The organism is Streptacidiphilus sp. ASG 303 (genome assembly GCF_020991365.1).
Lineage (GTDB): Bacteria > Actinomycetota > Actinomycetes > Streptomycetales > Streptomycetaceae > Peterkaempfera.
In genome coordinates, this window is sequence record NZ_JAJLRA010000021.1 from 57672 (window position 1) to 106763 (window position 49092).

Consider the following 49092-nt stretch of genomic DNA (forward strand, 5'->3'; position numbering starts at 1 on the left):
CCCATCTCGATGGTGGACACCGCGTCGTAGGGGCCGTCGGAGACGTCCCGGTAGTCCTGCAGCCGCACCTCGACCCGGTCGGCGAGCCCCAGGTCCGCGACGCGCTTGGACACGTACGCGTGCTGCTGCGCCGACAGCGTCACGCCCGTCGCCCGCACCCCGTACTCCGAGGCGGCGTGCACGACGAGCGCGCCCCAGCCGCAGCCGACGTCCAGCAGGCGCATGCCCTCGTGCAGGCCGAGCTTGCGGCAGACCAGGTCGAGCTTGTCGCGCTGGGCGTCCTCCAGCCCGTAGCCGGGGCCCTCCTCCTGCGTCCAGTAGCCGCAGGAGTACGCCATGTGCCGGTCCAGCAGCAGCGCGTAGAAGTCGTTGGACAGGTCGTAGTGGTGGCTGATGGCCGCCCGGTCGCGGGCCTTGCTGTGCAGGGCGCCGGTCAGGCCCGCCCGGCCGGAGGGGGAGGCCGGGCGGGGGCCGACCGCGCCGAGGCGCAGCGCCGTGCCCGCCGCCCGGGCCAGCTCGCGGGGGCCGAGGCGCGGCGGCCCCGCGACCCCCCGCTCGCGCGCCGCCCGCCAGACCCGGCTCAGGCCCTCGCCGAGGTCGCCGTCGACGTCCAGCTCGCCGGTGATGTACGCCTCGGCGATGCCCAGCTCGCCCGGGTACCACAGCAGCCGCCGCAGGGCGCGGCGGGAGCGCAGCACGACGGCGGGGGCGTCCGCCGGGCCGGCCTCGCTGCCGTCCCAGGCCCGGATGCGGATCGGGAGTGCGCCGCCGAGGAGCTCCTCCAGCAGCGGGGCCAGCCGCCCCGCCGCCCCGGTGGCGGTGCGGGCGGCGGACGGCGGTCGGGTGGACGTCACGGTGTGTTCCCCTCTCTGGTGGGGCGCGCCCGGCCGGTCCTGTCCGGCCGTCCGCGCCCCGTCTGCCTCGTCCGGACCGCGCGGGTCCGGGCCGTGCGTGTCCTGGTCGGTGGTGTCCTGCCCGGGCGCGCCCGGGCCGGTGGTGCCCGGGCCGGGCGCGCCCGGGTCAGCCGCGGGCGAGCAGCAGCTGCTGCACGTCCAGGTAGCCCGTGCGGAACCCTGCCTCGGAGTACGCGAGGTACAGGTCCCACATGCGGCGGAAGACGCCGTCGAAGCCCAGGGCCGCGACCTCGCCGCGCCGGGCGCCGAACCGCTCCCGCCACAGCCGCAGCGTCTCCGCGTAGTGCTGCCCGAAGCGGTCGGCGCGCACCACCCGCAGCCCGGTGTGCTCGGCGGTCACCTGCTCCACGGCCTCCCGCGACGGGATGATCCCGCCGGGGAAGATGTACTTGTGGATCCAGGTGTAGGTGTCCTTGGTGGCCTCCACCCGCTCGTGGGCCATGGTGATGGCCTGGACGGCGGCCTTCCCGCCGGGCGCCAGCACCCGGTCGATGGTGGCGAAGTACGCCGGCCAGTACTGCGCGCCGACGGCCTCGATCATCTCCACGCTCACCACGGCGTCGAACTCCCCGTCCACCGCCCGGTAGTCCTGCAGCCGCACCTCGACCCGGTCCCCGACCCCGGCCGCGTCGAGCTTGGCCACGGCCAGGTCGCGCTGCTCCTCGGAGAGGGTCAGGGTGAGGACGGTCGCGCCGCGGCGGGCGGCGCGCAGCGCCAGCTCGCCCCAGCCGGAGCCGATCTCCAGCAGGCGGGTGCCCTTGCCGACGCCGACCAGGTCCAGCAGCCGGTCGATCTTGCGGTGCTGGGCGGCCTCCAGCAGCCCCCACTCCGCGACGGGCCGGCCGGCGGCGTCCTCCTCGAAGAGCGCCGAGGAGTACGTCATCGTCGGGTCGAGGAAGAGCGCGAAGAGGTCGTTTGACAGGTCGTAGTGGCGCCGGATGTTGTCGCGGGCGCCGTCGGGGGTGTTGTGCTCCGAGGCGGGGTGCCGGGGGACGTAGAGGCGCCGCAGCCACTGCAGCCGCGGCGGTACCAGGGTCTGCGGGGAGCGGGCCAGGGCGGTGAGGACCCCGGCGAGGTCGTCGGCGTCCCAGTCGCCCGCCTGGTAGGCCTCGCCGAAGCCGATCAGGCCGCCCACCCCGAGCCGCCGGTGGAAGGCGTCGGGGCGGTTCACCCGCATCACGGGCAGGCCCGGGGCGGGGGCGGGCCCGCCGGGCAGCTGCAGGCCGAGGCCGGTGCGGCGGGCGACCTGATGCAGCAGGACCCGTGCGAGCGCGGCCCGCACCCGCGAGCGCGGGACCCGCGCGACGTCGGGCCACTGCTCGGGGTCGATCCGGCCGGGGCCGTCCGGCACGGACCCGGCGGCGGGCGCCGCCCGGTCCGCCGCTCCCCGGGCCGCCGTCTCTTCTTCGATGCGCTGGTTCACTTCTCTCCTCCGTGGTCCGCGTGCCGCGTCTGCCTCGGGACGACGGGCAGCCCCCGCAGGTACAGCAGGACGCCCTGCAGGCGGATGTGCGCCGACACCGCGGCCGTCGACCACGGGTGCCGCAGCGCGGCGCGCAGCAGCCCGGCGGTGGTCGCCGGGCGGCGCACGCCGCGCACGGTCGCGGTGAACGGCCGTCCGCCGTCCCTCTCCAGGTGCACGGTCAGGTTCAACCCTGCCCCCGGCTCCGGCAGTCTCATGCGGTACCCGCCGTCGACGGGGAAGAACGGCGAGACGTAGAACTCCTTGCGGGTCTCCGCCCTTCCCTCCGCGTCCGGGTGCAGCAGGTAGCGGTGCCGCCCGCCGTAGGTGTTGTGCACCTCGGCGACCACGCACGCCGGGGTGCCGTCGGCGTACCGGCACCAGTAGATGGTCAGCGGGTTGAAGACGTACCCGAGCACCCGGGCGTGGGCCAGCATGAGCACCTGCCCGCCGCCCAGCTCCACCCCCTGCTCCGCGAGCCACCCCTCCAGGTTGGCCCGCAGGGTCCGGCCCGGGTCGCCGACGTGGTCGCGGGCCTCGAAGCGGGCCAGGGCGCGGGCCCAGCGGGGCAGCCGCGGCAGCTCGTCCAGGTCCACCAGCCACAGGTAGGTGCGGTGGGAGAAGGAGTGCCGCAGCGGCCGGGTCCGCACGTGGGAGACCCGGCAGTCGTACAGGGCGGCCGTGCTCACGCTGCGGGCACCCCCGCGCCGCCGCCCGCGCCCGCGGGCACCCCGGAGGCCCCGGCCGGCGCCGGCAGGCCCAGCAGGGACGCGGCCGCGGCGATCCCCGAGCGGCAGCCGTCCTCGTGGAAGCCCCACCCGTGGTAGGCCCCGGCGAACGCGGTGCGGCCGGCCGACAGCTCCGGCAGCCGCCGCTGGGCGGCCACCGACTCCCGGGTGTACAGCGGGTGCTCGTACACCATGCGGGAGACCACCAGGTCCTCGGGCACGCGGCGGTCGCCCTCCTCCTCGTTGAGGGTCACCAGGTAGTCCTCGGCCGTGTCCAGGCCCAGCAGCCGGTTGAGGTGGTAGCTGACCCGCACCTGCCCGGCGTCCGAGCCGCACGCCGGCAGCAGGTAGTTCCAGGAGGCGCGGGCGCCGCGGGCGCGCGGCAGCACGCTCGCGTCCCGGTGCAGCACGGTGGGGTTGCGCGAGTAGGGGATCGCGCCCAGCACCTCCCGCTCGGCCGGGGTGGCGTCGGCCAGCAGCCGCAGTGCCTGGTCCGGGTGGGTGGCCACCACGACGCCGTCGTACTCGGCGGTCCCGCCGTCGTCGGCGGTCACCTCCACCCGGTCGCCGAAGCGGGTCACGGCGCGCACCGGGAGCCCGGTGTGAACGGCCGTCAGCCGCTCAGCGACGGCCTGCACGTAGGTGCGGGAGCCGCCGACCACCGTGCGCCACTGCGGCGAGCCGGAGACGCTGAGATAGCCGTGGTTGGCGAGGAAGGCGAAGAGGTAGCGGGCCGGGTACTCGCCCACCAGGTGCGGGGCGCAGGACCACACCGCGGAGACCAGCGGGGTGACGAAGTGCGACCGGAAGTACGGCGAGTAGCCGCCCTCGTCCAGGAAGCGGCCCAGCGTCACCGCGTCCGCCTCCGGGTCCTGCGACTCCAGCAGCCGCCGCGCCCGCCGGTGGAAGAGCGGCACCTCGGTGAGCATCCGCAGGTACCGGCCGCGCAGCAGCGCCGACGGCCGGGCGAACAGGCCCACCGGGCCGCGCGCCCCCGCGTACTCCAGGCCGCAGCCGCGGCAGCGCACGCTCATCGACATGTCGGAGTCGCGGGTGCGCACGCCCAGCTCGCCGAAGAGCCGGATCAGCTCCGGGTAGGTCCGCTCGTTGTGCACGAGGAACGCGGTGTCCAGCGGCAGCAGCCTCCCGTCGTCCGCGATGACGTCCTGGGTGTGGGCGTGGCCGCCGAGCCGCTTGTCGGCCTCGTACAGCACCACCTCGCACCCGGCCCGCCGCAGCTCCCACGCCGCCGTCAGACCCGACACCCCGCTGCCGACCACCGCCATGCGACGACCGTCCGAGATCCCCACGCCACCTCCCCGCCCGGGCCGCTCCAGATGCGGCCGACTCGACACAGACGAAGGTCATTCGGTACGCCCGAACGGGTGGATTGGTCGGTGAGCAGGAAAAATCCGCGATCCCCGCAGGATCCTCGGAGGGCCGAAAAATTCGCCCGTTTGCCGTGCATGAGGTCGTGCGGCCGGGGTAGGCGGTGGCCACTGCCCCGCGCCACCCCCGAGGCGCGGGACATCCGAGGGAGGGATTCCACCCGTGAGGGTCGACGTCGCAGCCGCAGCAGAAGTCCATGCCCCCGCCGCGCCGGAGGCGGCGCCCGCCGACCACCGCGCACCCGCGATCGACCGGCCGGGCACGCTCGCCGACCTGCCCCCCATCCCCCGCGCCGACGAGATCAACACCGACGACGCCCGCGCGCTGTCCAAGGTGCTCTTCCGCCGGATGGCGCAGCTGGAGGAGGGCACGCACGAGTACGCGTACGTCCGCAACACGCTGGTCGAGCTGAACCTCGCCCTGGTGCGCTTCGCCGCCTCGCGCTTCCGCACCCGCAGCGAGCCCATGGAGGACATCGTCCAGGTCGGCACCATCGGCCTGATCAAGGCGATCGACCGGTTCGACGTGGAGCGCGGGCTGGAGTTCCCCACCTTCGCGCTGCCCACCGTCATCGGTGAGATCAAGCGCTTCTTCCGCGACACCAGCTGGGCCGTCCACGTGCCGCGCCGCCTGCAGGAGCTGCGCCTGGACCTGGCCAAGGCCAGCGACGAGCTCGCCTTCACCCTCGGCCGCGAGCCCACCGCCGCCGAGCTGGCCGCGAAGCTGAACATGCCGGAGAACGAGGTCCGCGAGGGCCTGGTCGCCTCCGCCGGCTACACCGCCTACTCCCTCGACGCGCAGAGCGACGACGAGGAGAGCGAGGGCTCCATCGCCGACCGCCTCGGCGAGGAGGACACCGGCCTGGAGGGCGTCCTCGACCACGAGGCGCTCAAGCCGCTGATCGCCGCCCTGCCCGACCGCGACCGCCGGATCCTGTCGCTGCGCTTCGGCGCCGAGATGACCCAGTCGGAGATCGGCGCGGAGCTCGGCATCTCCCAGATGCACGTCTCCCGGCTGCTCTCCCGCATCCTCGCGCGGCTCCGCGAGGGCATGGCCGCCGAGACGGCGTGACCCCGTCCGGCACCACCGCACCACGGCCGCACGGCCCCCGGCGCCCCGCGCCGGGGGCCGTCGCTCATGTCCGGCGGGCCCGGACCAGCAGCGCCCCGGTGACCGCCGCCAGCACGGACCAGGCCAGCCACAGCCCCGGCTCCGACCGGAGGACCGCGCTGTACAGGCTCACCAGGACCAGGCAGGCGAGGGTGACGAACGCCATGACGCGGGCCTGCCCGGTCACGGCCCGGCGGTCATGGGGAGCTGGTGCCACGGCGGTACCTCCCTGAGGTCTCGCAGGTCTCGCAGGTCCCGCCCGTCCTGTCGGGTCCCGCAGTCCCGCGGGTCCCGCAGTCCCGCGGGTCGCCGCAGGCCCCGGCCGGGACGCGGCGCGCTATCCGGCGGCGGCCTCCCCGTCGGGCGCCGCGTACTCGTACCGCCAGCGCCACCGGCCGCGGGCGTCGTACTGCTTCGCCCGGTGGTACACCAGCACGGAGGCGGGCCGGCCGAGGTGTGCGGGCACCGGCACCCGGTAGGTCTTCGGCACGCCGTTGAACGGGCCCACCGGGATCGGCAGCACCCTGCCGTCCAGGGGCCCGCCCACGAACTCGGTCTCCGCACTCCTCATACCCGCAAGCTTCGCACCCCGGACCCGCCCGCGGCACCCCGGCCCGGAGCCGCCCCGGTCCGGGCACCCGGCACCGGACCCCGCCCGGCGCCCGGCCCGCCGCCGGCTCCCGCCCCGTGGTCGTCCGCACGGTCCGCGGGGTCTTATCCTGCTCTGTACGCCCACGGGACGCCCGGGACCCGCCTCACCGCGCGGCCCGGAGCGCCGCATGCCCGGCAGGGGCGCGCCCGGCGCGGCCGGACCGGTCGCACGACGCCCGGCCCGATCCGCCCGGCGGGAGCGGCCCGCAGGGGTGACCTGACGGGGTTTCCGCCCCCCGCGCCGCCGCCGCTCCGTACCGTGGACCTCGGCAGCAGTCGGCCGGCGACCCCGGACCGGGTGCAGGGACGTGCGAAGAAGGGGCTCGATGGAAGCCAGAGGCAGCAGGTGGACGGACTGGTGGCGGAGCCGGACGCGCCCGGGCGACGCCCCGGCCGCCCGGGACGCGGCGGCCGCGGGCCGGCTCGACCTGCTGCTCGGCGCCGTCCGCGCCGGCCTCCCGGTGGCGCCCGCCGCCCGCCCGGCCGGCTACCGCTGCTCCTGCGACCGCGTCGGCTGTCCGGCCCCCGCCCGCCACCCGGTCTCCTTCGCCTGGCAGAGCCAGGCCACCACCGACACCGAGCAGGTCGCCCGCTGGCTCGCCCGCGACCCGCTGGCCAACTTCGTCACCGCCACCGGCCGCAGCCACGACGTGCTGGACGTCCCGGAGGACGCCGGCCGGATCGCCCTGGAGCAGCTGCTCGGCCTGGACGCGGCCGGCCCGGTCGCCGCCGGCGACGGCCGCTACCTCTTCTTCACCGCCACCCGCGGCACCCCGGCCGACGAGGACGAGTGGTGGCCCTGCGAGCTCGACAGCCACCCCGACACCCTGGAGGAGCACCCCGGCCTGCGCTGGCACTGCCGGGGCTCCTACGTCCTGCTGCCGCCGTCCGCACTGCCCGGCGGCGGCGCGGTGCGCTGGGTGCGCGGCCCGGAGCACCCGCTGCCGGACCCGCTGCGCGTCCTCGACGTCCTCACCGACGCCTGCAGCACGGTCGGCGCGGTCGCCGAGGAGCAGTGGCGGATCGGCTGAGGAACCGTTCCGCCCGGCGGCCGGGCCGCCCCGGCCGCCGCCGCCGCCGGGCCGGGGCGCGGGGCGCCCCTACGGGAGCGTCAGGATCTCCGCGCCGTCGGCGGTGACCACCAGGGTGTGCTCGAACTGGGCGGTCCGCTTCCGGTCCTTGGTGACGACCGTCCAGCCGTCCTGCCAGATCTCGTAGTCGTACGTGCCCAGGGTCAGCATGGGCTCGATGGTGAAGGTCATCCCCGGCTGCATGACCTCGGTGGCCCGCGGGCTGTCGTAGTGCGGGACGACCAGGCCCGAGTGGAACGACGTGTTGATGCCGTGTCCGGTGAAGTCGCGGACCACGCCGTAGCCGAACCGCTTGGCGTAGGACTCGATGACCCGCCCGATGACGTTGATCTGCCGGCCCGGCCGCACCGCCTTGATCGCCCGGTTCAGTGACTCGCGGGTCCGCTCGACCAGCAGCTTCGACTCCTCGTCGACGTCCCCCACCGGGTAGGTGGCGTTGAGGTCGCCGTGCACGCCGTGGATGTAGGCGGTGACGTCGAGGTTCACGATGTCGCCGTCCTGCAGCACCGTGGAGTCCGGGATGCCGTGGCAGATCACCTCGTTGACCGAGGTGCAGATCGACTTGGGGAAGCCCCGGTAGCCCAGGTCCGACGGGTAGGCGCCGTGGTCGCACAGGTACTCGTGGGCGACCCGGTCGAGCTCGTCGGTGGTCACGCCGGGGGCGATGTGCCGGGCCGCCTCGTCCATGGCCCGGGCCGCCAGCGCGCCCGCCACCCGCATCTTCTCGATCGTCTCCGCGGTCTGCACCTCGGGGCCGGTGTACGGCTGCGGCGCCGGCCTCCCCACGTACTCGGGGCGGGCGATGTGTGACGGGACGCTGCGGGTCGGGGAGAGCCGGCCGGGAACCAGGGGAGCCATGGCGGGCAGTCTATCCGCCGTCCCCCGGCCCGCGGCGGGCTTCCCCCGCGTGCCCGCCCCGGCACGGGGCATGATCCCCCCAGGGAGGGCCGAGGACGACGGCCCCGGACGAAGGAGGCCGCCCGATGCCGTTCGGACGCAAGCCGCAGGGGAAGCCCGGCGAGTGGTTCTACTGCGTGCAGCACCGCAAGGTCGAGGAGGGCCCGGAGTGCCCGGCCCGCGACCGCCTCGGCCCCTACGCGACCCGGGCCGACGCCGAGCACGCCCTGCAGACCGCCGCCGAGCGCAACGAGAAGTGGGACACCGACCCCCGCTGGCACGACCGCCCCGCCGACGACGGCGCCTGACGGCGCCCGCCGCCGCGCCCCCGGCCCCCGCACGTGCGGGGCCGGGGGCGCGGCTACACCGCGGCCGGTTCGGCCGCCTCCGCCGCGGCCCGGCGCTCCCGCTCGGCCCGCACGGCCGCCGCGTGCGGGTCGGTGCGGTCGTCGTACGCCAGCAGCCGCGGCAGCGACGCGGCCAGCGCCGCCACCCCGGCCACGCACAGCAGGCCGCCCGACCACACCGACGTGCGCACCCCGAAGGCCGCCGCCGTGCCGCCCGCCCGGACCTGCCCCAGCTGCGGGCCGAGCGAGTAGCTGAGCAGCTCCACCCCGGCGAGCCGCCCGCGCAGCGCGTCCGGGATCGACTGGTTCCACATCGTGGAGCGGCCCAGGCCGCTCACCATGTCGGCGCCCCCGGCCAGGGCCAGGAGGAGGAGCACCGCCCACACCCGGCCGGCCAGCCCGGCGCAGGCGACCGCCGCGCCCCAGAGCGCCGCCGCCGCGACCACCATCCGGCCCTGCCGGTGCACACGGGACGCCCAGCCGCTGGTCGCCGACACCGCCAGGCCCCCCGCCGAGGACGCGGCGTACATCAGGCCGAGCGCCCAGGGCGCGTGCAGCCGGTCGGCGAGGAACGGGAAGACCGCGTTGGGGAAGGCGAACAGCATCGCCACGACGTCCACCGCGTAGGTGCCCAGCAGCTCCTTGCGGCTCCACGCGTACCGCAGCCCCTCGGCGACCGCGGCCAGGGAGGGCCGCTCCGCCCCGGTCGGCGGCGGCGCCGCCCGCATGCGGGCGAGCAGCAGCAGCGAGACCGCGAAGGTGGCCGCGTCCAGCGCGTACGCCACCTGCACCCCCGCCGTCGCCGCGACCACCCCGGCCAGCGACGGCCCGGCGATCGCGCCGACCTGCCAGCGCAGCGAGTTGAGCGCGGCGGCCGCGGTGAGCTGGTCGTGGGCGACGATCCGGGGGGTCAGCGCGTCCAGCGACGGCCGCTGGAGGCCGTCCAGTGCGGCGGTGAGGGCGGCGACGGCGTACAGCGGCCACAGCAGCGGGTGCGGCAGCAGGGCGTTCGCCAGCAGCAGCAGCGACAGCAGGCCCAGCCCGGCCTCGGTGGCGAGGACCATCCGGCGCCGGTCCAGGGCGTCGGCGAGCGCGCCGCCCCACAGGCCGCAGACGACCAGCGGCACCAGCTCCGCTGCGCCGACCAGGCCGACCGCGAGCGACGACCCGGTGAGGTCCTTGATCTGCAGCGGCACCGACACGTAGGTGAGGAAGCTGCCGAAGGTGGTGACCAGTCCGGCGCTCCACAGCAGGCGGAAGTCGCGGGAGGAGCGCCAGGGCGCGAGGTCGGGGCGGACGCGGCGGGCGAGGGCGCGGAGGCGGCCGGCCGGGGCGGACGCGGGCCGTCCGGACGGCGCGGGCTGCTCGGGAGGGGCGGGCCGTTCGGACGGCGCGGGCTGTTCGGGTGGCACGGAGGGTGATGATGCGCCGCCGTGCCGCGGTGCACAAACGATTAATCCGGCCGCCCGCCGGAGCGGCGGCGGGGCCGGCACCGGCGCGCGGGCCCCGGCCTCACCAGCGCAGCGGCGGCGGGGCCGTCAGCCGCTCCGCCAGCCGGGCCATCCGGTCGACCACCCGGCGGCGGCCGCGCGGCGGCTCCTCGCCCGCCGCCGCCGTCACCAGGTGCTGCACCACGTCGAACGCGGGCGCCGCCTCCCCGGCGGCCCCGTCCACCGGCACCGTCAGCGCCTCGTGCGCCAGGCCCCGCAGCTCGGCGTCGCCCGTCTCCAGGGCGAGGACCGTCGCGCCCGTCCGGCGGGCGCCGTCCACCCGCTCCAGCAGCGCCGCCCCGGACGCCTCCGGCGCCACCACCAGCAGCGTCTCGCCCCGCCGGGCCCGCTCCAGGCGTCGCAGGTCCACCGCCAGGTGCCCGGGGGCGCCCGGCGGCACCCGCCAGCGCACCAGGGTGGGGGAGAGCTGCGGCAGGGCCGACCAGGCGGCCTCGTCGTCGAGGTGGGCGGCCATGTGCCACGGCTCCTGCCCCTCCGTCCCGACCAGCAGGAGCCCGCCCGCGCCCCCGGGCCCGCCCGGACCGCGCGACACGCTGGAGCGCAGCGCCCAGGCGAAGTCCCTGGTCGCCTCCAGCCAGCCCGTGCCGGTCAGGACCTCGCGCAGTGCCGACACCCGGATCGCGTCCATGCGGCCCCATGCTGCCGCAGCCGCCGACCGCTTTGGGAGGATCACGGCATGACTACACCCGATGCAGTGACACCCGCCGCCGCTCCGAAGCCCGGACCGCACGACCTGCCCGACGTCTCCGGCCTGGTCGTCGGCGTCCTCGGCGGCACCGGCCCGCAGGGCAAGGGCCTGGCCCGCCGCCTGGCCCTCGCCGGCCAGCAGGTCGTCCTCGGCTCCCGCAGCGCCGACCGCGCCGAGGAGGCCGCCGCCGAGCTCGGCCACGGCGTGCGCGGCGCGGACAACGCCACCGCGGCCCGGGAGGCCGACGTCGTGATCGTCGCCGTGCCCTGGGACGGCCACGGCGCCACCCTGGAGTCGCTGCGCGCCGAACTCGCGGGCAAGATCGTCGTCGACTGCGTCAACCCGCTCGGCTTCGACAAGCAGGGCGCCTACGCCCTGAGGCCCGAGGAGGGCAGCGCCGCCCAGCAGGCCGCCGCGCTGCTCCCCGACTCCCGGGTCACCGCCGCCTTCCACCACCTGTCCGCGGTGCTCCTCCAGGACCCGGCGGTCGAGCGGATCGACACCGACGTGATGGTCCTCGGCGACGACCGCGCCGCCACCGACACCGTGCAGGCCCTGGCCGGCCGCGTCCCCGGCATGCGCGGCATCTACGCCGGGCGGCTGCGCAACGCGCACCAGGTGGAGTCCCTGACCGCCAACCTCATCTCGGCCAACCGCCGCTACAAGGCCCACGCCGGCCTGCGTGTCACCGACGTCTGAACCGCCCGGACGCGGCCCCGGCGGGGCCGCGTCCCCGGCGTCGGGGACAATGGGAGGCGTCCGACCGCACCGCCACCGCCCGCCGGGAGCCCGCCGCCATGCCGCGCAACGCCGTCCTCGCCCTCGTCGCCTGCCTGCTGGCGGTCGCCGCCGCCGTGGTCTCGTTCGTCCAGGGCAACTGGCTGGGCGTCGTCTGGGTCCTGCTGGCCGCCGTCACCAGCAACATGGCCTGGTACTACATCCGCCGGCAGCGCGCCTCCCGGGGCTGAGCCCCGGCGTCCGGCCCCCGCGGCCCGGGATCAGCCCTCCCAGAAGCGGAAGGCCTGGTACCCGAGCGCGGCGTAGGCCGGCGGCACGTCCAGCAGCTCCATCACCTGGTAGGCCAGCCGCCAGAACCAGTCGCCCACCGGCGTCTGCCACAGCAGGGCGAAGACCGCCAGCATGCCGAAGGGCGCGAACGGCTCCACCGCCCGCCGCGCCCTCAGCGACAGCCAGGGCTCGATGATGCCGTAGCCGTCGAAGCCCGGCACGGGTATGAGGTTGAGCACCGTCGCGGTGATCTGGAGCAGCGCGAGGAAGGACAGCGCCACCGTGAACGCGGGCGGCGCCGAGTCCAGCAGGCCCGCCCCGATGGGGGCGAGCAGCGCCACCGCCAGCGCCAGGTTCACCAGCGGGCCCGCCGCCGAGATCAGGCTGTGCTTCCAGCGGCCGCTGATCCGGTGCCGCTCGATGAAGACCGCGCCGCCCGGCAGGCCGATCCCGCCGAGGATCACGAAGACCACCGGCAGGATGACGCTGAGCAGCGTGTTGGCGTACTTGAACGGGTTGAGCGTCAGGTAGCCCTTGGCGCCCACCGTGAGGTCGCCGCCGTGCAGCGCGGTGCGGGCGTGCGCGTACTCGTGCAGGCAGAGCGAGACGACCCAGCCCGAGACCACGAGGAGGAAGACGCCGAAGCGGGCGTTCTCCCCGAAGCCGCTCCACACCGCCCACGCGGACGTGCCGAGGACGGCGAGCAGCACCCAGAAGACCGGACTGATCCGGCGCTCCTCGCTGCGGGGGCGCTGGGCTTCGGCGAACGTCATGGCGGAAGGGCTCCGGGGTCTCGGGACGGCAGGGGGACCGATCATGCCCGCCCGCGGATCGCACCCACAAGCGGCGCTGGGAGAACGCATGCGCGGCCCCGGCCGTTCCACGGCCCCGCCCGAGCCCCGCCCGGCATCCGCCCCCGCACCCGACCGGGCCCCGTCCGGAACGCCCCTCCTCCGGCCGCCGTCCCGCCCCCCGCCCCGCCGCGGGCAGCCCTCCACCAGAATGGGGCCGTGCGCTACGGCATCCTGGGCACCACCCTGGCCCACCACGACGACGGCACCCCCGTCCCCCTCGGCGGTGCCCGGCTGCGCGCCCTGCTCGCCGCGCTCGCCCTGCGCGAGGGCCGCCCGGTGCCCGCCGCCGTCCTGGTCGGCGAGGTGTGGGACGGCGACCCGCCGCAGGACGGCACCGGTGCGCTCCAGACCCTGGTCGGCCGGCTGCGCCGGTCCCTCGGCCGGGACGCGGTCGGCTCCGGGCCCGAGGGCTACCGGCTGCGCGCCGGGGCCGACGAGGTGGACCTCGGCCGCTTCCGGCGGCTCGCCGCCGAGGGGGAGCGGGCGCTGGCCGCCGGCCGGGCCGGGGAGGCCGCCGGGCTGCTGCGCGAGGCGCTGGACCTGTGGCGCGGGCCCGCCCTCGCCGACCTCCCCGACCGGGAGGCCCCCGCCGCCCGCTGCGAGGCGCAGCGGCTCGCCGCCCTGCGCGCCAGGATCGCCGCCGACCTGGCCCTCGGCCGCACCGCGCCGCTCGTCCCCGAGCTCGCCGGGCTGGTCCGCGACCACCCGCTGGACGAGCCGCTGCACGCGCTGCGGATCCGGGCGCTGCGCGCCGAGGGCCGCGCCGCCGAGGCGCTGCAGGCGTACGAGGAGGCGCGGCGCGCCCTGGCCGACGGGCTGGGCGCCGACCCGGGCCCGGAGCTGCGGGCGCTGCACCGGGAGCTGCTCGCCCCGCCGCCCGCCGGGGACCCGGCACCCGTCGAGGATCCGCCGTCCGCCGGGTACCTGGCCCCCGCCGAGGATCCGGCCCGCACCCCCGCCCCGCCCGCGCCTCCCGCCGCCTCCGCCCCCGCCCGCCCGCCCGGCAACCTGCGGTCCGGCCTCACCAGCTTCGTCGGCCGCGAGGACGAGCTGCGTGGGCTGGCGGCCGCCCTCTCCTCCGCCCGGCTGGTCACCCTCACCGGCCCGGGCGGCTCCGGCAAGACCCGGCTCTCGCTGGAGGCGGCCCGCGCCCAGCAGGCCGCCGGCGCCTGGCCGGACGGCGTCTGGCTCGCCGAACTCGCGCCGCTCGACGACCCCGAGGCCGTCCCCGGCGCCGTCCTCGCCGCGCTGGGCCTGCGCGAGACGGTGCTGCACCACGGCAAGGTCGCCGACGCCCTGGAGGCGCGGTCCGCCGACCCGGTGCGCCGGCTGGTCGAGCACTGCGCCGGGCGGCGGATGCTGCTGCTCCTCGACAACTGCGAGCACCTGGTCGGTGCGAGCGCCGGCCTGGCCGACCGCCTGCTGGCCGAGTGCCCCGGCGTGGCCGTCCTCGCCACCAGCCGGGAGCCGCTCGGCGTCCCCGGCGAGGCGGTGCGGCCGCTCGACCCCCTGCCGGAGCGGGAGGCGCTCCGGCTGCTCGCCGAACGCGGGGCGGCGGCGCGCCCCGGCTTCGACCCCGCCGAGGACCCGGCCGCCGCCGCCGAGGTCTGCCGCCGCCTGGACGGGCTGCCGCTCGCCCTCGAACTGGCGGCGGCCCGCCTGCGCGGCATGACGCTGCGCCAGATCGCGGACCGGCTGGACCGCCGCTTCCGGCTCCTGGACGGCGGCAGCCGCACCCTGCTGCCCCGTCAGCAGACGCTGCGCGCGGTGGTCGACTGGAGCTGGGACCTCCTCGGCGACGGCGAGCGCGCCGTCCTGCGCCGCCTCTCCGTCTTCGCCGGGGGCTGCACCCTGGAGGCCGCGGAACAGGTCTGCGCCGACGGCGCCGACCTGGCCGAGGAGGACGTCGCCGGCCTCCTGCTCTCCCTGGTCGACCGGTCCCTGGTGGTCGCGGACCTCGACGGCGGCGACGGCGGCGCCCGGTACCGGCTCCTGGAGACCGTCCACGCGTACGCCGCCGAGCGGCTGCGGGAGGCGGGCGACGCCGAGCTCCACCGGGCGCGGCAGCGCCACCTCCGCTTCTTCCGCGAACTGGTCCGCCGCACCGAGCCGCTGCTGCGCGGCCGGGAGCAGCTGCGCCGGCTGGACCTGCTGGAGCGCGAGAAGGACGACATCCGGGCCGCCCTGCGCCGCGCCGTCGACGCCGGGGAGGAGCAGGAGGCGCTCTGCCTGGTCCTCGGCATGGGCTGGCTGTGGGCCGTCCGCAACGACCGGACCGAGGCCCGTGCCTGGTGCGACGCCGTCGCCGCCCTGGGCCCCGACCCGCTGGACGCGGACCCCTACGACGCCGACCTGCACGACGCCGACCTGCACCGCGCCGACCTGCACGACGCCGCCCTGCACCGCGCCGCCCTGCACGGCGCCGCCCTGCACCGCGCCGCCCTGCACGGCGCCCACCCGCACGGCGCCGGCCTCCGCGCCGCGGCCGCCGCCGCCCCCGCGCCGCTGGACCTCCCGCCGCCCTGGCCGCCCGCCGTGCTGCGGGAGGCGAGGCGGCAGGCGTTCCTGTACCGGCTCGTCGCCGGGATCGAGGAGGACCTCGCCGCCCTCTCCCCGGAGGCCACCGCCGAGCTCGGCCGCCGCGTCCTGGCCGCCTACCCGCCCGAACTGCCCCGCTCGGCCCGCTTCCCGGCCCAGGTGCGCGTCTTCGCCGCCCTCGTGGCGGGCGACCTGGACGCGGTCCCGGCCGTGCTGGACGCGATGGTGGAGGGCTGCCGCCGCCACGGCGGCGAGTGGGACCAGGCCTTCGCCCTGCAGTTCCGGGCCAAGTTCGCCAACGACCGGCCCGGCGGCCCGGAGCAGTCCCTGGCCGACGCGGAGGAGGCGCTGCGCACCTTCGAACGGCTGGGCGACCGCTGGGGCCTGTCCGAGGCGCTCTCCGCCCTGGCCGAGGCCGCCGCCAGGCGCGGCGACGCCGCCCTCGCCTCCGACGGCTACGCCCGCGCCCTGGGGCTCGCCCGGGAGCTGGGAGCCCGCCACGACGTGCCCGGCCTGCTGGTCCGCCGGGGCGAGGCGCTGTTCGGCAGCGACCCCGGGGAGGCGGAGCGGCTCGTCCGGGAGGGTGTCCGGGAGGCGCTCGCCCTCGGCCGGGACGGCGCGGGCACCGCCTTCTTCGGCGAGCTGCTCCTGCTGATGCTGGCGGTCCGCCGGGGCGACCGCGACGGCGCGGACGCCCTGGTCGGGAGGCTGGCGCAGGGCCTCTCCCAGGTCGGGTTCCCCGGGCAGGACGTCTTCCGCGGGATCCACGACGCCGCCCACGGCTGGTCGGAGGCCCGCTTCGGCCGCCCGCGCCGGGGGGTGGCCCTGGTCCGCGACGGCGTCCGGCGGATGCGGGGCGCCTCGGGCCCCGCCCGGTGGTTCGCCGACCTCATGGCCGTCGTGCTCCTGTCGATGGCCGCCTGCGCGCTGGCCCGCCTCGCCGTCCACCCGGCGGAGCCGGAGCAGGACCGGCGGGAGGCCGCCCGCCGCGGCGCCGCCCTGCTCGGCGCGTACGCCGCCCTGGGCCGCAAGCACCCCGGCAACCACCTGGCGCGGCAGGAGGTCGCCGACCACGAGCGGCTGCTGCGCGGGGTGCTCGGCGACGCCGGGTACGAGGCCGCGCACGCCGAGGGCGGCGGCCTCGACATCGCCGGGGCCGCCGCCCTGCTGGAGCCGTGGGGCGGGGAGGCGGGCTGATCAGGTCCGCTTCCGGAACCGGGCCACCGCCAGCGGTGCGGCGACCGCCGTGATCCCCGCCGTCCACGCCAGCACCATGAGCACCGGGTGGGCCAGCGGCCCGCCGTTGAACAGGGCGCGGGAGGCGTCGGCCAGCGCCGACATCGGGTTGAGCCGGGTGAACGCCCGCAGCCAGCCCGGCATGGTCGCCGGGTCGGCGAAGGTCGAGCTGCCGAACTGCAGCGGCATCAGCACCAGCGCGGAGACCCCCTGCACCGCCTGGGCGCTGCGCAGCGACATGCCGAGCAGCATGGACAGCCACACCATCGCCGAGCCGAAGAGCAGCGAGAGCGCGACCGCGGCCAGCACCTGCAGCGGACCGGTCCGCACCTCCAGCCCCAGCAGCAGCGCGAAGGCGATGAGGACGGTGAACGACACCAGCCCGCGGAGCGTCTCCGCCAGGAGCTTCGCGACCAGCACCGAGGCGCGGCCGATCGGCAGGGTGCGGAAGCGGTCCATCACGCCGGTGGCGAAGTCGGAGTTGAGGCCGGTGCCGACGGCCATCGCCAGGTTGATGCCGGTCTGGCCCAGCAGGCCGGGGACCAGGTACTGGATGTAGTCGCCCCGGCCGCCGGACATCGCGCCGCCGAAGACGTAGACGAAGAGCACGATGAAGACGACCGGCATCAGCAGGGCGTCGAACATCGACTCCGGGTCGGCCTTGATCCGCAGCAGGTTGCGGCGGGTCAGCGCCCCGACGTGGCGGAGCTGGGCGCGGAGCCCGATCCGGCCGTCGCCCGCGGGCGGGGCGCCGTCGTACGGGGTGTCGTCGTACGGGGAGGTGAGGACGGCGGTGCTCATGCTGCGTACTCCTTCGCGGGCTGCGGGTGCGCGGTGTCCTCGGCGGTGTCCTGGGCCGGGTCCTGCACGGGGTCCTGCGCGGGGGCGGCGGCGGACGGCCGCCCGGTGACGGCCAGGAACACGTCGTCCAGGCTGGGCAGGCGCACCTCCAGGTCGGCGACGGGGAAGCCGCGGGTGCCGAGCACGCCGACCACCGCGGTCAGCTGCTCCTCGCCCGCCACCGGGACGGACAGCACGCCCCCGGCGGGGTCGGCGGCGGCGCCGGCCACCCCGGCCGCGGCCAGGCAACGCGCCATCTCCGGCAGGTCCCCCGGCCGGGCGGGGCGGACCCGCAGGGTGCGGCCGCCGACCCGCGCCTTCAGCTCGGCGATCCCGCCGGAGGCGATCACCCGGCCGCGGTCGATCACGGTCAGCTCGTCGGCGAGCTGCTCCGCCTCCTCCATGTACTGGGTCGTCAGCAGCACGGTGGAGCCCTCGGCGACCATGTGCCGCACCTCCCCCCACACCTCGCCGCGGGTGCGGGGGTCCAGCCCGGTGGTGGGCTCGTCCAGGTAGAGCACGCGCGGGCGCCCGGTCATGCTCGCGGCGAGGTCCAGGCGGCGGCGCATGCCGCCGGAGTAGGTGCGGGCCGGGCGCCGGGCCGCCTCGGTGAGCGAGAAGCGCTCCAGCAGTTCCTCGGCGCGGGCCCGCGCCGTGCGGCGCGGCAGGTCGAGGAGGCGGCCGATGAGGTAGAGGTTCTCGAAGCCGGAGAGCGCCTCGTCCACGGAGGCGTACTGGCCGGTGAGCCCGATCGCGCGGCGCAGCTGCCGGGGCTGGCGCACCACGTCGTACCCGGCGACGACGGCGGTGCCCGCGTCGGGCCGGACCAGGGTGGAGAGCACCCGGACGAGGGTGGTCTTGCCGGCGCCGTTGGGGCCGAGGACCCCGAGGACGGTGCCCTGGCGGACCTGCAGGTCCACGCCGTCCAGGGCGGTGGTGGCGCCGTAGCGCTTGACGATGCCGCGCACGTCGACGGCGGGCCCCGGCGCTGCGGGGGCGGTGGTGGTCGGTGTCATGCCCCCACGCTCCCCGGCGCCGCTCCCGTCCCGCCGTCATCCCGCCGTCACCGCCGCCGCGCCGCTCCCGTCCCGCCGTCACGCCGCCGTCACCTCTGCGGCGCACCGCCCGGCACCGCCCCGGCACGGGCACCGCCCCGGGAACGGCACCGCCCCGGGACCGGCGGGTGCCGGTCCCGGGGCGGGCGCTCCGGGCGTGCGCGCGGGGTGCGGGCGCGGGGTGCGGGTCGTGCGGGCGGCTCAGCCCGCGGTGCAGGTGAGCGTCGGGACCGCGTTGGTGCCGCTGTAGGTGCCCTGGAACCCGAAGGTCGTCGAGCCGCCGGCCGCGAGGCTGCCGTTGTAGTCGACGTTGACCGCGCTCACCGCCTGGCCGCTCTGGGTGGCGGTGGTGCTCCAGGCGTTGGTGATCCGCTGGTCGCCGCCGAACGTCCAGGTGACCTTCCAGGAGGTGACGGCGCTGCCGCCCGCCTTCACCGTGACGTCGGCGGTGAAGCCGGTGCCCCAGGAGTTGGTCACCGTGTACGCCGCGGTGCAGCCGCTGCCGCCGCCGGACGGGGCGGTGGTGACGGAGAGCGCCGTGGAGGCGGCGGAGGTGTTGCCGGCCGCGTCGCGGGCCTTGACGGTGTAGCTGTAGGCGGTGGCGGCGGTGAGGCCGGTGTCGGTGTAGGAGGTGCCGGCGGTGGTGCCGATCTTGGTGGCGCCCCGGTAGACGTCGTAGGCGGTGACGCCGGTGTCGTCGGTGGAGGCGGTCCAGGAGAGGGAGACGCTGGAGGAGGTGGTGCCGGTGGACTTCAGGCCCGTCGGCACGCTCGGGGCCTGGGTGTCGCCCCCGCCGCCGGTCACCGGCGGGTAGGCGTTCTTCAGCAGCTCCTGGAACTGGGCGGAGAACCAGTGGCCCGCCAGCGGCGCGTTCGGCAGGGCGCCGGTGAGGTTGTTGCCGTTGCGCGCGTTGCCCGTGTACGTCGGGTCGCACATCCGGTCGAAGCCCTTGCCCTCGTCGTTGGCGACGGCGGAGCTGGCGCCGTCCGACTCGCCCGGGGGCTTCACCCACACGTAGGCGTCGATGTTCGGGGCGGGGGAGGCCACGGGCCGCTCGCCGAGGCCGGCGCCGCTCTGGTTGCACCAGTTGCCGGCGTGGATCCGGCGGTCGAGGCGGCCGCCGTCGACGTACGCGTCGACGGAGGTCAGCGGGCCGGGGCCGCTCGGCCGGGCGCTGCCGCCCCAGCCGTTGCGGGAGGTGTCGACCAGCATGCCGATGCTCGCCGGGAAGCCGGTGGCGATGAGCTTGTCGCGCAGGCCGAGGGCGTAGGACTGCTCGTCGACGTACTGGTTCCAGTCCACCCACTTGGACTGGCGCACGGTGGTGCCGTTGACCGAGTCGGTGACCTTGAAGTTCTTCTCCACGGTGGCGCTGTAGTTGGCCGTGTTGACGATGAATCCGGTCACGTCGTCGACGGTGGCGCCGTTGCTGGTGGCGGCCTTGTACAGCTCCTGGGCGGAGGGGCCGAGGTTGGAGTCCCAGCCGAGCCAGCCGTGGTGGCCGGCGTCGACGTAGTTGTAGGTGTTGCCGAGCGAGCCCAGCTTGTGCAGCGCGTACCCGACGCCCTTCTCGTAGTTGCCGTTGGCCTTCATGGTCGCGCAGGCCTCGGTGGAGCCCGCGGTGCCGCCCGCGTTGGTGACCAGGTTCGGCAGCGAGTCGGGCTCGATGACGTTGACGATGCGCAGGTTCGCGTAGGCGGGGTCGGCCATGATCGCCGCGATGGGGTCGATGTACTCGGTCTGGTAGCGGGCGAGGTCCGTGGGGCCGAGCTCGCCGTTGGAGGCCAGGGCGGCGCAGTCGCGGCCGGGGAGGTCGTAGATGACGAACTGGACCAGGTTCGCGCCCTGGGCGAGCGCCTTGTCCAGGTGGGCCCTGAGGCCCATGGCGCCCCCGGTGCCGTTGATGGCGGCGATGCGGTCCAGCCACACCGCGGTGGGCTGGCCGGCGACGGCGCTGCCGCCCGGTTCGGCCGCCGCGTGGGCGGCCCAGTCCGGGTTCACGTACATCCTGGCGCCCGCGAACGGGTTGTCCACGCGGGCGGCGGCCGCGGCCTGGGCCGTGCCGCCCGCGGCGACGCCGAGCCCGGAGGCCAGCGCCAGTGCGCCCAGCGCGGCGAGGCTGCGGCGGAGGCGAGAGCGGCGCTCTCCGCGCGCTGGGGGTGTGGTCACGTCGGCTCCTAAGGGGAGGGAGGCGCCGGCCGGGATGGGTGGTCGCCGGCCGGCCGGGGGTGGGGTGGGGCGCCTCCGGCTGATGCCGCCGGACGGGCGGTCCCGACGGGCCCTTCGTGGAAGCGCTCCCACGGAGCGCCGGCCCACGGGGCCGCAGGGGTCGGGAGTCGGGGGCACCACGATGCGTGGTGGCGTCGGCTGCCGGGCCCGCACATGGTGCGGGGCGGGGGCGACGCGGCGACAGATCACATGAAGCCACCGCTGGCCTGGCCTGTCAATGGTCCGCACCGGCTTCACCTGTTGAACGCGGACCGCCGCGCCCGGCCCGCCCGGCGCGGCCGGAGGGGATTCCCGGCGCGCTGTTTCGGTGCGTCTCGCCGCGGGCATGTATGGGAGCGCTCCCAGGTGCGGGGCGCCGACGGACCCCGGAAAGCGCCGGGGCGGGCGGGTCGCGACCCGCCCGCCCCGGCGCCCCGTCACGGGGCCCCGCGCCTCAGTGGAAGGAGTGCTCCTCGCCGGGGAAGGCCCCCGACGCCACGTCCTCGCCGAAGGCCCGGGCCGCGTCGCCCAGCACCGCCCGCAGGTTCGCGTACTGCTTGACGAACCTCGGCACCCGCCCGGCCGTCATCCCGGCCATGTCCGTCCACACCAGCACCTGCGCGTCGCAGCCGACGCCCGCGCCGATGCCCACCGTCGGGATCGCCAGCGAGGCGGTCACCTGCGCGGCCAGCTCGGCCGGCACCGCCTCCAGCACCACCGCGAACGCGCCGGCCGCCTGCACCGCCTTGGCGTCCCGCATCAGCTGGTGGGCCGCCTCCTCGCCGCGGCCCTGCACCGGGTAGCCGCCCAGCGCGTGCACCGACTGCGGGGTCAGGCCGATGTGCGCCATCACCGGCACGCCGGCCTGCACCAGCAGCTCGATCGCGGGCGCCGCCCGCTCGCCGCCCTCCAGCTTCACCGCGCCCGCGCCCGCCTCCTTCAGCAGGCGGACGCCGTTGTGCAGCGCCTGGGAGGGCGACTCCTGGTACGAGCCGAAGGGCAGGTCGGCGACGACCAGCGCCCGCTCGGTGCCCCGCACCACGGCGGCGGAGAGCATCACCATCTGGTCCATGGTGACCGGCACGGTCGTGTCGTAGCCGAGGTGGCAGTTGCCCGCCGAGTCGCCGACGAGCAGGACGGGGATCCCCGCCTCGTCGAAGACCCCGGCGGTGAGCGCGTCGTAGGCGGTGAGCATCGGCCAGCGCTCGCCGCGCTGCTTGGCGGCGGCGATGTCGCGCACGGTCACCCGGCGGTTGCGGGTGCCCCCGTACAGCGAGTTCGCCGGGCGGTCCTGGCCCTGGCCCCGGTCCTGGACAGGCGGGAGCGGAGAGGAAGCGTTCATCGAACAGGCTCCTGTGGGTGTGCGGTCTCGTGGCGCCCGTACGGGCGTCCCCGGATCACCCCCCATGCTGACACGCCCCGCGCGGTGCGCAAAGAGGCGGGTGCGTACCGGTCAGGATGCGAACCGCCCCGCACGGGGCTCTGCCGCGGCTCCGCCGTACGGGACGGACCCGTACCCCCACCCGGCCGACGCGGGCGCCCGTCCCCGGGACCCGCCCGGCCCCCACCGACGGGAGCACCATGTCCACCGCCGTGAAGGCCGGACAGCCCGCCGACCCGCAGAGGGCGCCCGGCGCGGTCCACCGCCGCCGCTGGGCGATCCTCGGGGTGCTGATCTGCGCCCTGCTGGTCGTCGTCCTCGACAACTCCATCCTCAACGTCGCGATGAAGACCATCGCCGCCCCCGCGCCCACCGGCATCGGCGCGAGCCAGAGCGACCTGGAGTGGGCGATCAACTCCTACACCCTGGTCTTCGCCGGCCTGCTCTTCACCGCGGGCCTCCTCGGCGACCGCATCGGCCGCAAGCGGACCCTCCTCGCGGGCATGGCGGTCTTCGGCACCGGGTCGCTGCTCTCCGCGATGGCCTCCTCGCCCGTCCAGCTCGTCGTCTTCCGGGCGGTCATGGGCGTCGGCGGCGCGCTGGTGATGCCCGCCACCCTCGCCGTCGTCATGCACGTCTTCGACCGCGCCGAGCAGCCCCGGGCGATCGGCATCTGGGCGGGCGCGGCCGGCGTCGCCATCGCGGTCGGGCCGATCACCGGAGGCGTGCTGCTGGAGCACTTCTGGTGGGGCTCGGTCTTCCTGGTGAACGTCCCCGTCGTCGCCGTCGCGCTGGTCGGCATGGCGCTCCTCGTCCCCGACTCCCGCGACCCGGACCCCGGCCGCCCCGACGTCCCCGGCGTGCTGCTCTCCGTCGTCGGCCTGGTGCTGCTGGTCTACGGCATCATCGAGGCCGGCGAGCGGGCCGACCTCACCGCCCCCGCCGCCTGGGTGCCCTCCCTGGCGGGCCTCGCCGTCCTCGGCCTCTTCCTCCTCCACGAACGGCGCAGCGACCACCCGGCGCTCGACGTCACCTGGTTCCGCGACTCCCGCTTCGGCGCGTCGATGGCGGTCAGCTGCGCGGTCTTCTTCGGCCTGATGGGTGTGACCTTCTTCACCGCCTTCTACCTGCAGAGCGTGCGCGGCCTCAGCCCCCTGGCGGCGGGCCTGGTGATGCTGCCGCTCGCGGCGGCCCAGATGGTGCTCGCCCCCCGGGCCCGCCTGGTGGTGGACCGCATCGGCGCGGGACCGACCTGCGCGGCGGGCCTGGCCCTGATGGCCGTGGCCTTCCTCGGCTACCTGCTGCTCGGAACCGCCACGCCGCTCTGGGCGACCGGCGCCGCGGGGTTCGTGATGGGCGCGGGCATGGCGCACGTGTCGCCGCCGGTGACCGTCACCATCATGTCCGCGCTGCCGCGCGGCAAGGCCGGGGCGGGCTCGGCGCTGAACAACACCTTCCGCCAGCTCGGCGGCTCGCTCGGCGTCGCCGTGATCGGCGCGCTACTCTCCACCGTCTACCGCTCCGGCGTCTCGGAGCGGCTGGCGGGCCTCCCCGCGGACCTGCGCGACCGCGCCGGCGAGTCCGTGGAGGCCACCCTCGGGGCCGCCGCCCGCCTGGGCCCGCGCGGCGCCGCGCTCGCCGCCCCCGCCCGCGAGGCGTTCGTGCACGCCATGCACGTGGCGGCGGCGGTGTCCGCGGGGGTGGTGCTGGCCGGGGCCCTGGCGGCCCTGCTCTTCATGCCGGGGCGCCCGGCCGCGGCGCAGGGCGGGCCCCGGCCGGGGGAGCGGGAGGCGGAACCCGCGGCGGCCGGGGGCTCCTGAGGGGCCGTCGGGCGGGGGCCGCGCCGCCCGGCCCCCGGCGGTCCTCCCCACGCCGGAGCGCGGCGCCGCCGGGGCTCCCGGAACCTCCGGCGCGGTCCCGGACGTCTGTCCCGGCATACGCTGGGCCGAGCAGCGGAGCCGCGGGCGGCCGGTCCCGGCCCGCCGCGCGGCCAGGCACGGTACGGACACACGGCACGGCGCGAGGGAACAGGGCATGGCACAGGCGGCGAGGGCGCGGACGCAGGCCGACGGCGGGCAGCCGGACCGGAGCGGTCCCCGGCCCCGGCTGTCCCGCCTCTCCCGCCGCCTGTCCGGACCGGCCGGGTTGCCCGGGCTCCCCGGCCTGGCGCGCCTGGGCGGCGGGTCCGCCCCGCACGGATCCCCCGACCCCCGGGTCCCCGGCGGCCCGCACGCGGCGGACGACCCGCACGCGGCGCACGGCCCGCACGCGGGGTACGGCCCGCCCACGGCGTACGGCCCCCCGGCGGCGGGCTCCGCCGCCGGGTCCTCCGCCGCCGGCCGCCGTGGCCGCTGGGGCCGCTGGGGCCGGGACGCGCGCGGCCGCAGCACCTGGCGGCGCGGCCTCGTCCCGGCGCTGCTCGCCGCGGCCACCGCCGTGCTGCTGGTCCTCCACGCCGAGGTCCCCAACCGGGTCGGCAACCTCGGCAGCCTGCTGGAGACCTTCCTGCCGTGGCTGGGCCTCGCCCTGCCCGTCCTGCTCGTCTGGGGCCTGCTGCGGCGCTCGGCCCTCGCCCTCGCGGTCCTGCTGCTGCCGGTGCTGCTCTGGGCGGACCTCTTCGGCGGCCTGCTGTCGGACCGCAGCGCGGCCGGCGGCGACCTCACCGTCCTCAGCCACAACGTCAACGCCCAGAACGCCGACCCGGCCGCCACCGCCCGCGACATCGTCGCCTCGCACGCGGACGTCGTCGCGCTGGAGGAGCTGACCGCCACCGCACTGCCGGTGTACGAGCGGGCCCTGGCCGCCGCCTACCCGTACCGCGCCGTCCGGGGCACCGTGGCGCTCTGGTCCCGCTACCCCGTCACCGGGACGCGGGCCGTGGACATCAAGATCGGCTGGGTCAGGGCGCTGCGCACCGAGGTCCGCACCCCGCGCGGCCCGCTGGCCGTGTACGTCGCCCACCTGCCATCGGTGCGGGTGAAGTTCGACGCCGGGTTCACCGCGGACCAGCGCGACAACAGCGCCGAGGCGCTCGGTGAGGCCATCGCCGACGAGCGGCTCGGGCGCGTGGTGCTGCTCGGCGACCTCAACGGCACCATGAACGACCGCAGCCTCGCCAACATCACCTCGCAGATGCGCTCGGCCCAGGGCGCGGCGGGCGACGGCATGGGCTTCAGCTGGCCCGCGTCCTTCCCGCTGGCCCGCATCGACCAGATCATGACCAAGGGCGTCACCCCGGTCAGCTCCTGGGTCCTCCCCGCCACCGGCAGCGACCACCTCCCCGTCGCCGCCCGCGTCCGGCTGTAGGGGCGCGGGGCCGCCCGCGCCCGGCCGGGCACGGGCGGCCCCGCGGGGCTCAGCCCCGGCGCCAGCGGTTGGTGATCGGCAGGCGGCGGTCGCGCCCGAAGGCCTTCACCGAGATCTTCGGACCCGGCGGGTACTGGCGGCGCTTGTACTCGGCCGTGTCCACCAGCCGCACCACCCGGTCCACCACGGCCGGGTCGAAGCCCGCCGCGACGATGGCGTCCCGCCCCTGGTCGTTCTCCACGTACGCCTGGAGGACCGCGTCCAGCAGGTCGTAGTCGGGCAGCGAGTCGGTGTCCACCTGGCCGGGGCGCAGCTCGGCGCTCGGCGGCTTGGAGATGGAGTTCTCCGGGATCGGCGGGGTCTCGCCGCGCTCCTCGGCCGCCTTGTTGCGCCAGCGGGCGAGGCGGAAGATCAGGGTCTTGTAGACGTCCTTGATCGGCCCGTACGCGCCCACCGAGTCGCCGTACAGCGTGGAGTAGCCCACCGCCAGCTCGCTCTTGTTGCCGGGCGCGAGCACGATGTGCCCCTCCTGGTTGGAGACCGCCATCAGCAGCGTGCCGCGCAGCCGCGACTGCAGGTTCTCCTCCGCGAGGCCGGTCAGGCCCAGCTGCCCCATGTAGGCGTCGAACATGGGGGCGATGGGCACGGTGCGGAGGTTCAGCCCGGTGCGGCGGGCCAGCTCGGCCGCGTCGCCCTTCGAGTGCTCCGAGGAGTACGCGCTCGGCATGGAGACGCCGTACACGTTCTCGGCGCCCACCGCGTCCACCGCGATGGCGGCGACCAGCGCCGAGTCGATGCCGCCGGAGAGGCCGATCAGCACCGAGCGGAAGCCGTTCTTGCGCACGTAGGCGCGGGTGCCGGCCACCAGCGCCGCGTAGATCTCCTCCTCGTCGCCCATCCGCGGCGCGACGCCCGCCACCACGGGCTGCTCCGGCGCGGGCAGCACCTCGCCGCCCAGGTCGGTGCGGACCAGCCGCAGGCCGTCGGCCAGGACCGCGCCCTCGGCCGGGGCGTCCTCCCGGACGGCGGGCAGCTCCAGGTCGACCAGGACGCAGCCCTCCTCGAACTGCGGGGCGCGGGCCAGCACCTCGCCGTCCGCGTCCACCACGATCGAGTCGCCGTCGAAGACCAGCTCGTCCTGGGCGCCCACCATGTTCAGGTACGCGAGCGCGCAGCCCGCCTCCGCGGCGCGGCGGCGCACCAGCTCCAGCCGGACGTCGTCCTTCTCCCGCTCGTAGGGGGAGCCGTTGACCACCAGCAGCAGACCGGCGCGGGCCTCGCCGGCCGCCGCCACGCGGCCGCCGTCCTGCCAGATGTCCTCGCAGATCGCGAGGGCCACGTCCGTGCCGTGCAGCCGCACGACGGAGAGCTGGTCGCCGGGGACGAACCAGCGGTACTCGTCGAAGACGCCGTAGTTCGGCAGGTGGTGCTTGGCGAAGCGGGTCGCCACCGCGCCGCGGTGCAGCACCGCGGCGCAGTTCTGCGGCGAACCGGCCGGGCGGCCGAGCCGGGGGGAGTCGTGCTCGGAGCGGCCCAGGTAGCCGACCACCACCGGTACCTCGCCGAGGCCCTCGGCGGCCAGCCGCGCGGCCAGCTCCCCCAGGGCGGCGCGGGAGGCGTCCACGAAGGACCGGCGCAGCGCCAGGTCCTCCACCGGGTAGCCGGTCAGCGCCATCTCGGGGAAGGCCACCAGGTGGGCGCCCCGCTCGGCGGCGTGCCGGGTCCAGCGCACGACCTCGTCGCTGTTGCGGGCGATGTCGCCGACGTAGGGATCGATCTGGCTCAGTGCGAGACGTAGATGAGGCACGCCCCCAGCCTAATCGTCTGTTCGACGCTATGTCGGCCGGGCCCGGCGCCGCACCGGCCGTCCGGACCCCGCCCGCCTGCACGCCCGCCTGTCCGCCTGCCCCCGCCCGGCCGCTCCTGCCCCCGCCCGGCCCAGCCCGGCCGGGTGCGGCCCCCTCGCGCGCCCGCCCGCGACCCCCGGCCGCCCGGCCGCCCGCCGCCCTCTCACCCGCCCGGCGGCGCAGGGATCGCGGGCGGTACGCCCCCGCGACAGCCTGGAGGCACCGGGTGCCGCAGCAGAGGTGTCGCCCGATCCCTGAACGGAGGACGACGGATGCGCGACAGCCGGAAGAAGCCGGTCGGAGCGGCGGTGGCGGTGCTGGCGGCGGGCGCCCTCGCGCTGGGCACCGCCGGGTGCAGCAGCGGCACCAAGCAGGCCGTGAACCAGGCGACCGGGGCCGCCGCGTCCGCCGCCTCCAAGGCCAGTGCGCTGGCGACCGCCGCGGCCTCCGCGGCCCAGTCGGCGAAGTCCGCCGCGACGTCGGCGGCCTCGGCGGCGAAGTCCGCCGTCGCGAGTGCGACGGGCAAGGCATCCTCGGCCGCGTCGAGCGCCGCGGCCAGCGCCAGTGCCAAGGTGTCGGCCGAGGCCGATGCGGCCAAGAGCAAGCTGGCCGGCGTCAGCGGCTCCGGGAACGCCGCCGCCGAGGCCGCCGTGGAGGCGGTCTCCACGCGCTCCGCCGGGGGCCGGGCCTCGGCCCGCCTGAAGATCGACAACAAGCAGTCGCAGGCCGCCAACTATGCGGTCGAGGTGCAGTTCCTCGACGGCTCCGGCAAGCAGGTCGGCACCGGCTACGCCCTGAAGGAGAACGTGCCGGCCGGCCAGTCCCAGCAGCTCGTCGTGGTCAGCCAGGAGTCGCTCAAGGCCCCGCTGAGCGCGAAGGTCGCCAAGGCGCAGCGCTACTGACCGACGCAGCCCCCGCACACCGCCGCCCCGCCGCCGCAGACCTGGCGCCGGGGTGGCTGCGCCGTGTCCCGGCCGCGTCCCGGCCGGGGGGTCGGCCGGGTGTCGGCGAACCGGCGCCGATCCGCCATGATGGGCCCGTCCGCGCGGCGGTCGCGTCCGCCATGATGGGGAGTGGAGCTTCCGGCAGAACCCGCCCGGGGTCCTCCCTTGCGTAACACGAACGTAAAGAGCAGAGGTGAGACTGTCCTCATGGGCAAGCAGCAGGAGTTCGTGCTCCGGACGCTCGAAGAGCGTGACATCCGATTCGTCCGGCTGTGGTTCACCGACGTGCTCGGTTTCCTCAAGTCGGTGGCGGTGGCGCCCGCCGAGCTGGAGCAGGCCTTCGAGGAGGGCATCGGCTTCGACGGCTCGGCCATCGAGGGCTTCGCCCGCGTCTACGAGTCCGACATGATCGCCAAGCCGGACCCGACCACGTTCCAGATCCTCCCGTGGCGCTCCGAGGCCCCGGGCACCGCGCGGATGTTCTGCGACATCCTCATGCCCGACGGCTCCCCGTCGTACGCCGACCCCCGGTACGTCCTCAAGCGCACCCTGGAGAAGGCGTCCGATCTCGGCTTCACCTTCTACACCCACCCCGAGATCGAGTTCTTCCTGCTGAAGAACCTCCCGGGCGACGGCACCGCGCCCACCCCCGCCGACCAGTCCGGCTACTTCGACCACACCCCGCGCGGCGTCGGCCACGACTTCCGCCGTCAGGCCATCACCATGCTGGAGTCCATGGGCATCTCGGTGGAGTTCTCCCACCACGAGGGCGCCCCCGGACAGCAGGAGATCGACCTCCGGTACGCCGACGCGCTCTCCACCGCCGACAACATCATGACCTTCCGGCTGGTCATGAAGGAGGTCGCGCTGGAGCAGGGCGTCCACGCGACCTTCATGCCCAAGCCGTTCTCCCAGCACCCCGGCTCGGGCATGCACACCCACGTCTCCCTCTTCGAGGGCGACCGCAACGCCTTCCACGAGTCCGGCGCCGAGTTCCAGCTCTCCAAGGTCGGCCGCTCCTTCATCGCCGGCCTGCTGCGCCACGCCGCCGAGACCTCGGCCGTCACCAACCAGTGGGTCAACTCCTACAAGCGCATCTGGGGCGGCTCCCAGCGCACCGCCGGCGCCGGCGGCGAGGCCCCCTCCTACATCTGCTGGGGCCACAACAACCGCTCCGCCATGGTCCGGGTGCCGATGTACAAGCCCGGCAAGCAGGGCTCCACCCGCATCGAGGTCCGCTCCCTCGACACTGGGTGCAACCCCTACCTCGCCTACGCCGTCGTCCTCGCCGCCGGCCTCAAGGGCATCCAGGAGGGCTACGAGCTCCCCGCCGGCGCCGACGACGACGTCTGGGCGCTCACCGACGCCGAGCGCCGCGCCCTGGGCATCGAGCCCCTGCCGCAGAACCTCGGCGAGGCCATCGACCTCATGGAGCGCAGCGAGCTCGTCGCCGAGACCCTGGGCGAGCACGTCTTCGACTTCTTCCTGCGCAACAAGCGCCAGGAGTGGGAGGAGTACCGCTCCGAGGTCACCCCGTTCGAGCTCCGCAAGTCCCTGCCGGTGCTGTAGCCGCAGCTCAGAAGCGCGCCGTCGCAGCGGGAAGCGGCCCGGGGCCGACCGTGTGAGCGGTCGGCCCCGGGCCGCTTTCGCGCTCCGGGCCGTCCACGGGCCGTCGGGCCGTCCGGTGGTTGCTTCGTGGACACGGCCCACGGCCAGGCGGGCGCGTCCTTCGCTGCCGGGCAGGAGGTGGATGCAGACCCGGAGCGTGAACCCGGTGTCGCCGTGCCCGAGGTACCTGCTCAGGGCCTTGACGTTCTCCCCGGCGTCCAAGCAGCACCGAGGCGTCGAAGTGCCGCAGGACGTGCGTGCCGTGCGCGCGGGCTGCCGCGTGTCATGCTCCTCGGCGGGGCGGCGGGATCACCTCCGCACGGGCAAGGGCAGGCTTCCACGCGTGGTCGTTGAAGTCCGGCCGGCGAACCGCGCCGCCATCCCCCCGCGAGAACACGAGCAGCTTCGTCCTGGCCGGACCGTCCGGCGCGAGCCCTCTGAGAAGCGGATGGCCGGTCCGCAGGGCGGCTTGGGTCATGGGTGCCCCGTCGCAGCGCAGGGCGGTGGGAGGTAGGCCGTGCACGGCGTCGGCCGCCTCGTTGCGCCGACTGCTTCGCGGACCTGGGCGCCGCCCGCACCCGGGCCCCTGACGCCGCGCCCGGAGCGAGCCGTGCGCCCGGCCCCGGCCCGGGAACGTCCCGAACCCCGGCTCCCGCCGGGCAGGGCCCGTCAGGCACCGGCCGCCGCCTTGGTGCGCCAGGACGGGCCGGGCGCGGCGCAGGTGGCCGCAGGCCGGTCCATCCACCGGCTCGGACACGCCCGTACCGTCGCCGCCCGCCACGACGAACGGGCCCACGTCCTCCACGGCACCGTGGTCCTCGCAGCCGCACGACCACGGCTCGGACCGTGATCCGCCGGACGGAACCCGGCGGTGAGGCGCCCGAAAACCGGTGGAGCAGCGCCGCCGCGCGCCACTACCGTGCTGCCGGACCGAGTCGTCCAGGCAAGGACACGCCGTTGTACACCCTGTGAGACCTCCCGAGCGCTGATTCGTCGCGCGTCGCCCATGTGCGCCGCGCTGCTTCCTGCTGCGGACTTCTCACTGGAACCGGTGTACTTCTGTGCTCAAAAACTGGGTGGTCATACCCACCTGCCTGCCGCTCGTTCTCCGTCGCTGCCACACGTGCGCGTCCGAGCGCTTCCGGGCGAGCGGCAAATTCCGCGTCAATGCCAACCACAAGCTCATCGACGCCTGGCTCCTCGTGCTCTGTACCACTTGCGGGGAAACCGCAAAGCTCACGGTCCTGGAGCGGATGAACGTGCGCTCCGTGCGACCCGGGCTGCTGGACCGGCTGCACGGCAACGACCCCGGCCTGACGGCCGAGCTGCTCCAGGATCCGGTCGTGCGGCGCCGCAACCGCATCGCCCTGGACTGGGGCGACGCCTGGCGCCTCGACACCGGCGGGTCGGACCACCTGGACCGCGAGGTGATCGACGTCTCGGTCCGCTTTGCCGCGCGGATCCCTGTCCGGCCGGTGCGGCTGATCGCTGAAGGCTGCGGTCTTTCGCGGGCCGAGGTCGAGAGGCTGATCACGGAGGGGAGGCTCGTCTCGGCAGTCCGGCTGAGCAGCCGGCTCTCCGGCGACTTCACCTTCACGCTCAAGCGCTGAGCCCTCCTCGGGACCAGGGCCTGTCCAGCAGGATCCGCCGGACGGGCCCCGGCCGCGGACAGGCATGAGCCGGCCCGATCCGCGGCCGGGGTGCGGCCCCCTGACCATGCTCGGCCCCGGGCCGGCCAGGACACCGCCCGCTCAGGACGCGGGAGTGAAGTCGACGTCCTTCGTCTCGGCCGTGCCGGCCGTCCGGCCCGGTGCGGTCTGGTAGGTCCAGTAGAGGTTCGTGTGGGTGATCACCTGGTCCGGCGGGGGCGCGCCCCACGCGGTCTTGTCGCCCGTCGTGTGGGCGTCGCGGACGAGCAGCGCGTCGTAGCCGCGGGCGAACGCGCCGTGGAGCGTCGAGCGGATGCACGCGTCGGTCTCCGCGCCGACGACCACCAGCCGCCCGACGCCGAGCCGCGCCAGCGCCTCCTCCAGGCCGGTGTCCTCGAAGGAGTCGCCGTAGTGCTTGCCGACGACGGGTTCGGCGTCGCCCGGGACGAGCTCGGGGACGATCCGCCAGGCGTCGCTCCCCTCCGGCAGATCCTCGTCGGAGTGCTGCACCCAGACGACCGGCACCCCCTCCCGCCGGGCCCTGCCGACGAGGTCGGCGATGTTCGCCACGACCGTGTCACGTGCGTGCGCCTCCGCGACGACGTCGTTCTGCACGTCGACGACGAGGAGTGCGGTGTTCGGCCGGTTCTCCAGTGTGGTCACGGTCTCTCCTTGTTGCCCGCTCCCGAGTCCTGCGTCCACCGACGGTAGACCACGCCACTGACAGCCCGTCGGGAACGCCCTCCCGGAGACGCCCGTCCCGCACCGTACGGGCCCGTCGCGACCCGCCGGCCTGTACGGCCCCTCCGGCCGCGCTGCCGGCCTGCCGCTCCGTCACCGCTCCCCGGCGGGGCAGGGCACGGTCACCCGGCGCTGTCCTCGGCGAGGGTGTGGGCGACCAGGGCGTTGGCGTGGCCGTGGCCCAGGCCGTGCTCGGCCTTGAGCCAGGCGACCAGCTCCATGTGCCGGGTCAGCGGCGAGGAGCGGACGAGGTCCTTCCACTCCGCGACAGGGCGGCCGTACTTCTTCTCGATCGAGGGGAAGTAGCTCGCGGGGCCTTTGACAGGGGTGGTCATCGCGGTGGTGTCCCTTCTGCGGGCAGGCTCGAGCGGTCGACGGCACGGACCGGGTCGGACCGGCCCGGCTTCCGTACCCGTATCGAAGCACCGGGCACTGACAACGGCCGCCGAGCCGTGCCCTGGCCCGCCGTACCCGGGGAGGACGGGCGGGCGGCCCTGGAAGGCCCGTCCCGGGACCCGTCGGCCCGTCCCGCCCTGACCCGTCCCGCCGCGCCCGTCCCGCCACCGATCCGCCGTATCCGCCCCGCCGCAGACCCGTCGTACCCGCCGTACCGGCCGTACCGGCCCCGGCCTGTCGGTCCCGGCCGGTACGGTGCACTGCGTGCAGCAGCCGGCCCACGGGGAGGGGACGCGATGAGCCGCGCCACGTACACCGAACCGGCCGGCGCCGGGCCCGAGGTCCCGCTGCCCGGCGGCGACGTCACCGAGGGCGTCGTGCGCGTGGGCGCCACGGTCCGGCGCCCGGTCGGCCCCAACGCCCCGCTCGTCCACGCGCTGCTCCGCCACCTGGAGCACGTCGGCTTCCCGGGGGCCCCGCGGTTCCTGGGGATCGACGCGGCCGGGCGCGAGGTGCTGACGTTCGTCCCCGGCGAGGTCGCCGGCCGGCCGAAGCCCGCCTGGGTCGCCGACGAGACGCGGCTCGCCTCCGTCGGCCGCCTCCTGCGCGCCCACGACGACGCGGCCGCCGGCTTCGTCCTCCCCGACGGGGTCCGGCCCTCCCAGGGGTTCACCGCGCCGCCGGACATGCCGCCCGCGCCCCCGTACCCGGCCGACCTGGTCGGCCACATGGACGTCACACCGGACAACGTGGTCTTCCGCGGCGGCGAGGCCGTCGCGCTCATCGACTTCGACCTGGCCCGGCCCGCCTCCCGGGTCGACGAGGTGCACAACGCGATGCTCCACTGGGCCCCGCTCGGCGACCCCGCCGACGCCGACCCGCCGCTGCAGGGCGTCGACGTCCCGCGGCGCTGCCGGATCCTCGCCGACGCCTACGGCATGTCGGACACGGACCGCTCCCGGCTCGTCGAGGTGGCCGTCCTGCGGGCCCGGCGCTCGTGGTTCTCGATGCGGCAGGCCGCCGAGGAGCTGGGCGGCGGCTGGGCGCGGATGTGGCAGGAGGGCGCCGGCGACCGGATCCGGCGGCGCGAGGCCTGGCTGGAGCGGAACGGCCCGGCGGTCGAGGCGGCGCTGACCGCCCCGTAGCGGCCGGTCCGGCAGCTCCCGGCCGTGCCGCCGGTCCGGCGCGGCGGCCGCCGTCGCCCCTGGGAGCGGTCAGCCGGAAGCCGCCTCCGCGTCCCGGCGGAACAGCGCCGTCCACAGGAACGCCTCACCGAACAGCGCCGACTCGGGCGGCTCGTCACGCATCCGGCGCAGCTCGACCTCGGTCAGGTCCGAGAAGATCCGGCGCAGCGACTCCGGGGTGTAGGCGAGGCCGCCCTGCAACTGACGTACGCGGTAGAGGTCCGCGTCGGAGAGTTCCGAGCCCATCGCGCCGGCGGCGAAGCAGGTGAGCGCGAGGTGGCCGCCGGGGGCCAGGACCCGGTCGAGGAGGGCCAGATAGCTGATCCGGCGGTGCGGGGGCAGGTGGTGAAGGCATCCTGAGTCGACCACCAGGTCGTACGGGCCGGTCAGCTCCGTGTCCGCGAGCCGGAACGCGTCACCGCAGACGAAGCGGACATCGGCCCCGGCCTCGTGCGCCCGGTCCTCGGCCCAGGCGAGGGCGGCCGGGGCGAGGTCGACCGCGTCCACCTCGAACCCCCGGGACGCGAGGAAGAGGGCGTTCCGTCCCGGTCCGCAACCGAGATCCAGGGCCCGGCCCGGGGCGATCAGACCCCGGTCGAGGTAGGCGGCCAGGCTCTCGTCGGGCTTCGCCGCGAAGAACGGGACCGGCCTCGACCGGTCCGCGTAGAAGCGGTCCCAGAAGTCCGCGCCGTCGCCGGTGGTCCACCGGCCGCCCTGACGGGTGAACAGCCCGTCCAGGAGTGCCAGGACATCCTCGACGGTGCGTACGGTCCGGTCCATCCGGCCCCCCTTCCGACAGGCTGTGAGCATAGTGTCGGAATCGACGAAGGACCAGGTCAGGGCATGTATGCAGAACCCCTGGAGGCGTCGCCGGGCGCCTCGGAGGGGAGCGGGCGGGGCCCCTGCCCCGCCCCGGCCCCCCGGGGCCCTCCCGCCCCCGCGAGAGGCCGGGAAAGGGGTTTCCACGGCCGCGCCCGGAGGACTTTCTCAAGGAGTTTCCCGCCTGCTCCGCGGACGCCGTGGCCGGCCGCCGAGCCGGGACCGGCCCGGCCTTCACAGCCCCGCCCCCGGCGGCCGTTCCGTCGCCACCCGGACCCGGGAACGCGACCCGCAGCGTCCCCCGACCCGGTGAACGCCTCCGGTCACCGCACCGGCATGCGCACATGACGGAACGATCCCGGGGCGGCGAGGGCGCTGAGCCGGGCGGACGGCCCGCCAGGCGACGGACCGTCACGGATGGACGACCCGGGATGCGGCCCCGGCAGGCGCCGCAATCATGAAGTCATGAGGAAGCGACACCGCCCTGTCCGGACCGCCGGAATGCTGCTCTGCCCGCTGCTGGCGCTGGCGGTCTGTGCGCAGGGCACCGCCTCCGCGCGGCCGCAGGCGCCCGGCCTGCCGATGGCGGGCCGGCACGCGGCGTTCGGCGACGAGTTCGACGGGCTCAGCCTCGGCGAGGGCGCACGGTGGGGCTGGCAGTCCGGCGCGTACGCGGACTGCGACAGCAACAAGAAGAACCACAAGCTCGACCTCCTCTCGCCCGACGCGGTCTCCGTCGACGGCGGCGTCCTGGACATCACCGCCCGCAAGCGGGACGACGGCCTGTGGGAGACGGGGCTGCTCACCACCGGCGACTCCTGCGGCAGCGGCGGCAACGGCTTCACCGAGCGCACCGGCGACCTGGTCGTCGCCCACGTGAGGCTGCCCGGTCCCGAGGGCGGCTGGCCCGCGGTGTGGTCGTGGCGGGACGGGAAGAACGAGCTCGACCTCTTCGAGTGGCACGCGGCGCACCCGGACCGGCTGGAGTTCATCAACCACGTCGCGAACACCGGCCACTACTGGAAGGACCGCCTGGTGCGGCCCAACGCCTGGCTCTGGCTCGGCGTTCACCTGGGCGCGAGGAGCGTGACCTGGTACGCGGGGGCCTCGCGGGCCGGGATGCGGGCGGTGTGGTCCGACCGCAGGGGCGTCGGCCGCGGCTTCCGGGCCCACCCGGTGATCAACCTCTCCGTGGACGACGGCCGGTACCTGCCCCGCCCGGACCCCGACGCGGTGCTCCGCTTCCGGGTGGGCTTCTTCGGCGTCTACCGCTGAGCCCACCGCAGCCGGCTGCCCGGCCGCCCCGGTCCGGCGGTCCCGGTCCGGCCCTCCGCAGCCGGCCCTCCGCGGCCGGCCGGACCCGGGCGGCCGGGCCCCCGCGCCCGCCGTCCCCGGCCCCTCCGGGACCGCGGCGCCGGGTCCGGTCCGCGGACGGACGCGCGCCCGACCGGCGCAAAGGGCCCCGCAAGCCCTACGCTCGGACCCGTGGACGGTGGTGGAACGGAGGGGCGAACACCCGTGGAGAACCCGGCAGCACCGCGTGACAGCCGCATCAGCCGACCCGAGGTGCGCCTCGCGCGCCGGGGCTTCACCGACCCGGCGGCCGCCCTGCGGCTGCTCTGCGAGCCCGCCCTGAACGGACTGGCCGGCGACAGCGTCCTGCTGGACGCCCTGGCCGCCACCGCCGACCCGGACCTGGCGCTGCTGGGCCTGTCCCGCACCGCCGAGGCCCTCGGACCCGGGGAGCGCCGCCGCCTGCTGGACACCCTCACCACCAGCAAGCCGCTGCGCGACCGGCTGCTGGGCGTCCTCGGCTCGTCCGCCGCCTTCGGCGACCACCTGGCCCGGCACCCGGGGGACTGGCACGCCCTGGTCACCTTCGAGGTGCGCGACATGCACCCCGGCCCCGACGACTTCCTCGCCGCGCTGCGCGAGGGCGTCGCGCGCCGCGGCCCCGCCGACGCCGCCGACGCGCTCCGCCTCGCCTACCGCCGCTGCCTGCTCACCATCGCCGCCCGCGACGTCACCGGCTCCGCCGACCTGGTGCAGACCTCGGCGGAGCTCGCCGACCTGGCCGGCGCCACGCTCCGCACCGCCCTGGAGATCGCCGCCGAGGAGGACCCGGAGGCGGACCGGGCCTGCCGGCTGGCCGTGATCGGCATGGGCAAGTGCGGCGGCCGCGAGCTCAACTACGTCTCCGACGTCGACGTGATCTTCGTGGCCGAGCCCGCGGGGGAGGCCGACGAGCACCAGGCGGTGAAGGCCGCCACCCGCCTGGCCTCCCGCATGGTCCGGCTCTGCGCCGACACCACCCGCGAGGGCGCCATCTGGCCCGTCGACGCCAACCTGCGCCCCGAGGGCCGCAACGGCCCGCTGGTCCGCACCCTCGCCAGCCACCTCGCGTACTACCAGCGGTGGGCCAAGACCTGGGAGTTCCAGGCCCTGCTCAAGGCCCGCCCGGTCGCGGGCGACCCCGACCTGGGCCGGGAGTACCTCGACGCCGTCACCCCCCTGGTCTGGAAGGCCGCCGACCGGGAGAACTTCGTCGCGGACGTGCAGCAGATGCGCCGCCGCGTCGTCGACTCCATCCCCAGCGGCGAGGTCGACCGGGAGCTGAAGCTCGGCCCCGGCGGCCTGCGCGACGTGGAGTTCTGCGTGCAGCTGCTCCAGCTGGTCCACGGCCGCACCGACGCCTCCCTGCGCAGCGGCAACACCCTGCGGGCCCTGGCCGACCTCTCCGCGGGCGGGTACGTCGGCCGCGCCGACGCGGCGGCCCTCGACGACGCGTACCGGTTCCTGCGCACCCTGGAGCACCGCATCCAGCTGCACCGGCTGCGCCGCACCCACCTGCTGCCCCGCGCCGAGGAGGACCTGCGCCGCCTCGGCCGGTCGCTGGCGCAGCACTACGGGTGGAGCAGCCCCGCCGACCCGGTGAAGGAGCTGGACCGGGCGTGGCGGCGGCACGCCATGGAGGTCCGCCGCCTGCACGAGAAGCTCTTCTACCGGCCGCTCCTGGACGCCGTCGCCCGCCTCGCCCCCGGCGAGGCCGGCCTCAGCCCGCAGGCCGCCCGGGCCCGGCTGGAGGCGCTCGGCTACAGCGACCCCGCCGCGGCGCTGCGCCACCTGACCGCGCTGGCCTCCGGCGTCAGCCGCAAGGCCGCCATCCAGCGGACCCTGCTGCCGGTGCTGCTCGGCTGGTTCGCCGACTCCGCCGACCCGGACGCGGGCCTGCTGAACTTCCGCCGGGTCTCCGACGCCCTGGGCGCCACCCCCTGGTACCTGCGGCTGCTGCGCGACGAGGGGGCCACCGCCGAGCACCTCGCCCGGGTCCTCTCCGCCGGGCGCCTGGCCCCGGACCTGCTGCTGCGCGCCCCCGAGGCGGTCGCCATGCTGGGGGACCCCGAGGGGCTGGCGCCGCGCGGCCGCAAGGCCCTGCAGCAGGAGGTGGCGGCCGCCGTCGGCCGTGCCGCCACCGCCGCCGACGGGGTCGCCGCGGCCCGGTCGGTGCGCCGCCGCGAGCTGTTCCGCACCGCCGCCGCCGACGTGCTGGGCCGGCTCGGCGACGACCCCGGCGCGGTCGTGGACGCGGCCGGGCAGGCCCTCACCGACCTCAACGCGGCGACCCTCTCCGGCGCCCTGCAGGCCGCCGCGGCGGGCTGGGAGGCGGCGTCCGGCGCGCCGCTGCCCACCCGGATCGCGGTCGTCGCCATGGGCCGCTTCGGCGGCCACGAGCTGGGCTACGGCTCCGACGCCGACGTCCTCTTCGTCCACGACCCGCTGCCCGGCGCCGACGAGGCGGCCGCCTCCCGCGCCGCCCAGGCCGTCTGCAACGAGCTGCGGACCCTGCTCGCCGCCCCCTCCACCGAGCCGCCGCTGCTGGTCGACGCGGACCTGCGGCCCGAGGGCCGGCAGGGGCCGCTGGTCCGCACCCTCGCCTCCTACGCCGCGTACTACCGCCGCTGGTCCCACGCCTGGGAGAGCCAGGCCCTGCTGCGGGCCGAACCTGTCGCGGGCGACACCGGGCTGGGGGAGCGGTTCCGGGAGCTGGTCGACCCGCTGCGCTACCCGGCCGAGGGGGTGGGGGAGGCCGACCTGCGGGAGATCCGCCGGATCAAGGCGCGGGTGGAGTCCGAGCGGCTGCCGCGCGGAGCCGACCCCACCACCCACACCAAGATCGGCCGGGGCGGCCTCGCCGACGTCGAGTGGACGGTGCAGCTCCTCCAGCTGCGGCACGGCCACCGGCTCCCCGCCCTGCGCACCACCCGGACCAGGGCCGCCCTGGCCGCCGCCCGCGACGCCGGGCTGGTGGACGCCGCGGACGCCGCGGTGCTGGACGCCGCCTGGGTGCTGGCGACCCGGGTGCGCAACGCGGTGATGCTGGTGCGGGGGCGCCCCGGCGACAGCTTCCCGGCCGACGCGCGCGAGCTGGCCGGCGTGGCCCGGTACCTGGGCTACGGCGGCGGGCACGCCGGGGAGATGGTGGACGACTACCGGCGCACGACGCGGCGGGCCCGCGCGGTGGTGGAGCGGGTCTTCTACGGCTGAGCCGGGGCCGAGCCCGGTGGACGGGCCGGGCCCGCCCCCGCGGTGCACGCGGGCGGGCCGGCCCGCCCCGGCGGCTGCCGGCGGCAGTCCGCGGCCGGTGACGGCCGGGCGGGGGTCAGCGGCTGGCGGCGGGCACCTTCGGCTGCTCCGCGTCCTCGCCCGCCGGGCGGGGCAGCACGGCGCCCGCGCCGTGCCGGTGGTGCGGCAGCTGCGGCAGCCGGAACGCCCAGCGGTGGTACAGCAGCCGGGAGGCCGTGAACCCGACGCCCAGGCAGGCGGCGCCGCCGACCGCGTCCATGAAGAAGTGGTTGGCGGTCGCCACGATGACCGTCAGGGTGGCCAGCGGGTAGAGCAGCCCGAGCACCCGCAGCCAGCGGTGCCGGGTGAGGAAGGCGATCGTCAGCCCGCACCACAGCGACCAGCCGATGTGCATCGACGGCATCGCCGCGTACTGGTTGGAGACGTGCGCCATGTCGCCGGAGGCCATCGAGCCCCACGTGTGGTGCACCGCCACCGTGTCCACGAAGCCGCCGCCCGTCATCAGCCGGGGCGGCGCCAGCGGGAAGAAGTAGAACCCCACCAGGGCGATGCCGGTGGTGGTGAACAGGGCGGTGCGCACCGCCGCGTACCGGCCGGGGTGCAGCCGGAAGACCCAGACCAGCACCGCGATGGTCACGATGAAGTGCAGCGTCGCGTAGTAGTAGTTCATGCCGGTGACCAGCCAGGTCACCGAGTCGACCGCGTGGTTGAAGCCCCGTTCGACCGCCACGCCGAGGTGGTGCTCCAGGCCCCAGATCCGGGAGGCGTTGCGCTGGGCGGTGCGCGCCTGCTCGGGGACGGCGTTGCGGACCAGCGAGTACACCCAGTAGCTGACGCCGATCAGCAGCAGCTCGAACCAGAGCCGGGGCCGGCCCGGGAACCGCCGCTGGTGGCCGACGCGCTCCCGGAGGGTGCGCGCCGCCGCGGTGCGGCCGGCTCCGTCACGGCCGGCCCCTCCGCGACGGTCCCCTCCAGGGGTGTCCGGGCCGGCGACGGAGCCGTCCGGACGCACCGCTCCGGTGCGCTGTGCGCCCGCTGCGTGGATCTCGGTCGGCTCCCCCATGGGGGAGTAGTCTGCCAGACGGCGCACCGCCGTCCGATCATCCTCCGGTCGGGGATTCTTCACCCGGTGTCCCCCTCTGGGGCCAGGGAGCGCCGCCGCCGCAGGTAGGGGGTAAGGGGTGGAAGCCATGGGCACCATTGTCACCCGCGGGCCGCGCCCTCTCATCCGGGGGGCGGCCCTGTCGGCGGCCGGGGTCCCGTCGTGCCTGGTGAGGGGCCTTCCCGGCGGGTGCGGCCGGGGCGTGGGGGCCCGCGGCGCCGCAGCGGACGCGGGCGCACCTGACCTGAGAGCACCTGAGCGGGGAGTGCCGGACCCGGGCACCCCTGACCCGGGCACCCCTGACCCGGGCGCATCGGCGCCGGGCGCACCGGGCCGGAACGAGCGACGCCCGCCGGAAGCCTCGGGGGCATCCGACGGGCGGCCATCTCTCCGCGCGGCCCCCGACCCTCACCGGGGACCCGCGTGGTGCACCCGTCCGCCTGCCGCGAGGCCGCTCGGGTCAGAGCGGGGTCAGGGCGCCCGGAGGCCCTGCGGCGGTGCGATGTCGCGGAGGGTGCTGTGACGACCTTGCCCCTCCCGCGCGGGGGAGTCAAGACTTTGTTTGCAACACTTTCTGCATCTTGCTGAAACATATTGCAAGCCACTACGGTCCTCCCACCGATCCGCCTCAGAGGGAGTCCACCCGTGGCCGCATCGCCCGCGCAGCAGCCCCGTTCCACCGCCCGCAGGAGACCCGGACGCGCCGCGGCGCTGCTGGCGGCCTCGCTGATCGCCTCCACGGTGGGCGCCGTCCCCGCCGCATGGGCGGCCCCCGCGGCCCCCGCCGCCACCCCGCCCGCCCCGCCGTCGGACGCCGCGCTGGCCGCCACCGCCGCCCGGCACGACCTGACCCGGGAGCAGTTCTACTTCGTCCTGCCGGATCGTTTCGCCAACGGCAGCGCCGCCAACGACAAGGGCGGCATCACCGGCGGCCGCCTCGACCACGGGTACGACCCGGCCGACAAGGGCTTCTACCACGGCGGCGACCTCCAGGGCCTGATCGGCAAGCTCGACTACATCCAGAAGCTCGGCACCACCGCCATCTGGATGGCCCCGATCTTCAAGAACCGCCCCGTCCAGGGCGCCGGCGACAACGCCTCGGCCGGCTACCACGGCTACTGGATCACCGACTTCACCCAGGTCGACCCGCACTTCGGCACCAACGACCAGCTCAAGGAGCTGATCCGCAAAGCCCACGCGCGCGGGATCAAGGTCTTCTTCGACGTCATCACCAACCACACGGCCGACGTCGTCGACTACGCCGAGAAGACCTACACCTACCGCTCCCGCGGCGCCTACCCCACCCTGGACGCCGACGGCGCCCCGGTCGACGAGACCGCGATAGCCGACGCCAACGCGGCGCACGGCACCTCGTCCTGGCCGAGGATCACCAAGGACTCGTTCCCCTACACCCCGGTCTACGGCTCCGCCGCCGACGCGAAGGCCAAGACCCCGTCCTGGCTCAACGACCCGACGGTCTACCACAACCGCGGCGACTCCACCTTCGCCGGCGAGTCCGCGACCGAGGGCGACTTCTCCGGCCTCGACGACCTCGACACCCAGAACCCGCGGGTCGTCAAGGGCATGGAGCGGATCTACGAGCACTGGGTCAAGGAGGCCGGCGTCGACGGCTTCCGCATCGACACGGTCAAGCACGTCAACATGGCCTTCTGGCAGCAGTGGGCGACCGCGCTCAAGGAGTACGCCACCCGCCAGGGGAACAAGAAGTTCTTCATGTTCGGCGAGGTCTACTCCGCCGACACCGCCGTCACCTCGCCCTACGTCACCAAGGGCAGGCTCCAGGCCACCCTGGACTTCCCCTTCCAGAGCGCCGCCCGCACCTACGTCTCCCAGGGCGGCTCCGCCCAGGTGCTCTCCCAGCTCTACGGGCAGGACTACCGGTACACCACCGCCGCCACCGACGCCTACGAGCTGCCGACCTTCCTCGGCAACCACGACATGGGCCGGTTCGGCAACTTCCTGCAGAGCGACGACAAGGGCGCCTCCGCCGCGGACCTGCTGAAGAAGGACCGGCTCGCCAACGAGCTGCAGTTCCTCACCCGCGGCCAGCCCGTCGTCTACTACGGCGACGAGCAGGGCTTCACCGGCGACGGCGGCGACAAGGACGCCCGCCAGGACATGTTCGCCTCCAAGGTGGCGTCCTACAACGACGACACCGTGCTCGGCGGCGACCAGGGCTCCGAGGACCGGTACGGCACCTCCGGCCCCCTCTTCTCCGCCATCGCGAAGCTCGCGCAGCTGCGGAAGGAGAACCCGGCCCTCGCCGACGGCGCCCAGATCGAGCGCTACGCCGCCGACGGCCCCGGCGTCTACGCCTTCTCCCGCATCGACGCGAAGCAGCAGGTCGAGTACGTCGTCGCGGTCAACAACGCCGCCACCGAGAAGACCGTCACCCTCGACACCTTCTCCGCCGGCATGGGCTTCGCCCCCGTCTACCCGGCCGCCTCCGGCGCCACCGCCACCAGCGGCGCCGACCGGAAGCTCACCGTGACCGTCCCGGCGGGCTCCGCCGTGGTCTACCGGGCCGCCGGGAAGGCCGACGCCCCCGCCGCCGCCCCCGGGCTCACCCTCAAGGCCCCCGCCGACGGCTCCACCGGCACCGTCACCGTCGGCGCCGACGTCACCGGCGGCGGCTTCAACCGCGTCACCTTCGCCGCCCAGGTCGGCGACGGCGCCTGGCAGACCCTCGGCACCGCCGACAACGGGACCTACCAGGTCACCCAGGACCTCTCCGCCGTCGCCCCCGGCACCCCCGTGCGCTACAAGGCCGTCGTCGAGGACTCCGCCGGGCACCTGCGCTCCGCCACCGGCGGCTTCACCACCGGTGCGCCCGCCCCGCAGACCGGCGGCAGCGGCGCGGCCGCGTCCTACACGTACGCGATCGTCCACTACAAGCGCCAGGACGGCGACTACGACGGCTGGAACCTCTACACCTGGGGCGACATCGCCGACGGCGAGGGCACCACCTGGCCCGACGGCCACCCGTTCACCGGCCGCGACGCCTACGGCGCCTTCGCGTACGTCAAGCTCAAGCCCGGCGCCTCCTCCGTCGGCTTCGTCGTGGAGAAGAACGGCACCAAGGACTGGGACGGCGACCGCAGCATCGACCTGTCCAAGGGCCCCGAGGTCTGGGTCTCCCAGGGCAGCGGCGACGTCGCCACCCAGAACCCGAGCCCGGTCGCCCCGGACCCGTCCAAGGCCGTCATCCACTACCACCGGGCCGACGGCGACTACACCGGCTGGGGCATGCACGTCTGGACCGGCGCCGCCACCGGCACCGACTGGGGCAGCCCGCTCCAGCCCGTCCGCAAGGACGCCTACGGCGACGTCTTCGAGGTCCCCCTCGCCGCCGGCGCGACCTCGCTCAGCTACATCATCCACAAGGGCGACACCAAGGACCTGCCCACCGACCAGTCCCTGGACCTGAACGGCGTCGGCCGCGAGGTGTGGATCAACGGCGGCCAGGACGGCTACGTCCTGCCGCAGATCGGCACCAAGGGCGCCGACCTCGACGTCACCGCCGCCAAGGCCCAGTGGATCGACGCCTCCACCCTCGCCTGGAAGACCGACCTCCCGGCGAGCGCCAGCGCCCAGCTCGTCTACGACCCCGCCGGTGGCCTCACCGTCAAGGACGGCGCCCTCAGCAAGGACGGGTACTGGATCCGCCTGCTCCCCAAGGCCGGCGGCCTCACCGACGCCCAGCTCGCCAAGCACCCCGAGCTCAAGGGCTACAGCGCCTTCACCGTCGACCCGCGCGACGCCGGGCGCGTCACCCGCGCCCTGCGCGGCCAAGTGGTCGCCACCCAGCACAGCGCCTCCGGCGCCCTGATCGCCGCCACCGGCGTGCAGCTCCCCGGCGTCCTGGACGACCTGTACGCGGGCGCCGCCGCCAAGGCGCAGCTCGGCCCGGTCCTCCGCGACGGGAAGGCCACCCTCTCGCTCTGGGCGCCCACCGCGCAGTCCGTCAGCGTCAAGCTGTACGACGGCACGAAGGGCGGCGCCCCGGAGGTGCTGCCGCTGAAGCGCGACGACGCCACCGGCGTCTGGTCGGTGACCGGCCCCGCCTCCTGGAAGGGCCGCTCCTACGTCTACCGGGTCAAGGTCTGGGCCCCCTCGGTGCAGAAGGTCGTGGACAACCTCGTCACCGACCCCTACTCCGTCGCCCTCACCACCGACTCCGGCCGCAGCATCGTCGCCGACCTGTCCGACCGGGCCCTCAAGCCCGCCGGCTGGGACACCACCCCGGCGCCGAAGGCCGTCAAGCCCACGCAGCAGCAGATCCAGGAGCTGCACGTCCGCGACTTCTCGGTGGCCGACTCCACCGTCCCCGCGGCCGAGCGCGGCACCTACCTGGCCTTCACCCGGTCGCAGTCGGCCGGCATGAAGCACCTCAAGGCGCTCGCCAAGGCCGGTGTCACCACCGTCCACCTGCTGCCGACCTTCGACATCGCCACCATCCGCGAGAACCGCGCGGACCAGAAGCTGCCCGCCTGCGATCTGGGGGCGCTCGCCGCCGACAGCGACAAGCAGCAGGAGTGCGTGGCCGCCGTCCAGGCCGACGACGCCTACAACTGGGGCTACGACCCGCTGCACTACACGGTCCCCGAGGGCTCCTACGCCACCGACCCGAGCGGCACCGCCCGCACCGTGCAGTTCCGGCAGATGGTGCAGGCCCTGCACCGGGCCGGCCTGCGGGTCGTCCTGGACGTGGTCTACAACCACACCGCCGCCTCCGGCCAGGACGCCCACTCGGTGCTCGACAAGGTCGTCCCCGGCTACTACCAGCGGCTCTCCGCCGCCGGCAAGGTCACCACCGACTCCTGCTGCGCCGACACCGCGCCCGAGCACGCCATGATGAACAAGCTCGTCGTGGACTCGGTCGTCACCTGGGCGAAGCAGTACAAGGTGGACGGCTTCCGCTTCGACCTGATGGGCCTGGACCCCAAGCAGACCATGCTGGACGTCAAGGCCAGCCTGGCGAGGCTCACCACCGCCCGCGACGGCGTGGACGGCCGGAACTCCTTCCTCTACGGCGAGGGCTGGAACTTCGGCACGGTCGCCAACGACGCCCGGTTCGTGCAGGCCACCCAGGCCAACATGGCCGGCACCGGCATCGCCACCTTCAACGACCGCATCCGCGACGCCGCCCGCGGCGGCAACTTCATGCTCTCCTCGGCGCAGCAGCAGGGCTTCGCGTCCGGCCTCTACACCGACCCCAACGGCAGCGACGCCAACGGCACCCCCGCCGAGCAGAAGGCCCGCCTGCTGCACCAGATGGACCAGGTGAAGGTCGGCCTCACCGGCAACCTGGCCGGGTACTCCTTCACCGACACCGCGGGGAAGGCGACCACCGGCGCCGGCGTGGACTACAACGGCTCGCCGACCGGCTACGCCGCCCAGCCGGGCGAGGCCGTCGAGTACGTGGACGCCCACGACAACGCCGACCTGTTCGACGCCCTCGCCTACAAGCTGCCGACGGCCACCCCGGCCGCCGACCGGGCGCGGATGCAGGCGCTGGCGCTGGCCACCACGGCCTTCGCGCAGGGCCCGGGCTTCGCCCAGGCCGGCAGCGACCTGATGCGCTCGAAGTCGCTGGACGCCAACTCCTTCGACTCCGGCGACTGGTTCAACGCCATCCACTGGGACTGCAAGGACGGCAACGGCTTCGGCCGGGGCCTGCCGATGGCCGCCGACAACCAGTCGATGTGGCCGGTCGCCAAGTCCCTGCTCGCGAACCCGGCGCTCAAGCCGGGCTGCGACGCGATCGAGGGCGCGAGCGCGCAGTACCAGCAGTTCCTGAAGATCCGCCAGTCCTCGCCGCTCTTCGCGCTGGACACCGCGGCCCAGGTCCAGCGGCGGCTCTCCTTCCCGCTCTCCGGCACGGCGGGGGAGACCCCCGGCGTGATCACGATGCACCTGGACGGCACCGGGCTGGCCGGCGCCGAGAAGGGCCTCACCGTGGTCTTCAACGCCACGCCGCAGGCCCAGAAGCAGACCGTGGCGGGCCTGAAGGGCACGCACCAGGCGCTGCACCCGGTGCAGGCCGGCGGCGCCGACCCGGTGGTCAAGGGGTCGTCCTTCGACGCTGCGGACGGCACCTTCACCGTCCCGGCCCGGACGGTGGCGGTCTTCGTCCAGAAGTGACCGTCCAGAGGTGACAGACGGCCGACGGCGGCCGGGTGCGGGACACCGCGGCCGGACCGCCGCGGCCGGTGACGGGCCCGCCGGTGCACAGTGCACCGGCGGGCCCGGCCCGTGTCCGGGGCGCCCCGCAGGCGGTCTGCGGGCCGTCCGGGAGCAGCGGTCCGCGCGGGGCCGCAGGAGGCCCTCCCGCGCCCTTCCGCGCCCTTCCGGCGGCCCGGGAGGGACTCCGTGCCGGGCGGCGCGGTGCGGGGCCCCGGGGGCCCGCACGGCAGCCCCGGAACCCCGGGCCCCGAGCCCCGGAACCCCCGGCCCCGACCCCCGGGGCGCCCGCAGCGGCGGTGAGGAGTTCGAAACCCCCGCGCAACACGAAACATCCGGGAAACACCCCCGTGCGCCCGCGGTAACGGCCGCCCGCGAGGCTTCCCCGGACGGCCGGTCCGGACCCGCCCACCCGGCTGCCCGCCTGTCCGGGCCGGGCCGCGCCGCGCCGCGCCGAAGGGGAAGGTGACCCACCGACATGCCGACCGGAATCGACACCGGCGACACCGCCTGGCTGCTCGCCAGCACCGCGCTCGTCCTGCTGATGACCCCCGGCCTCGCCCTCTTCTACGGCGGCATGGTGCGGACCAAGAGCGTGCTCAACATGATCATGATGAGCTTCGCCTCGATCGCCGTGGTCACCGTGGTCTGGCTCGCCGCCGGCTACAGCCTCGCGTTCGGCCCCGACCTCGGCGGCTGGGGCCTGCTGGGCGGCCTGGAGCACGCGGGCCTGCGCGGCATCGGCCCCGCCTCCGTCACCGGCCACGTGCCGACCCTGCTCTTCGCCGCCTTCCAGCTCACCTTCGCGGTCATCACCGCGGCGCTCATCAGCGGCGCCGTCGCCGACCGGGCGAAGTTCGGCTCCTGGGTGGCCTTCACGGCCGTCTGGACGCTCCTGGTGTACGCCCCCGTGGCGCACTGGGTCTTCTCGCCCGACGGCTGGGTCCTGCACCGCCTGGGCGCGCTCGACTTCGCCGGCGGCACGGTGGTCGAGGTGAACTGCGGCGCCTCCGGGCTCGCCCTCGCGCTGCTGCTCGGCCCGCGCATCGGCTTCCGCAAGGAGGCCATGCGGCCGCACAGCCTGCCGCTCGTGCTGCTGGGCGCCGGGCTGCTCTGGTTCGGCTGGTTCGGCTTCAACGGCGGCTCCGCGCTCGGCGCGAACGGCCTCGCGGCCGCCTCCCTGGTGAACACCCAGGCCGCCGGCTGCACGGGCCTGCTCGGCTGGCTGGCGGTGGAGAAGCGCCGCGACGGGCACGCCACCACCCTCGGTGCCGCCTCCGGCGCGGTGGCGGGCCTGGTCGCCGTCACCCCCGCCTGCGGCTCGGTGGACGTCCTCGGTGCCCTGCTCATCGGCCTGGCGGCGGGCGTCGTCTGCTCGTACGCGGTCGGCTGGAAGTACCGGCTGGGCTACGACGACTCGCTGGACGTGGTGGGCGTGCACCTGGTGGCGGGCGTCATCGGCACGCTGCTGATCGGCCTGTTCGCGGTGCGGGCGATGACCGGGGGCGTCGAGGGGCTGCTGCACGGCGGCGGGTTCGGCCAGCTGCCGAGGCAGGCCGCCGCGGTGCTCGCGGTCGGCGTCTACGCCTTCGCCGCGACGTACGGCATCGGCAAGGGGGTCGAGCGGGTCATGGGCTTCCGGGCGCCCGCCGAGCACGAGACCGCGGGCCTGGACCTCGCCGTGCACGCCGAGACCGCCTATGATCACGGCGTCCTGGGGCACGGCACCGCCCAGGTGGCGCGCCCCGCCCGTCCGGTGTCCGCCGGTCCCGGCCGCCCCGGCCCGGCCCCCGACGGCCCGGCTCCCGACGATCCAGCCCCCGCCCGCCCGGGCGCCCCCGCCCTCCAGCCCGACAGGACACCGCCCGCATGAAGCTGATCACGGCCGTCGTCAAGCCCTTCAAGCTCGACGACGTCAAGACCGCGCTCCAGGAGCTCGGCGTGCACGGCCTCACCGTCACCGAGGCCAGCGGGTACGGCCGCCAGCGCGGCCACACCGAGGTCTACCGCGGCGCCGAGTACCGGATCGACCTGGTCCCCAAGGTGCGGATCGAGGTCGTGGTGGAGGACGCCGACGCCGAGGCGGTGATGGAGGCCGTCGTGGCGGCCGCCCGGACCGGCCGGATCGGCGACGGCAAGGTGTGGTCGGTGCCCGTCGACGGGGTCGTGCGTGTGCGCACCGGCGAGCGCGGCCCGGACGCCGTCTGACGCTTCGTCCGTTCCTCGCCGAGGGCCTTCCCGCGATCTGCGGGGAGGCCCTCCGACGTGCCGGCCACGGGCCGCTGCGGAGCTCTTGACGGCGCACCACCGGGGTCCTACCTTCTGCAAACAGCAAGTTTCCTGCAAGTTTCAGTGAGCTTGCAGCAACCGTCTGAACGGTCTTGCGGGCCGAGCATCTCCGCCCCCCACCCTCACCGACGGCCTCCACCCACCCCGACGGGCCGCCCCCGGCCCTCCAGGAGACACCGTGGACAACCGCACCCCCGCGCGCCCGCACGCGCGCCGCCGCCCGCGCTCGGCCGGAGCCCTCACGGCCGCCGCCGTGCTGGCCCTCTCCGCCGGCGCCGGCATCGTCCTCAGCCCGCAGGCCAACGCCACCCCGCCCGGCAGCAAGGACGTCACCGCCACCCTCTTCGAGTGGACGTACGACTCCGTCGCGAAGGAGTGCACCGACACCCTCGGTCCCAAGGGCTACGGCTTCGTCGAGGTCTCCCCGCCCCAGGAGCACATCCAGGGCTCCCAGTGGTGGACCTCCTACCAGCCCGTCAGCTACCGGATCGCCGGCCGCCTCGGCGACGCC

36 protein-coding genes and 1 pseudogene (1 of these 37 cut by a window edge) are annotated in these 49092 nt (G+C 75.7%); 18 read left to right on the forward strand and 19 right to left on the reverse strand.

Annotated elements, in window-relative coordinates; all coding sequences use genetic code 11:
• From LO771_RS22305 to LO771_RS22320, 4 genes are all read right to left on the reverse strand, one after another.
• Positions 1-854 carry the 5' portion of a cyclopropane-fatty-acyl-phospholipid synthase family protein gene (locus LO771_RS22305; RefSeq protein ID WP_230745401.1) on the reverse strand. It extends 571 nt beyond the left edge of the window, so 854 of the gene's 1425 nt are visible here — the first part of the coding sequence; it begins with the start codon at positions 852-854; its stop codon lies off the left edge, out of view.
• Between the two features lie 166 nt (positions 855-1020).
• Complete coding sequence (locus LO771_RS22310) at positions 1021-2337, reverse strand: class I SAM-dependent methyltransferase (protein ID WP_374228217.1); 1317 nt, start codon at positions 2335-2337, stop codon at positions 1021-1023.
• A complete protein-coding gene (locus LO771_RS22315; RefSeq protein ID WP_230745404.1) occupies positions 2334-3065 on the reverse strand; it encodes a DUF1365 domain-containing protein in 732 nt (243 codons plus the stop codon). Before LO771_RS22315 ends, LO771_RS22310 begins: the two co-directional genes overlap by 4 nt.
• On the reverse strand, positions 3062-4390 hold the full coding sequence (locus LO771_RS22320; RefSeq protein WP_230745528.1) for an NAD(P)/FAD-dependent oxidoreductase: 1329 nt from the start codon (positions 4388-4390) through the stop codon (positions 3062-3064). Before LO771_RS22320 ends, LO771_RS22315 begins: the two co-directional genes overlap by 4 nt.
• Positions 4391-4739: 349 nt before the next feature.
• On the opposite strand from LO771_RS22320, the gene LO771_RS22325 reads away from it, so the two are divergent.
• On the forward strand, positions 4740-5564 hold the full coding sequence (locus LO771_RS22325; RefSeq protein WP_230745530.1) for an RNA polymerase sigma factor SigF: 825 nt from the start codon (positions 4740-4742) through the stop codon (positions 5562-5564).
• A 64-nt stretch (positions 5565-5628) separates the two neighbouring features.
• Here the strand turns inward: LO771_RS22325 and LO771_RS22330 are convergent, their stop codons facing one another.
• Together LO771_RS22330 and LO771_RS22335 are read right to left on the reverse strand one after the other, a co-directional pair.
• On the reverse strand, positions 5629-5820 hold the full coding sequence (locus tag LO771_RS22330; protein ID WP_230745406.1) for a hypothetical protein: 192 nt from the start codon (positions 5818-5820) through the stop codon (positions 5629-5631).
• 120 nt (positions 5821-5940) lie between these two features.
• The gene (locus LO771_RS22335; RefSeq protein WP_230745415.1) at positions 5941-6174 is read right to left on the reverse strand and encodes a hypothetical protein; all 234 of its coding nucleotides are present in this window, start codon (positions 6172-6174) and stop codon (positions 5941-5943) included.
• Between the two features lie 406 nt (positions 6175-6580).
• Between LO771_RS22335 and LO771_RS22340 the strand changes: the two genes are divergently transcribed.
• Positions 6581-7285: a bifunctional DNA primase/polymerase gene (locus tag LO771_RS22340; RefSeq protein WP_230745417.1), complete on the forward strand. Its 705-nt coding sequence runs from the start codon at positions 6581-6583 to the stop codon at positions 7283-7285.
• Between the two features lie 69 nt (positions 7286-7354).
• Here the strand turns inward: LO771_RS22340 and map are convergent, their stop codons facing one another.
• A complete protein-coding gene (map, locus tag LO771_RS22345) occupies positions 7355-8203 on the reverse strand; it encodes a type I methionyl aminopeptidase (RefSeq protein WP_374228218.1) in 849 nt (282 codons plus the stop codon).
• A 125-nt stretch (positions 8204-8328) separates the two neighbouring features.
• Here map and LO771_RS22350 point away from each other — a divergent pair, with 125 nt between their 5' ends.
• Entirely contained in the window at positions 8329-8550 is a 222-nt protein-coding gene (locus tag LO771_RS22350; protein ID WP_230745419.1) for a hypothetical protein, read from the forward strand.
• Positions 8551-8603: 53 nt separating this feature from the next.
• On the opposite strand, the gene LO771_RS22355 is transcribed toward LO771_RS22350, so the two are convergent.
• Both LO771_RS22355 and LO771_RS22360 read right to left on the reverse strand, forming a co-directional pair.
• Positions 8604-10001 carry an MFS transporter gene (locus LO771_RS22355; RefSeq protein ID WP_230745421.1) on the reverse strand — a complete coding sequence of 466 codons (1398 nt, stop codon included), beginning with the start codon at positions 9999-10001 and terminating at the stop codon, positions 8604-8606.
• Between the two features lie 100 nt (positions 10002-10101).
• On the reverse strand, positions 10102-10728 hold the full coding sequence (locus LO771_RS22360) for a hypothetical protein (protein ID WP_230745431.1): 627 nt from the start codon (positions 10726-10728) through the stop codon (positions 10102-10104).
• 48 nt (positions 10729-10776) lie between these two features.
• On the opposite strand from LO771_RS22360, the gene npdG reads away from it, so the two are divergent.
• Both npdG and LO771_RS22370 read left to right on the forward strand, forming a co-directional pair.
• On the forward strand, positions 10777-11487 hold the full coding sequence (gene npdG, locus LO771_RS22365) for an NADPH-dependent F420 reductase (RefSeq protein WP_230745433.1): 711 nt from the start codon (positions 10777-10779) through the stop codon (positions 11485-11487).
• A 98-nt stretch (positions 11488-11585) separates the two neighbouring features.
• Positions 11586-11756 (forward strand): hypothetical protein, encoded by a 171-nt coding sequence (locus LO771_RS22370; protein WP_230745439.1) that lies wholly within the window; start codon positions 11586-11588, stop codon positions 11754-11756.
• Between the two features lie 30 nt (positions 11757-11786).
• Here the strand turns inward: LO771_RS22370 and LO771_RS22375 are convergent, their stop codons facing one another.
• Entirely contained in the window at positions 11787-12569 is a 783-nt protein-coding gene (locus tag LO771_RS22375; protein ID WP_230745442.1) for a site-2 protease family protein, read from the reverse strand.
• A gap of 237 nt (positions 12570-12806) precedes the next feature.
• Between LO771_RS22375 and LO771_RS22380 the strand changes: the two genes are divergently transcribed.
• On the forward strand, positions 12807-16385 hold the full coding sequence (locus LO771_RS22380) for a BTAD domain-containing putative transcriptional regulator (protein ID WP_230745443.1): 3579 nt from the start codon (positions 12807-12809) through the stop codon (positions 16383-16385).
• On the opposite strand, the gene LO771_RS22385 is transcribed toward LO771_RS22380, so the two are convergent.
• From LO771_RS22385 to panB, 4 genes are all read right to left on the reverse strand, one after another.
• Positions 16386-17225 carry an ABC transporter permease gene (locus LO771_RS22385; RefSeq protein ID WP_230745445.1) on the reverse strand — a complete coding sequence of 280 codons (840 nt, stop codon included), beginning with the start codon at positions 17223-17225 and terminating at the stop codon, positions 16386-16388.
• On the reverse strand, positions 17222-18280 hold the full coding sequence (locus LO771_RS22390; RefSeq protein WP_230745447.1) for an ATP-binding cassette domain-containing protein: 1059 nt from the start codon (positions 18278-18280) through the stop codon (positions 17222-17224). Before LO771_RS22390 ends, LO771_RS22385 begins: the two co-directional genes overlap by 4 nt.
• A gap of 240 nt (positions 18281-18520) precedes the next feature.
• Positions 18521-20428: a glycoside hydrolase family 6 protein gene (locus LO771_RS22395; protein ID WP_374228220.1), complete on the reverse strand. Its 1908-nt coding sequence runs from the start codon at positions 20426-20428 to the stop codon at positions 18521-18523.
• A 553-nt stretch (positions 20429-20981) separates the two neighbouring features.
• A complete protein-coding gene (panB, locus tag LO771_RS22400; RefSeq protein ID WP_230745456.1) occupies positions 20982-21869 on the reverse strand; it encodes a 3-methyl-2-oxobutanoate hydroxymethyltransferase in 888 nt (295 codons plus the stop codon).
• A gap of 239 nt (positions 21870-22108) precedes the next feature.
• On the opposite strand from panB, the gene LO771_RS22405 reads away from it, so the two are divergent.
• Both LO771_RS22405 and LO771_RS22410 read left to right on the forward strand, forming a co-directional pair.
• Positions 22109-23728, forward strand: a complete 1620-nt coding sequence (locus LO771_RS22405) for an MFS transporter (RefSeq protein WP_230745463.1) — start codon at positions 22109-22111, stop codon at positions 23726-23728.
• A gap of 595 nt (positions 23729-24323) precedes the next feature.
• Positions 24324-25214 carry an endonuclease/exonuclease/phosphatase family protein gene (locus LO771_RS22410; protein WP_374228221.1) on the forward strand — a complete coding sequence of 297 codons (891 nt, stop codon included), beginning with the start codon at positions 24324-24326 and terminating at the stop codon, positions 25212-25214.
• 49 nt (positions 25215-25263) lie between these two features.
• Here LO771_RS22410 and LO771_RS22415 read toward each other — a convergent pair whose 3' ends face one another.
• Positions 25264-27021: an NAD+ synthase gene (locus LO771_RS22415; RefSeq protein WP_230745467.1), complete on the reverse strand. Its 1758-nt coding sequence runs from the start codon at positions 27019-27021 to the stop codon at positions 25264-25266.
• A 312-nt stretch (positions 27022-27333) separates the two neighbouring features.
• Between LO771_RS22415 and LO771_RS22425 the strand changes: the two genes are divergently transcribed.
• The 3 genes from LO771_RS22425 (at position 27334) to LO771_RS22435 (ending at position 31223) form a co-directional block, all read left to right on the forward strand.
• A complete protein-coding gene (locus tag LO771_RS22425) occupies positions 27334-27963 on the forward strand; it encodes a hypothetical protein (protein WP_230745469.1) in 630 nt (209 codons plus the stop codon).
• A 249-nt stretch (positions 27964-28212) separates the two neighbouring features.
• Positions 28213-29574, forward strand: a complete 1362-nt coding sequence (locus LO771_RS22430; RefSeq protein ID WP_230745471.1) for a glutamine synthetase family protein — start codon at positions 28213-28215, stop codon at positions 29572-29574.
• Positions 29575-30674: 1100 nt separating this feature from the next.
• Positions 30675-31223, forward strand: coding sequence for a DUF1062 domain-containing protein (locus LO771_RS22435; RefSeq protein ID WP_230745473.1), 549 nt, complete (start codon positions 30675-30677; stop codon positions 31221-31223).
• Positions 31224-31364: 141 nt separating this feature from the next.
• Here the strand turns inward: LO771_RS22435 and LO771_RS22440 are convergent, their stop codons facing one another.
• Positions 31365-31925, reverse strand: a complete 561-nt coding sequence (locus LO771_RS22440) for an isochorismatase family protein (protein ID WP_230745481.1) — start codon at positions 31923-31925, stop codon at positions 31365-31367.
• Positions 31926-32125: 200 nt separating this feature from the next.
• Positions 32126-32338, reverse strand: coding sequence for a DUF4287 domain-containing protein (locus LO771_RS22445; RefSeq protein WP_230745482.1), 213 nt, complete (start codon positions 32336-32338; stop codon positions 32126-32128).
• 357 nt (positions 32339-32695) lie between these two features.
• Here LO771_RS22445 and LO771_RS22450 point away from each other — a divergent pair, with 357 nt between their 5' ends.
• On the forward strand, positions 32696-33544 hold the full coding sequence (locus LO771_RS22450; RefSeq protein WP_230745485.1) for an aminoglycoside phosphotransferase family protein: 849 nt from the start codon (positions 32696-32698) through the stop codon (positions 33542-33544).
• Positions 33545-33613: 69 nt separating this feature from the next.
• Here LO771_RS22450 and LO771_RS22455 read toward each other — a convergent pair whose 3' ends face one another.
• A complete protein-coding gene (locus LO771_RS22455; RefSeq protein ID WP_230745486.1) occupies positions 33614-34363 on the reverse strand; it encodes a class I SAM-dependent methyltransferase in 750 nt (249 codons plus the stop codon).
• A gap of 504 nt (positions 34364-34867) precedes the next feature.
• Between LO771_RS22455 and LO771_RS22460 the strand changes: the two genes are divergently transcribed.
• The gene (locus LO771_RS22460) at positions 34868-35677 is read left to right on the forward strand and encodes a beta-glucanase (protein WP_230745487.1); all 810 of its coding nucleotides are present in this window, start codon (positions 34868-34870) and stop codon (positions 35675-35677) included.
• Positions 35678-35920: 243 nt separating this feature from the next.
• Positions 35921-38947, forward strand: coding sequence for a bifunctional [glutamine synthetase] adenylyltransferase/[glutamine synthetase]-adenylyl-L-tyrosine phosphorylase (locus LO771_RS22465; RefSeq protein WP_230745561.1), 3027 nt, complete (start codon positions 35921-35923; stop codon positions 38945-38947).
• Between the two features lie 115 nt (positions 38948-39062).
• Here the strand turns inward: LO771_RS22465 and LO771_RS22470 are convergent, their stop codons facing one another.
• A complete protein-coding gene (locus tag LO771_RS22470; RefSeq protein WP_230745489.1) occupies positions 39063-40049 on the reverse strand; it encodes a phosphatase PAP2 family protein in 987 nt (328 codons plus the stop codon).
• Between the two features lie 684 nt (positions 40050-40733).
• Here LO771_RS22470 and pulA point away from each other — a divergent pair.
• The 4 genes and pseudogenes from pulA to LO771_RS22490 form a co-directional block, all read left to right on the forward strand.
• The gene (gene pulA / locus LO771_RS22475) at positions 40734-46253 is read left to right on the forward strand and encodes a pullulanase-type alpha-1,6-glucosidase (protein ID WP_230745494.1); all 5520 of its coding nucleotides are present in this window, start codon (positions 40734-40736) and stop codon (positions 46251-46253) included.
• Between the two features lie 517 nt (positions 46254-46770).
• Positions 46771-48165, forward strand: a complete 1395-nt coding sequence (locus tag LO771_RS22480) for an ammonium transporter (RefSeq protein ID WP_230745496.1) — start codon at positions 46771-46773, stop codon at positions 48163-48165.
• Entirely contained in the window at positions 48162-48500 is a 339-nt protein-coding gene (locus tag LO771_RS22485; protein ID WP_230745498.1) for a P-II family nitrogen regulator, read from the forward strand. The genes LO771_RS22480 and LO771_RS22485 overlap by 4 nt, the downstream gene beginning before the upstream one ends.
• Positions 48501-48834: 334 nt before the next feature.
• A pseudogene (locus LO771_RS22490) lies at positions 48835-49092 on the forward strand (glycosidase); the annotation flags it as partial.

Bases quoted from the DNA above. Each gene is read 5' to 3' on its own strand.
- panB (WP_230745456.1), bottom strand. From the start codon at position 21,869: ATGAACGCTTCCTCTCCGCTCCCGCCTGTCCAGGACCGGGGCCAGGGC.
- LO771_RS22460 (WP_230745487.1), top strand. From the start codon at position 34,868: ATGAGGAAGCGACACCGCCCTGTCCGGACCGCCGGAATGCTGCTCTGC.
- LO771_RS22470 (WP_230745489.1), bottom strand. From the start codon at position 40,049: ATGGGGGAGCCGACCGAGATCCACGCAGCGGGCGCACAGCGCACCGGA.
- map (WP_374228218.1), bottom strand. From the start codon at position 8,203: ATGGCTCCCCTGGTTCCCGGCCGGCTCTCCCCGACCCGCAGCGTCCCG.
- LO771_RS22485 (WP_230745498.1), top strand. From the start codon at position 48,162: ATGAAGCTGATCACGGCCGTCGTCAAGCCCTTCAAGCTCGACGACGTC.
- LO771_RS22405 (WP_230745463.1), top strand. From the start codon at position 22,109: ATGTCCACCGCCGTGAAGGCCGGACAGCCCGCCGACCCGCAGAGGGCG.
- LO771_RS22450 (WP_230745485.1), top strand. From the start codon at position 32,696: ATGAGCCGCGCCACGTACACCGAACCGGCCGGCGCCGGGCCCGAGGTC.
- LO771_RS22370 (WP_230745439.1), top strand. From the start codon at position 11,586: ATGCCGCGCAACGCCGTCCTCGCCCTCGTCGCCTGCCTGCTGGCGGTC.
- LO771_RS22480 (WP_230745496.1), top strand. From the start codon at position 46,771: ATGCCGACCGGAATCGACACCGGCGACACCGCCTGGCTGCTCGCCAGC.
- LO771_RS22390 (WP_230745447.1), bottom strand. From the start codon at position 18,280: ATGACACCGACCACCACCGCCCCCGCAGCGCCGGGGCCCGCCGTCGAC.
- LO771_RS22360 (WP_230745431.1), bottom strand. From the start codon at position 10,728: ATGGACGCGATCCGGGTGTCGGCACTGCGCGAGGTCCTGACCGGCACG.
- npdG (WP_230745433.1), top strand. From the start codon at position 10,777: ATGACTACACCCGATGCAGTGACACCCGCCGCCGCTCCGAAGCCCGGA.
- LO771_RS22430 (WP_230745471.1), top strand. From the start codon at position 28,213: ATGGGCAAGCAGCAGGAGTTCGTGCTCCGGACGCTCGAAGAGCGTGAC.
- LO771_RS22320 (WP_230745528.1), bottom strand. From the start codon at position 4,390: ATGGCGGTGGTCGGCAGCGGGGTGTCGGGTCTGACGGCGGCGTGGGAG.
- LO771_RS22375 (WP_230745442.1), bottom strand. From the start codon at position 12,569: ATGACGTTCGCCGAAGCCCAGCGCCCCCGCAGCGAGGAGCGCCGGATC.
- LO771_RS22350 (WP_230745419.1), top strand. From the start codon at position 8,329: ATGCCGTTCGGACGCAAGCCGCAGGGGAAGCCCGGCGAGTGGTTCTAC.
- LO771_RS22425 (WP_230745469.1), top strand. From the start codon at position 27,334: ATGCGCGACAGCCGGAAGAAGCCGGTCGGAGCGGCGGTGGCGGTGCTG.
- LO771_RS22385 (WP_230745445.1), bottom strand. From the start codon at position 17,225: ATGAGCACCGCCGTCCTCACCTCCCCGTACGACGACACCCCGTACGAC.
- LO771_RS22335 (WP_230745415.1), bottom strand. From the start codon at position 6,174: ATGAGGAGTGCGGAGACCGAGTTCGTGGGCGGGCCCCTGGACGGCAGG.
- LO771_RS22455 (WP_230745486.1), bottom strand. From the start codon at position 34,363: ATGGACCGGACCGTACGCACCGTCGAGGATGTCCTGGCACTCCTGGAC.
- LO771_RS22340 (WP_230745417.1), top strand. From the start codon at position 6,581: ATGGAAGCCAGAGGCAGCAGGTGGACGGACTGGTGGCGGAGCCGGACG.
- LO771_RS22445 (WP_230745482.1), bottom strand. From the start codon at position 32,338: ATGACCACCCCTGTCAAAGGCCCCGCGAGCTACTTCCCCTCGATCGAG.